General features: G+C 51.0%; 59 protein-coding genes and 1 pseudogene (2 of these 60 running past the window's edge). 25 read left to right on the forward strand and 35 right to left on the reverse strand.

From position 1 onward, the window contains the following. From OGV85_RS07175 to OGV85_RS07215, 9 genes are all read right to left on the reverse strand, one after another. A protein-coding gene (locus OGV85_RS07175) for an antA/AntB antirepressor family protein (RefSeq protein WP_237430821.1) crosses the window boundary here: on the reverse strand, positions 1 to 755 show its 5' portion. Its footprint begins 82 nt before the window's first position; only the first 755 of its 837 coding nucleotides appear in the window; it begins with the start codon at positions 753 to 755; its stop codon lies beyond the left edge, outside the window. Next, positions 755 to 1,156: an ORF6N domain-containing protein gene (locus OGV85_RS07180; protein WP_164846790.1), complete on the reverse strand. Its 402-nt coding sequence runs from the start codon at positions 1,154 to 1,156 to the stop codon at positions 755 to 757. The genes OGV85_RS07175 and OGV85_RS07180 overlap by 1 nt, the downstream gene beginning before the upstream one ends. An 86-nt stretch (positions 1,157 to 1,242) precedes the next feature. Continuing rightward, entirely contained in the window at positions 1,243 to 1,641 is a 399-nt protein-coding gene (locus tag OGV85_RS07185; RefSeq protein ID WP_069325197.1) for a RusA family crossover junction endodeoxyribonuclease, read from the reverse strand. Further along, the gene (locus OGV85_RS07190; protein WP_127785541.1) at positions 1,638 to 3,572 is read right to left on the reverse strand and encodes a DNA cytosine methyltransferase; all 1,935 of its coding nucleotides are present in this window, start codon (positions 3,570 to 3,572) and stop codon (positions 1,638 to 1,640) included. The genes OGV85_RS07185 and OGV85_RS07190 overlap by 4 nt, the downstream gene beginning before the upstream one ends. Continuing rightward, positions 3,565 to 4,887, reverse strand: coding sequence for a phage N-6-adenine-methyltransferase (locus OGV85_RS07195; protein WP_131445830.1), 1,323 nt, complete (start codon positions 4,885 to 4,887; stop codon positions 3,565 to 3,567). The genes OGV85_RS07190 and OGV85_RS07195 overlap by 8 nt, the downstream gene beginning before the upstream one ends. After that, entirely contained in the window at positions 4,884 to 5,750 is an 867-nt protein-coding gene (locus OGV85_RS07200) for a conserved phage C-terminal domain-containing protein (RefSeq protein ID WP_127785537.1), read from the reverse strand. Before OGV85_RS07200 ends, OGV85_RS07195 begins: the two co-directional genes overlap by 4 nt. Beyond that, positions 5,740 to 5,919: a DUF4222 domain-containing protein gene (locus OGV85_RS07205; protein WP_003034732.1), complete on the reverse strand. Its 180-nt coding sequence runs from the start codon at positions 5,917 to 5,919 to the stop codon at positions 5,740 to 5,742. Before OGV85_RS07205 ends, OGV85_RS07200 begins: the two co-directional genes overlap by 11 nt. A gap of 172 nt (positions 5,920 to 6,091) precedes the next feature. Then, positions 6,092 to 6,643 carry a YmfL family putative regulatory protein gene (locus tag OGV85_RS07210; RefSeq protein WP_127785535.1) on the reverse strand — a complete coding sequence of 184 codons (552 nt, stop codon included), beginning with the start codon at positions 6,641 to 6,643 and terminating at the stop codon, positions 6,092 to 6,094. 28 nt (positions 6,644 to 6,671) lie between these two features. After that, entirely contained in the window at positions 6,672 to 6,914 is a 243-nt protein-coding gene (locus OGV85_RS07215) for a transcriptional regulator (protein WP_044702968.1), read from the reverse strand. 136 nt (positions 6,915 to 7,050) lie between these two features. Here OGV85_RS07215 and OGV85_RS07220 point away from each other — a divergent pair, with 136 nt between their 5' ends. After that, positions 7,051 to 7,737 (forward strand): XRE family transcriptional regulator, encoded by a 687-nt coding sequence (locus OGV85_RS07220; protein ID WP_048220746.1) that lies wholly within the window; start codon positions 7,051 to 7,053, stop codon positions 7,735 to 7,737. Here OGV85_RS07220 and OGV85_RS07225 read toward each other — a convergent pair. After that, entirely contained in the window at positions 7,729 to 8,610 is an 882-nt protein-coding gene (locus tag OGV85_RS07225; protein WP_048240867.1) for a BRCT domain-containing protein, read from the reverse strand. The two genes, OGV85_RS07220 and OGV85_RS07225, sit on opposite strands and share 9 nt — an antisense overlap. A 393-nt stretch (positions 8,611 to 9,003) precedes the next feature. Between OGV85_RS07225 and OGV85_RS24535 the strand changes: the two genes are divergently transcribed. The 10 genes from OGV85_RS24535 (at position 9,004) to OGV85_RS07275 (ending at position 13,733) form a co-directional block, all read left to right on the forward strand. Continuing rightward, positions 9,004 to 9,177: a helix-turn-helix domain-containing protein gene (locus tag OGV85_RS24535; protein WP_227201269.1), complete on the forward strand. Its 174-nt coding sequence runs from the start codon at positions 9,004 to 9,006 to the stop codon at positions 9,175 to 9,177. Positions 9,178 to 9,733: 556 nt separating this feature from the next. Beyond that, the gene (locus tag OGV85_RS07235) at positions 9,734 to 10,105 is read left to right on the forward strand and encodes a YfdP family phage-associated protein (protein WP_001515608.1); all 372 of its coding nucleotides are present in this window, start codon (positions 9,734 to 9,736) and stop codon (positions 10,103 to 10,105) included. 56 nt (positions 10,106 to 10,161) lie between these two features. Beyond that, complete coding sequence (locus OGV85_RS07240) at positions 10,162 to 10,989, forward strand: YfdQ family protein (protein WP_286553369.1); 828 nt, start codon at positions 10,162 to 10,164, stop codon at positions 10,987 to 10,989. A 128-nt stretch (positions 10,990 to 11,117) separates the two neighbouring features. Further along, positions 11,118 to 11,657 (forward strand): hypothetical protein, encoded by a 540-nt coding sequence (locus OGV85_RS07245; protein ID WP_049015422.1) that lies wholly within the window; start codon positions 11,118 to 11,120, stop codon positions 11,655 to 11,657. Next, the gene (locus OGV85_RS07250) at positions 11,645 to 11,821 is read left to right on the forward strand and encodes a hypothetical protein (protein ID WP_001253787.1); all 177 of its coding nucleotides are present in this window, start codon (positions 11,645 to 11,647) and stop codon (positions 11,819 to 11,821) included. Before OGV85_RS07245 ends, OGV85_RS07250 begins: the two co-directional genes overlap by 13 nt. Further along, on the forward strand, positions 11,818 to 12,072 hold the full coding sequence (locus tag OGV85_RS07255; RefSeq protein ID WP_079813834.1) for a hypothetical protein: 255 nt from the start codon (positions 11,818 to 11,820) through the stop codon (positions 12,070 to 12,072). Before OGV85_RS07250 ends, OGV85_RS07255 begins: the two co-directional genes overlap by 4 nt. Next, a complete protein-coding gene (locus OGV85_RS07260) occupies positions 12,069 to 12,413 on the forward strand; it encodes a hypothetical protein (RefSeq protein WP_181625738.1) in 345 nt (114 codons plus the stop codon). Before OGV85_RS07255 ends, OGV85_RS07260 begins: the two co-directional genes overlap by 4 nt. Next, positions 12,406 to 12,849 carry a hypothetical protein gene (locus OGV85_RS07265; protein WP_079813836.1) on the forward strand — a complete coding sequence of 148 codons (444 nt, stop codon included), beginning with the start codon at positions 12,406 to 12,408 and terminating at the stop codon, positions 12,847 to 12,849. The genes OGV85_RS07260 and OGV85_RS07265 overlap by 8 nt, the downstream gene beginning before the upstream one ends. A gap of 1 nt (position 12,850) precedes the next feature. Further along, positions 12,851 to 13,423, forward strand: a complete 573-nt coding sequence (locus OGV85_RS07270; RefSeq protein ID WP_286553373.1) for a 3'-5' exonuclease — start codon at positions 12,851 to 12,853, stop codon at positions 13,421 to 13,423. A 37-nt stretch (positions 13,424 to 13,460) separates the two neighbouring features. After that, positions 13,461 to 13,733: a pyocin activator PrtN family protein gene (locus OGV85_RS07275; RefSeq protein ID WP_020838472.1), complete on the forward strand. Its 273-nt coding sequence runs from the start codon at positions 13,461 to 13,463 to the stop codon at positions 13,731 to 13,733. Positions 13,734 to 13,797: 64 nt separating this feature from the next. Here OGV85_RS07275 and OGV85_RS07280 read toward each other — a convergent pair whose 3' ends face one another. From OGV85_RS07280 to OGV85_RS07295, 4 genes and pseudogenes are all read right to left on the reverse strand, one after another. Next, the gene (locus tag OGV85_RS07280) at positions 13,798 to 13,971 is read right to left on the reverse strand and encodes a hypothetical protein (protein ID WP_020838469.1); all 174 of its coding nucleotides are present in this window, start codon (positions 13,969 to 13,971) and stop codon (positions 13,798 to 13,800) included. 195 nt (positions 13,972 to 14,166) lie between these two features. Further along, positions 14,167 to 14,700 carry a hypothetical protein gene (locus OGV85_RS07285; RefSeq protein ID WP_049015405.1) on the reverse strand — a complete coding sequence of 178 codons (534 nt, stop codon included), beginning with the start codon at positions 14,698 to 14,700 and terminating at the stop codon, positions 14,167 to 14,169. Positions 14,701 to 14,845: 145 nt separating this feature from the next. After that, positions 14,846 to 14,920: pseudogene (locus OGV85_RS07290) on the reverse strand (hypothetical protein); the annotation flags it as partial. A gap of 107 nt (positions 14,921 to 15,027) precedes the next feature. Next, on the reverse strand, positions 15,028 to 15,516 hold the full coding sequence (locus tag OGV85_RS07295; RefSeq protein WP_003031710.1) for a cupin domain-containing protein: 489 nt from the start codon (positions 15,514 to 15,516) through the stop codon (positions 15,028 to 15,030). A 115-nt stretch (positions 15,517 to 15,631) separates the two neighbouring features. Between OGV85_RS07295 and zur the strand changes: the two genes are divergently transcribed. Then, positions 15,632 to 16,150: a zinc uptake transcriptional repressor Zur gene (gene zur / locus OGV85_RS07300; RefSeq protein WP_003031709.1), complete on the forward strand. Its 519-nt coding sequence runs from the start codon at positions 15,632 to 15,634 to the stop codon at positions 16,148 to 16,150. A gap of 48 nt (positions 16,151 to 16,198) precedes the next feature. Here the strand turns inward: zur and OGV85_RS07305 are convergent, their stop codons facing one another. The 4 genes from OGV85_RS07305 to OGV85_RS07320 form a co-directional block, all read right to left on the reverse strand. Continuing rightward, the gene (locus OGV85_RS07305) at positions 16,199 to 16,408 is read right to left on the reverse strand and encodes a CsbD family protein (RefSeq protein WP_003031706.1); all 210 of its coding nucleotides are present in this window, start codon (positions 16,406 to 16,408) and stop codon (positions 16,199 to 16,201) included. A 136-nt stretch (positions 16,409 to 16,544) separates the two neighbouring features. Then, the gene (dinF, locus tag OGV85_RS07310) at positions 16,545 to 17,864 is read right to left on the reverse strand and encodes an MATE family efflux transporter DinF (RefSeq protein WP_061547500.1); all 1,320 of its coding nucleotides are present in this window, start codon (positions 17,862 to 17,864) and stop codon (positions 16,545 to 16,547) included. Positions 17,865 to 17,995: 131 nt separating this feature from the next. After that, positions 17,996 to 18,604, reverse strand: a complete 609-nt coding sequence (lexA, locus tag OGV85_RS07315) for a transcriptional repressor LexA (protein WP_061547499.1) — start codon at positions 18,602 to 18,604, stop codon at positions 17,996 to 17,998. 109 nt (positions 18,605 to 18,713) lie between these two features. Continuing rightward, a complete protein-coding gene (locus OGV85_RS07320) occupies positions 18,714 to 19,082 on the reverse strand; it encodes a diacylglycerol kinase (RefSeq protein ID WP_003031701.1) in 369 nt (122 codons plus the stop codon). 171 nt (positions 19,083 to 19,253) lie between these two features. Here OGV85_RS07320 and plsB point away from each other — a divergent pair, with 171 nt between their 5' ends. Continuing rightward, positions 19,254 to 21,674, forward strand: a complete 2,421-nt coding sequence (gene plsB / locus OGV85_RS07325; protein ID WP_003841366.1) for a glycerol-3-phosphate 1-O-acyltransferase PlsB — start codon at positions 19,254 to 19,256, stop codon at positions 21,672 to 21,674. A gap of 39 nt (positions 21,675 to 21,713) precedes the next feature. Here plsB and OGV85_RS07330 read toward each other — a convergent pair whose 3' ends face one another. The 9 genes from OGV85_RS07330 to malK form a co-directional block, all read right to left on the reverse strand. Beyond that, entirely contained in the window at positions 21,714 to 22,757 is a 1,044-nt protein-coding gene (locus OGV85_RS07330; protein ID WP_181522829.1) for a pilus assembly protein, read from the reverse strand. Then, complete coding sequence (locus tag OGV85_RS07335) at positions 22,757 to 23,494, reverse strand: fimbrial biogenesis chaperone (protein WP_008324293.1); 738 nt, start codon at positions 23,492 to 23,494, stop codon at positions 22,757 to 22,759. The genes OGV85_RS07330 and OGV85_RS07335 overlap by 1 nt, the downstream gene beginning before the upstream one ends. A gap of 15 nt (positions 23,495 to 23,509) precedes the next feature. Beyond that, on the reverse strand, positions 23,510 to 26,044 hold the full coding sequence (locus OGV85_RS07340; RefSeq protein WP_008324294.1) for a fimbria/pilus outer membrane usher protein: 2,535 nt from the start codon (positions 26,042 to 26,044) through the stop codon (positions 23,510 to 23,512). Between the two features lie 83 nt (positions 26,045 to 26,127). Then, positions 26,128 to 26,691 carry a fimbrial-like protein gene (locus tag OGV85_RS07345; protein WP_003031691.1) on the reverse strand — a complete coding sequence of 188 codons (564 nt, stop codon included), beginning with the start codon at positions 26,689 to 26,691 and terminating at the stop codon, positions 26,128 to 26,130. A 725-nt stretch (positions 26,692 to 27,416) separates the two neighbouring features. After that, positions 27,417 to 28,289: a 4-hydroxybenzoate octaprenyltransferase gene (gene ubiA / locus OGV85_RS07350; protein WP_003031690.1), complete on the reverse strand. Its 873-nt coding sequence runs from the start codon at positions 28,287 to 28,289 to the stop codon at positions 27,417 to 27,419. Positions 28,290 to 28,302: 13 nt separating this feature from the next. Beyond that, positions 28,303 to 28,800, reverse strand: coding sequence for a chorismate lyase (gene ubiC / locus OGV85_RS07355; RefSeq protein WP_003031688.1), 498 nt, complete (start codon positions 28,798 to 28,800; stop codon positions 28,303 to 28,305). 180 nt (positions 28,801 to 28,980) lie between these two features. Further along, on the reverse strand, positions 28,981 to 29,928 hold the full coding sequence (malM, locus tag OGV85_RS07360) for a maltose operon protein MalM (protein WP_032948312.1): 948 nt from the start codon (positions 29,926 to 29,928) through the stop codon (positions 28,981 to 28,983). A gap of 113 nt (positions 29,929 to 30,041) precedes the next feature. Then, positions 30,042 to 31,397, reverse strand: a complete 1,356-nt coding sequence (locus tag OGV85_RS07365; RefSeq protein WP_003031683.1) for a maltoporin — start codon at positions 31,395 to 31,397, stop codon at positions 30,042 to 30,044. Positions 31,398 to 31,475: 78 nt separating this feature from the next. Further along, a complete protein-coding gene (gene malK / locus OGV85_RS07370) occupies positions 31,476 to 32,585 on the reverse strand; it encodes a maltose/maltodextrin ABC transporter ATP-binding protein MalK (RefSeq protein ID WP_003031682.1) in 1,110 nt (369 codons plus the stop codon). 360 nt (positions 32,586 to 32,945) lie between these two features. On the opposite strand from malK, the gene malE reads away from it, so the two are divergent. From malE to nhaC, 5 genes are all read left to right on the forward strand, one after another. Next, positions 32,946 to 34,136, forward strand: coding sequence for a maltose/maltodextrin ABC transporter substrate-binding protein MalE (gene malE, locus OGV85_RS07375; protein WP_061547497.1), 1,191 nt, complete (start codon positions 32,946 to 32,948; stop codon positions 34,134 to 34,136). A gap of 131 nt (positions 34,137 to 34,267) precedes the next feature. Further along, positions 34,268 to 35,812: a maltose ABC transporter permease MalF gene (gene malF, locus OGV85_RS07380; protein ID WP_003031679.1), complete on the forward strand. Its 1,545-nt coding sequence runs from the start codon at positions 34,268 to 34,270 to the stop codon at positions 35,810 to 35,812. A 14-nt stretch (positions 35,813 to 35,826) separates the two neighbouring features. Continuing rightward, complete coding sequence (gene malG, locus OGV85_RS07385; protein WP_003031677.1) at positions 35,827 to 36,717, forward strand: maltose ABC transporter permease MalG; 891 nt, start codon at positions 35,827 to 35,829, stop codon at positions 36,715 to 36,717. A 302-nt stretch (positions 36,718 to 37,019) separates the two neighbouring features. Beyond that, positions 37,020 to 38,198 (forward strand): MalY/PatB family protein, encoded by a 1,179-nt coding sequence (locus tag OGV85_RS07390; RefSeq protein ID WP_032948311.1) that lies wholly within the window; start codon positions 37,020 to 37,022, stop codon positions 38,196 to 38,198. Then, positions 38,191 to 39,642: a Na+/H+ antiporter NhaC gene (gene nhaC, locus OGV85_RS07395; protein ID WP_047389614.1), complete on the forward strand. Its 1,452-nt coding sequence runs from the start codon at positions 38,191 to 38,193 to the stop codon at positions 39,640 to 39,642. Before OGV85_RS07390 ends, nhaC begins: the two co-directional genes overlap by 8 nt. Positions 39,643 to 39,717: 75 nt before the next feature. Here the strand turns inward: nhaC and psiE are convergent, their stop codons facing one another. After that, on the reverse strand, positions 39,718 to 40,128 hold the full coding sequence (psiE, locus tag OGV85_RS07400) for a phosphate-starvation-inducible protein PsiE (RefSeq protein ID WP_003031674.1): 411 nt from the start codon (positions 40,126 to 40,128) through the stop codon (positions 39,718 to 39,720). Positions 40,129 to 40,266: 138 nt separating this feature from the next. Here psiE and OGV85_RS07405 point away from each other — a divergent pair, with 138 nt between their 5' ends. Continuing rightward, the gene (locus tag OGV85_RS07405) at positions 40,267 to 40,719 is read left to right on the forward strand and encodes an acyltransferase (RefSeq protein WP_061547496.1); all 453 of its coding nucleotides are present in this window, start codon (positions 40,267 to 40,269) and stop codon (positions 40,717 to 40,719) included. Between the two features lie 98 nt (positions 40,720 to 40,817). Here the strand turns inward: OGV85_RS07405 and OGV85_RS07410 are convergent, their stop codons facing one another. From OGV85_RS07410 to pgi, 5 genes are all read right to left on the reverse strand, one after another. Beyond that, positions 40,818 to 42,914 carry a YjbH domain-containing protein gene (locus OGV85_RS07410; protein ID WP_061547495.1) on the reverse strand — a complete coding sequence of 699 codons (2,097 nt, stop codon included), beginning with the start codon at positions 42,912 to 42,914 and terminating at the stop codon, positions 40,818 to 40,820. After that, entirely contained in the window at positions 42,914 to 43,651 is a 738-nt protein-coding gene (locus tag OGV85_RS07415) for a capsule biosynthesis GfcC family protein (protein ID WP_061547494.1), read from the reverse strand. Before OGV85_RS07415 ends, OGV85_RS07410 begins: the two co-directional genes overlap by 1 nt. Further along, entirely contained in the window at positions 43,648 to 44,286 is a 639-nt protein-coding gene (locus OGV85_RS07420) for a YjbF family lipoprotein (protein ID WP_061547493.1), read from the reverse strand. Before OGV85_RS07420 ends, OGV85_RS07415 begins: the two co-directional genes overlap by 4 nt. 118 nt (positions 44,287 to 44,404) lie before the next feature. Then, a complete protein-coding gene (gene yjbE / locus OGV85_RS07425) occupies positions 44,405 to 44,647 on the reverse strand; it encodes an exopolysaccharide production protein YjbE (RefSeq protein ID WP_003826562.1) in 243 nt (80 codons plus the stop codon). A gap of 419 nt (positions 44,648 to 45,066) precedes the next feature. Continuing rightward, the gene (gene pgi, locus OGV85_RS07430) at positions 45,067 to 46,716 is read right to left on the reverse strand and encodes a glucose-6-phosphate isomerase (RefSeq protein WP_003031668.1); all 1,650 of its coding nucleotides are present in this window, start codon (positions 46,714 to 46,716) and stop codon (positions 45,067 to 45,069) included. Between the two features lie 314 nt (positions 46,717 to 47,030). Between pgi and lysC the strand changes: the two genes are divergently transcribed. After that, complete coding sequence (gene lysC, locus OGV85_RS07435; protein WP_003031667.1) at positions 47,031 to 48,380, forward strand: lysine-sensitive aspartokinase 3; 1,350 nt, start codon at positions 47,031 to 47,033, stop codon at positions 48,378 to 48,380. Positions 48,381 to 48,422: 42 nt separating this feature from the next. Here the strand turns inward: lysC and OGV85_RS07440 are convergent, their stop codons facing one another. Beyond that, the gene (locus OGV85_RS07440; protein ID WP_060854507.1) at positions 48,423 to 49,208 is read right to left on the reverse strand and encodes a nucleotidyltransferase domain-containing protein; all 786 of its coding nucleotides are present in this window, start codon (positions 49,206 to 49,208) and stop codon (positions 48,423 to 48,425) included. Positions 49,209 to 49,213: 5 nt separating this feature from the next. Beyond that, positions 49,214 to 50,341 (reverse strand): slipin family protein, encoded by a 1,128-nt coding sequence (locus OGV85_RS07445; protein ID WP_032948302.1) that lies wholly within the window; start codon positions 50,339 to 50,341, stop codon positions 49,214 to 49,216. 448 nt (positions 50,342 to 50,789) lie between these two features. Here OGV85_RS07445 and rtcR point away from each other — a divergent pair, with 448 nt between their 5' ends. The 5 genes from rtcR to OGV85_RS07470 form a co-directional block, all read left to right on the forward strand. Further along, entirely contained in the window at positions 50,790 to 52,370 is a 1,581-nt protein-coding gene (gene rtcR, locus OGV85_RS07450; RefSeq protein ID WP_048220013.1) for an RNA repair transcriptional activator RtcR, read from the forward strand. Positions 52,371 to 52,481: 111 nt separating this feature from the next. Next, positions 52,482 to 53,414: a ketopantoate/pantoate/pantothenate transporter PanS gene (gene panS, locus OGV85_RS07455; protein WP_061547492.1), complete on the forward strand. Its 933-nt coding sequence runs from the start codon at positions 52,482 to 52,484 to the stop codon at positions 53,412 to 53,414. 256 nt (positions 53,415 to 53,670) lie between these two features. Next, complete coding sequence (locus OGV85_RS07460) at positions 53,671 to 55,257, forward strand: PTS sugar transporter (RefSeq protein WP_044702274.1); 1,587 nt, start codon at positions 53,671 to 53,673, stop codon at positions 55,255 to 55,257. Between the two features lie 27 nt (positions 55,258 to 55,284). Next, complete coding sequence (locus tag OGV85_RS07465; RefSeq protein ID WP_044702272.1) at positions 55,285 to 56,124, forward strand: beta/alpha barrel domain-containing protein; 840 nt, start codon at positions 55,285 to 55,287, stop codon at positions 56,122 to 56,124. Between the two features lie 17 nt (positions 56,125 to 56,141). After that, positions 56,142 to 56,722, forward strand: the 5' portion of a protein-coding gene (locus tag OGV85_RS07470) for a Cof-type HAD-IIB family hydrolase (RefSeq protein ID WP_044702271.1). Its footprint extends 277 nt past the window's final position; 581 of the gene's 858 nt are visible here — the first part of the coding sequence; its start codon is at positions 56,142 to 56,144; its stop codon lies beyond the right edge, outside the window.

Below are 56,722 nucleotides of genomic sequence, written 5' to 3' on the forward strand. Positions count from 1 at the left end.
TAGTTTTTGTACAGCCAGACAGCGCCTTCACGCAGCAGGACGGGCTGGTAGGTAGTAAAGCTCACCGCAGAGTTTGGCGATACTTTACTGCTTTTCTCGGTGAGGTATTTGTCGCGGGCATACGAGCGAACACGCCACTGTGCGCTACGGCCTTCGGGATTGTCATCGTATAGCCAGTTAGCAGAGACAAGCCAGGCACTGATTTTGGAGGTATTCACACCATTCAGGCGCTTACAGAACTGCACAGGGGAAAGCCCGTCAGTGAAGAGACTCTCGAGATGCTCGATATATTCGGCCTGCTGGTGGGTAACTGTTTCCGCGCGCTGCCTGGCTTCAAATTCATCAGCCCATGCTCTCGCAGCCTGTGCCGGATCAGAGAAATTTGGTAATGATGGTGTACCAACTCGCATTTTCGCTTGTTGTTCGCATGTGATGAAATAACGACGAACCTGACGACCCTTCTCGTTTCTCTCCACCATTGCCAGTTCTTTACCCATATCAATGGTAATCAGGTAGTCATGTTCCATCTGCTGCCGAGATTTTGCGCTCGCCCGTTTTGGCGTGCTCAAACTTTCAACAATGATGTAATCAACTCCAGTAGTGAAACCGTACTGGCTAATACGCCCTTTAATCCAGTTGGTGAAATCACGCCCAACGCCGAGAAAGGCATGTAACCTTTTAGCGCTGACCATCGGGGTTATGTGGTTGCCAATATTGCCCTGAGTAATCGGGATGACCTGATGTAAATGGCTCATTACCAACGCCCTCCCAGCTCACGGACAAAATGCATCGACAGCTGTTCATAGACAAGCCACGCCTCATCAGTCTCTACAGTTTTAGCTATATTTAGTGCGCCAGAGATGGTCCAAAGAATCATCTGAGAAGTGTGTTTACTAACAAATCCATTGTGTTGATCAGAAAGAAACTTCAGTTCGGATCCGGTGACAACAAAGTAATGACGATGCTCTTTGAAGCGTTTTTCATTCCGCTTAAAGTTTTGGTGGATGCGCACGGGCTCGATTTTAAGGGACTGCGCAAGATCTTGCGTTGCGATCAAATGCTGCTGCCGAAAGCAGATGAACGGCAAACCTGCGATAGAATGAGTGATATTACTATTTTTGGGCGTAGCAGTGCCCATAACATGATGATTGCTCATATTCTCTCCATACTCTGATTGTTGCGACGGGCCTGCACGCCCGTTTCGCTTGCACTTTCCGACATTACTGCCATAACGACCAATATTCAACCCACAGCTGGACATATAACCACCTCTTTTTTATATGCCGTTATGGTTATCTCAACTTTTCCCTTCGGTACTATCGGCCCCCATTCCACCAGCATGCGCTTAATCTGGCTGTCGTCTTCCCAGATACCCGCATGCGTCAGCGCGTCAAACAGGGCTTTGTTGTAATTATCGATATCCCGGCGGCGCGCATCCGGCGGGTACAGAGTGATTTCTACCGCTGCCAGTTCTGTCGATGGCTTCGGGAGACGTCGTAATTGCTCAATGATCGCCACGCAGGCTGCGCTCTGGTATTTACGACCATCAGCGCTAATGAGGTGACGACCGGCCAGCGGCCCCTTATTAGGGGCGCGCCAGTACGTGTTCACGCTTGGAGGGAACGGGAGCACAAGTTTCATGCCACCTCCTGCTGTTGCACTGCACACAGTTCCGGAAGATTTGCCTCCACCAGCGCCCTGGCGAATGGTGGTGGTACCGCATTACCGCAGCGGGCTACCTGCTTATCTTTTGCATAGCGATTTCCACGGTAGTCCTGATCAATAACGTAACCATCTGGGAAGCCCTGCGCTTTGTAGAGTTCATGCGGCTGCAACATGCGCATTCCGATATCAACGATCTGGTATTTAACCCCATCGATCGTTACCAGCCATTCATCGTCACTTTCCCCGCAATACGTCTCGAGAAATGTGCGTACCTCACCCACGTGTTGGCCACCAGCGGTGATTGTTGGCATGGGCACATCAAGGCGTTGCCCGTCGCGGCATGTTCCACGCAGTTTCACCAGATGAGAGGCAACTACTGCATGATGGTCGACGGTGGTCACTGAGTGCGCGGGTTCATCCAGACTGACACCCGGCCCCGTATAGTTACCGCCGTAGTGTTTAGCCAGGAACGCACTCACCGTCGCGAATTTATTTCCACCTGCAGTAACGGTCCCCAGCGGGTTATCCAGACGCAGCACACGCGGTTCTTGTCCAGGTCGTTCGCCATAACCCATCTGGATCAGCGTAGGCGTTACCAGTTGAGATTTACCGCCACCGCCAGCGGTGATGGTTGCGCTCGGTTCGTCGGCCCGGTGGCCGACGCTGGCCCCAAACTGGCGGGCTATCACGGGCGCAACAAGACAGGCGCGGGATTGCTTCAGAATGGTATGAGCAGGTTTATCCAGCGGGCGCGGTTTAGCCTGGTATTCACTACCACCATTACCCGCCAGGAATGGCGTCAGTGCAGCCTCAACAATCCCGAGTGCATGCCCATTCCCACCTGGCCGTTTTGATGTGCCAGCGGTTACCGTCGGGACAGGTTCGGTAACTGGCTGCCCGGTTGCGCCAGTGCGGAATTTTGTCAGGTGTGGAACGGCTAACGCGTAGCCGAGTTTTTTAGTAATGGTCTGTAATGGCTCATTCAGCGACTGCCCGCGAAAAGCGTCATACGAATTTTTTGAGCTTGTGTGGTTACACTTCACGATAAACGGCGACGCACTTTCGATAACAAAGCGCTGTATGCCGCGCGCGATCCGCTTCAGAGTGTTCTCCGCCAGCGGTTTTTTGCGGTCGAAGATGGACAGGGCCGGAACATTCCAGTCGATACATTCCGCAGCGGTACGCCATGGCATCAGCCTGCCGCTCTGCACCTCCAGAGACTTAGGATCCCCATGGGTAACAGCAGGCCACTGGATTGGGCAGCCATCGCAGCGCATAACCATGAAGAAGCGTTTGCGGATCGTCGGCGCGCCGTAATCACACGCGCGTAGTTCGCGATAATCAACATCATATCCAAGCCCATCCACCAGCTGTTGCGCCTGCTCGCTACCTCTTTCAATAGACAGAAACTCACAAACCTCTGACAGTGCCGGGTGGTCAGCAGGAATGCCAGTGGACAGCATGCCGACAAATGCATTGAATGTTTCGCCAGTGCGGGCAGGATCCGGACGCATTTCATCGGCCAGCAGCGGTCCCCACGTTTTGAACTCTTCCACGTTCTCCAGCATCATCACGCGCGGTCTCTTCGCCAGTGCCCAACGCAGAACAATCCAGGCCAGACCGCGTATCTCTTTTTTCACTGGCTTTGCGCCTTTTGCCTTCGAGAAGTGTCGGCAGTCCGGGCTAAACCATGCCAGGCCGACAGGATTACCGCCGGTAGCAGCTACCGGATCCACGTCAAAAACGGATTCACAATAATGCAGTGTGTCCGGGTGGTTCGTCTTGTGCATCGCAATGGCGTTTTCGTCGTGGTTGATCGCAATATCCACGCTGCGCCCGATCGCCAGTTCAATACCCGTTGATGCGCCACCGCCACCAGCAAAGTTATCAACAATAATCTCACGCATGGGTTACCCCCTGCATGCTGCCGACAAGACCACGCGCAATTGTGATGATTTCGCTGGTGGCCGTTCGTTCCAGCCAGAGTTGATTGATGTTGGCTTTCAGCTTGTTCTGCTGTGATTCATCCAGCATGTCAGCGCCGTCTACCTGGTCGAATACAATTCCAACCTCCAGCGGCCAGATACGGGACTCGGGAAGCGGATCCGATACTGGTTTAGCTTTCTCACGGATGTGCATGCGGATCTGGCGAATATTGGACCAACTGGAAACATCCAGGCTTCCCATAGCTGCAATGAAATCAGTACTGTTCATGCCATATTCACCAGATGCTTCGAGGGCAACAGTACGAATACGTTCCGACATATCCAGGCGCGCAGCAGCGTCATCGAATTCAATCGACAACAGCCACTCATCCACACCGAACAAAATACTCTCACGAATAAGCAGCTTCGCTTTGTCGATCGTTAATGGTGATACCTGAGTGAATTCCGGTGCTTCGACAGAATCCGCCGCCCAGGCATGCCCAAACTTCGATTCACTGAATGTGTATTCTTCTTTATCGCCGAACGCAGCTCTAACGCATGCCCACGCCTCGACACCGCTGATATCAAAAATATCTTTCTGGGTAAGTGGCAACTCTGCTTCTGGCTTGTCAGCTACAGATGGTATGGCAGTTGCAGGTTGAGACTTGCTGGCAGCAAATTGCGCCAAAGTCATAAACGCCCGCCCTTTTGCCTCCAGTTCAGTACGGTTGATATAGCTGAACCGCTCACCACGCCATGAGTTATCGAATACAGCTATGGCACCGGCAAAAAACGCGCTGGTGGGCTTCTGTTTTTCGTCAGCAGGTACAAACCACACTGGCAGATCGAACCCAATGCGCCCGCGAATGAATACAATGTGATCGGCATCTTCAGGCCACCACGTTTCACTTGGCGCGGCTTTTATCAGGAATACATAGCGACCGCCCTTCTCGCGCTGGGCTGCTGCGTACTTCATGATGTGCGTCATACCAGTGATCGCCTGTTTCTCGTGGTACTGCGAACGGCTATACGGTGGGTTGCCATAACCTGCACCACCCAGTTCTGCCAGACGTTCAGACCAGTCCTGGGTCAGCGCGTTATCTTCGGCGGTGTACCATGCCGGGCATTTCGCGTTGTCGTCGTCAGCAAACAAGTCCAGAACTAATGGGCCAAATAACGCGTTGATCCCCCAGAAAAGCAGATCAGGTGTCCTCCACTGATCTCCAACTTCTTTCAATTCGTGAGCTGGTTTACTGCGCAGTTCTGCCAGCGCCTGGCAATATTTATTTGGCATCATGAGCGGAACCCCGAATTTTCTGGCAGTGAATAGTCAACATTTTGGAAGTTGGCGCGGCTGGCTGAGTTAGTCGCCCATTTACCGTTAACGCGTTCAGGTCGCCCAGCGGCAGACCATTTGGTCGCGCTTTGCAGGTAACCGGGGAAGTTTTTTGGAATAAACAGAGTTGCCGGGCGGAGGTATTGCGCCTGCTCGCTATCACGCCAATCAGCGTTTTTGTAATCCACTACCAGGCACAGGTCATCAACCGTGAATTGTTCCCGAAGACGGGCGCGAATATTCTCCAGCGACGTACTGCATACCTGGTAGCGTGAGCCAGTTGCCTGGTTCAGGTAAGACAAGACCTGTCTGGCCTGATCAGTAATCACAACCTCAGGGTCTGGTTGCGCAGCAACCGGACAAGAGGGTTTTGAAGTTACTTGTGGATCTTGTTTTGATTTTACTGACGGATCCCCACCAGATTCTGACGGGTCAAAACCGCTGTTTTTGCCAGATTTCGACGGGTCAGTTTTTGAGGCGTCAAATTTTGATGCGTCAGATTTTGACGTGTCAGAATCTGACAGTTGAGAAAATGCGGCAGTCTGAAGTTTCGCCACATTCAGGCGATACACGTTAGAAGCATTACGGTTACCATTACGGCGCTGTGTTCGCGTGAGCCAGCCATCTTTTTCAAGCTTAGCGATTGCTGTTCTAATGGTGCTCGGACCAGCGCCAAGCTGGCGAGCGATAGTTTCAATTGACGGCCAGCACACACCTTCATCGCTGCTGAAGTCAGCAAGGCGAGCCATGATCGCAACACTGGACAACTTCATGCCCGACGCCGCGCAACCATCCCATACGTAGCCGGTTAATTTAGTGCTCATGATCGTCCGTTATCTCCCTGAACTTTTGCCTGAAATGCTCAAGTGGGCTGAAGCATTCGTGTGGATAGCCATCTCGCAGGTAGATAACGCGCTGTGTTTCTGGCTCCCAGCGGATAACACGGACTGGCACTCCGCGGTGATCTTTGAACCTTCGGTTAAGTTCGCGCACAGGCGTTTTGCCCTCCGATAGTAGACCCCCACAATTACGGCAGCCTGGCTGTGGTTACATGACACCCAGCGATTTGATACTTTGCATTCATACCGAAACAGCGGAAGACCCGGCACCGGGATCATTCGTAGTTGCGGTAAGTGAGGATTTACGATTAAATTGCTCATGCGGATTATTTCTCCATACTCGAAGAGTTGTTCGCCAAGGCGCCCGGAGCTGCACACTCGCGGGCGTCACTCTTTTCTGGCGCGCAGAAAACACGGAATAGCAGCGTCAAATGCTCCTGCCACTTAGCCATTACCTGATAACTGTTCTCTTCAATCTGCTCACGTTCTGCCGGATCAATAACCCCGTCAGCGGTTGCCTTACGCAGGTAATGCGAGTGTTTACCAATCCATTCGATGGACTCCATCAGGCGCTGGTTGATATCGGCGTTATCCAGATCATCAACATCTGCCAGTGGTACAAATACGCCCTGAGAATGGCGCGCAACGGCATCAGCGATATGAGTTGAACCACCAGCACGTTGTAAAACCATTGCCCAGCCCAGTGGGAAGATCTGGTCACCATCAACGCGAAGGCGGTTAAACAATGCGTTCTCTGTCACGCCCAACCATTCCGCTGCCTCGGCATAACCACCAGGTAGATCGGTGATCGTTTTTTTTATCGCCGCCACCAGCCATGCTGGCTGACGTTCGACTTTCCAAATAGGCTCGTTACCCACGGCTTACCCCTTAGTTCTGTGGTTACAATTACGCTGCTGAATCTTTAATCTTTTGAAAAATATCAGGACGTAATTTCTCTCTTGAAACTCCGGTGACCTTTTCAATTAGCGCTGATAGTTTTGCTGGTGGTTTTTTCTCTCTGTTCAGCCAGTTCCAGACCTGCTGTTGTTTCACTAATCGCCCAGAACTAGCGGTAAGCTTGCGCGCTAACTCTGATTGGCCACCAGCCAGAGCGATTGCCTCTGAAAGGGCTAACTGCTCGGGAGTCATAGCTTTCTCCTGTATCAATACATAAAAGTTGTTGCCGATAGAGATTATACAACCTTAACAACTTTTATCACAACTTTTAGGTGTTGGAAAGCTAAAACATAAAGTTGTAATCTCACCATAAATAAGGGGGGAAGTTGTGAACACACTGGCGGAAAGACTGAAAATTGCGAGAGAAAAAACAGGGTTAAGCCAAGCTCAACTCGCTGAATCCATAGGTGTTTCTCAACAATCCGTAGCAAAAATAGAAAACGGAGATACATTGCAACCGCGAAAAATAAAAGAAATCGCAAATGTATTAGGCGTTAGCCAAAAGTGGTTGCAACTAGGCATTGAGGAAAATGCTTCACTTTCTGATTTTGTGGTTGGAGAGGCTGAAAGTGCCAGTTTAGACCCTGCCATTTTCGCTGACATACCAGTACTAGATGTTGAGTTATCAGCAGGAAATGGGTGTGAAGCCGAAATTGTGGAGTCTGTAATTGACTGGTTTCCTATCCGAAGAATGGATTTAAGGAAAGCTGGAGTCAGCGCTACAAATGCTAGGATCGTAAAAATTTGGGGGAACAGTTTATTGCCAGTTCTCAATAACGGCGATCATGTTGCTGTTGATATCGCACAGACAAATCCTATTCGAGATGGCGATTTATACGCTGTTAGAGATGGGGTCCTGCTAAGGGTCAAAGTGCTAATAAACCAACCTGATGGTGGTTTAATTATAAGAAGCTTCAACAAAGATGAGTATCCAGATGAAATACTCACCTTCAATGAACGCCGCGCAAGAATTCATGTTATCGGCAGAGTGTTCTGGTCATCACGTTCATGGTAATACGCTAAATAGCATTTCCTCTGAGATAATTTTTAGCTTTGCACCATTATCGTCGCGATAGCTAACAGCTTTCTCTATCTTTCTCCCATGGCTGGAAAATTTCCAGTCTCTGGATGATAGGGTTCCGACAACAAGGAAGTCCAGTTTTTGGGTAATTCCATTACTTATTTTTCCCCCTGCACTTTTGATCCGTTCCTCTACCACCGCTCGTTTACCTGCCATAAAGGTACCCGTTAAACAGTAGGATTTGTCCGCAAGATCAACGAGTGCATCATTATCAATCGGTAGCCTCGTCGCCAATCCATCAACAACCCCGCTGTCCAGATCGCATCCAGTAAAGTCAACAAGTGCTTTATGTAGAGTTTCGCTTTCCTCTGGAGTTATTACCCCATCGTTAAGGATATCTTTTATTAGAATGTACAAATCCTTCCCTGGGTAGTTACTCTTAAGAGCCCCATTTTGGGTTAACCACCAATCGAGATATCTAATTTCATCTTCCGTCAAGGTCCTATCCGAGATCAGCCCTTTACACAATCCATTAAGAAGATGTAGATCCATTTCAGCAGAGTAAAAATCAATTCCAGGAATATCTAAAATTTCTCTTTGGATTTTTGTCAGACTGTTTTTGAGTTCTTTTCTTTCTTCCTCTGTAATGACACCATCAGATAAGATATCTGAGACCCTCGCCGATAGACTCTTAATAACGCCATTTCTTATAATTTGATTTGCTTCAAGTAGCCATGTGTCAAGGTAAAGAACTTCCTCATCTCTTACCACCCCATCAGCAACAATACCATCAATGATACTGATTAGGTTCGCAAACAACTTATCTCTATTGTGTGTGTAATTAAATACGTAAAGCTTGTCTTCCATACAGCCTCCTCTTTTTTATACATCCTTGCATTCATCTCATCTTCAATCAAACCACATAAAGTTGTTGACATTGTGCATCACCACAACTAGATTACAACTTAAAGGTGTTACACAACAGCGAACAAGCAGGACGCCCACGAAGTAGCCGCCGGTGGCATATGAATAACCGGATGATTCGCACATGGCAGGAGATTGGATATGGATGACAGTTTCGAAAATCAACGAGATGCCTGGCTTGTGGTGATTGAAGCAGCAAAAACTGCATTAAGCCAAGTTGAAAGTAGTAACTACCGAACAGTTAAACAAATGGCATTGGGTTCTATTATCTATGCCTTTGAAATGCTGGACTTTGATTTTGAAGCCACGAGCCTTCCGTCAGAACAGCATGAAAAGATGAATAGAGAAGCCGCCGCAGCCTATATCGGCGTAGAGGCGCAAACATTAGCTAATTGGGCTAGCACAGGAAAGGTTCGTATACCTTTTTTAAAAATCGGCAGAAAGGTTACTTATCTAAAAAGTGATTTGGACGTCTATCTTGCCTCATCGAAGGCAAGTACCACAAGGTAGTTTAGGCACCTACCACCGCGCCTGATGTGGTTAAAAGCAGGCCAAAGCAATAACAAGTAACTCCCTGTTCTGGCGGCCCGGTGTTTTCCCACTTGTCCGGTAACCGCCAGCCTTTTCAGGGTACAACGACGAGAGCATTGACGAGCAAGGCATAAGTGCTGGTTCGATTCCAGACAGTCCCATTCAGTTGGGAGGGTTGGGCAGGGAAAAGGTTCGTTCGATTCGGACACCGGCAGTGCTCTCTTCGTTGTGGTGAAGTGCAACCCTTAGAGGTAACCAGAAGATAAGCATCTGGCGCCACAACCTTATTGCTGTGTGTAGTCTTGGCGGTACCAGGGTCTTCAACCTTATGCAAGGGGGACGAAGATAATGTTCTACCTCGGTACCGCCCTTTTTACGCAACAGAAAAGGGCATCACCGGGCGACGGGCTCATAACCCAATCCACCCGGGCAAAAAGAAAGCGGTCTCTGCAAGCCGCCGACCAATGCAGGTGCCCTTCTCTGTTGTGTATGGAGAAAGTTCGGCGGTTGCAGCCGCCTTAACGAGGGTAAAACCATGAGTAATGACCGCATGACCGTAGTGCCAGATTTTCTTGGCGAACTGGATGCCGGCGTGTTCATGAACAAAATCGCGGCAGCACTTAATACCACCGCGCTTGGCGTTCTGAACAACGGCAACAAAGGCAAAGTAGTCCTCACATTTGATTTTGAGCGCATGGGTAATTCCGTTGAAGAGAAGCGCGTCAAGATCAAGCACAAGCTGAACTACAGCACCCCAACACCGCGTGGTAAAGCCTCAGAAGAGGACACAACCGAAACCCCGATGTGGGTCAACAAAGGCGGGAAGCTAACCATCCTGCAGGAAGATCAGGGTCAGCTGTTCGGGATCACTGGCGCGGTGGATGGAAAGCTTAAAGCGGCTCAGTGATCCGCAACAACAAACTCACTGATACCACTTTGATCATCAGTTAATAAGGAATTTTTATGTCTCAGTTAGACAGCGGTACATTTCAGCAGGTAAAAGACCTGGTTCTTTCCGGTTATCACCTGAATGATATTCATGGCCTGGCTTGCCCGACAGCATTACTGCCAGAGGGTACTGGCGTTGAAAGCCTTGAGCGCTTTTCTCTGGAACGTTTCCGCTTTCGTGGCGCAATGACCACAACCAGTATTGACGACTTCGCACGATATTCTAAAGGCTATGCCAGCGAAAGTGAGCCAGCTCGTTGCTTCATTGACGCTGATAACATGACCGCCCGTTCAGTGTTCAACATCGGCACCCTGGATAATCCCGGTCACGCCGATAACGTTGCTTCAATCACCCTGAAGAAAACCGCTCCATTCCGCGCGTTACTGCAGATCGATGGTCAGCGTCTGAAGCAAAAGCAAATCGCTGAATGGCTGGAAGACTGGAGCGATTACCTGCTGGCGTTTGATGCTGATGGCAATACGATGCAGATTTCCCAGGCTGCTCAGGCTGTTCGTCGCATCACTATTCAGCAAGCAACACAGCAGGCCCATGAAACTGGTGATTTCGCTGGTAAAAAATCGCTGATGCAAAGCGTTGAAGCAAGCAGCAAAGACGTAATGCCTGTGGCGTTCGAGTTCAAATGTGTGCCGTATGAAGGTCTGGGCGAGCGCCGCTTTAGCCTACGTAACAGCCTGCTGACCAGCGATGAACCCTGCTTTGTTCTGCGCATCGTCCAACTTGAAGCCCAGGAGGAAGCGATCGCCAACGAATTCCGCGATTTGCTGATCAGCAAGTTCGAAGGTGAATCAGTGGAAACTTTCATCGGTAACTTTAAAGCCTAATTGCTCTGCATTAAATCCCCGGCACCACGGGGATTTATTGAAGCGTAATTCCATTAATTATCGCCATCCGGCGAGGGATTCGAGCAACCAAAATCTGCGCGGTGCAGCGCGCCAATATGGAGAAAACCATGAGCTACATTCAGACATTATCCGGTAAAAAATTTAACTACCTGACCGCCACAATCGACGATATCGATGTTGAGGATATCGCGACGGCGCTTTCCAACATCTGTCGATTCGCTGGGCATCTGCCAGAGTTCTACAGCGTGGCTCAGCACTCTGTGCTTGTAAGCCAGATTGTACCGCCAGAGTTCGCCTTTGAAGCGCTGATGCACGACGCTGCGGAGGCATATTGCCAGGATATTCCTGCTCCGCTCAAAGCCCTGTTACCTGACTACCAACGCATGGAAACTTATGTTGATGGTCTTATCCGCTTTAAATTCGGTATCTCACTTGAACAAGCTGCTGTCGTGAAATATGCCGATCTAACCATGTTAGCTACCGAGCGCCGTGATCTGGAAATCGATGACGGTTCGAAGTGGGAAATTCTCGAAGGTATTCCCTGCTCTGATCTCGTTCAGGTTATCCCTCTCCGTCCTGGTCAAGCCTATGGCCTGTTCATGAATCGCTTTAACGAACTGGTGGAGCTGCGCCGATGCGCCGCATGAAGGTAAAAGAACTCGTTGCGGAGGCTTTTGCCTCCGTTGCTGAATTGCCACCAAAGCATGCACCGCTTATGCGCGAAGTCGCCACCAGACTGGAAGCTACGTTCGCAGCATTAAAAGAATCTCTGGTGCAACTGGAACAGGAACGTAAAGGTAAAACGCCATGACCGTATTTGAATATCTCCAGGCTCATCCGAATACCACCAGCGGTGAAATCGCCAAAGGTATGAACAAAAAGACACCCGCGGTCGCTGGCGCATTATCGCAACTCTATACCACTGGCCGGATTGTGAAGTCTGGTATTCGCAATGGTATTCCTACATACCGTATTAACGATATGCCGTTTGGGTGCAGTAACAGCTTAACCATGATGTTTAACCAGCTATTGAACACAGCCAGACAGGGAGCTGCACAATGAGTAAATCTCTGAACGCACGTTGCATCCGTCGCTGGACCGTCGGATTCAAAGGCCTCTGCGACTCGAAACACAGTCCGTACTGGCGTAAGCACCACCTTCGCAGTTACATCCGGGAATGTGCCCTGACTACCGCTGATTGCATGGTAGACCGTATGGCAGAGGATAATGCGATGGTAGATTTTCAGGGGGCTAATCGAGAGTGGTCGCCGGAGTTCTCTGCCTGGTACCACGAACGCCGTGAACAGTATCTCAAAGAGGCGCGCGACTATCTGAACGAGGACGCCACAAATGACGAGGTCGACGATGAAATCCAGAACGAGCTGGAGGCATGGAATGACTAAAAGCATAAACCACCCGGCTCACGGTCCTGTATCAATCGAGCGCCTGCACCAGATACGCGAACACCTGCAGCATGATACCCAGTACTCAAACGGCGGGAACAGAGCTTACATTCTCGGTGATATGTTGAATGTGATTGATGAGGTGCTAGCATCGAGGAACGCAGAGCCAGTATTTTTCATCGAGGTTGACGGAGACGACTGGATTCAGGCTGGCAGGATTCCGGGCAGTACGTTTGATTTTAATAATCTGCCGGATGGCGTCAATAAGCTCTGGGCCGCCCCGCAGTCAGCGCCAGTAGTGCCGGATGAAAAACCGATGCCAGAGGCGTCGAAAATGCATGCCATAGACGCTGTAGCTGCAATCGCTGAAGTCAGGGGATGGAACGCCTGCCGCGCCGCAATGCTTAAAGCAGCACCAAAACAGGAGAATATTTAACGTGAACAATTTAATGATCGACCTTGAGTCTATGGGCAAAAGACCGAATGCCCCTATCGTCTCCATTGGTGCCGTATTCTTCGATCCGCAAAGCGGTGAATTGGGTCAAGAGTTTTACACCGCCGTTAACCTTGAAAGTGCTATGGAACAGGGAGCAGTGCCGGATGGTGACACTATTCTGTGGTGGTTAAAACAAAGCCCAGAAGCACGATCAGCAATCTGTGTTGATGATGCTCTGCCAATATCATCTGCCCTATCTGAACTGAGCCATTTCATTAATCGGCATTCTGATAACCCTAAATATTTAAAAGTTTGGGGCAATGGAGCTACTTTCGACAACGTTATATTGCGCGGAGCATATGAGCGTGCCGGCCAGGTTTGCCCGTGGCAATTTTGGAATGATCACGACGTCAGAACCATCGTTACGCTAGGCAGAGTTGTGGGTTTCGATCCTAAGCGAGACATGCCATTCGATGGGGTGGCACATAACGCACTGGCCGATGCGCGCCATCAGGCAAAATACGTGTCCGCGATCTGGAAGAAGTTGATTCCGGCCACCAGCAGCGATCTGTAATTCCCCTAGGTGCAGCCAGGTTGTATGGAGAACGTCTATGAATACTTTGTTTTTACTTATGGCTGAGTTCAACACGCCTAACATCGAGCTATCAGCTGTATGCCAAAAGTATTTCGGTATGAGCCCTAACACAGCAGAAGCGAAAGCAAATGCCTGCCAGTTGCCTATCCCGACTTATCGTGTAGGAACATCGCAGAAAGCAAAGCGCTGCATCAACATTCAGGATCTTGCTGAGTATATAGACCAGCGACGGGAAGAAGGCAGAATTGAATGGGAAAGGGTTAGAACGAACAAACAGAAAAATAGTTGAGTTCCGCACTGATAAAAAAGAAAAACCCGCCATCTGGCGGGTTTTCAAAAAGCACCAGCTATGATCATGCTGCCTTGCGACGACGAAGCTTACCCTGTTGCTCTTTACCAGAGACAATAGCGTGCGTGAACGCGTTAGGAGCAGCCTTCATCAGAACTTCAACAGCAGCACCCATACCTGCGAATGCTTTCATTGTGTCGAACTTAACCTGTGGCTTGGTTGCTTTTTGATCTTTCATAGAAAACTCCCGAGACGATAAGGGCGCCTCTAACCTCTTAGTTAAAGCTAGCTTGTCCAGCCAACTTGTGCCAATCGGTTCCTCCGATTGGTGACATCGTTTTTGGTAGTGAGAATACATAACGACTGTCCCAGATGTACCTTTAAGGTAATCCGGATGGATATCCTACAATCTGTAGACACTCGGCGTCTACACCTATTGTGCGAATTTCAGAAATGTCTCTTGTAGATTATCTGTGGCTGTAGACATCACGTAGCCACACTTTTCCATGCAAAAACCGAACGACTCATAAAATGGCTGCAACTCTGGAACGGGTTCAATAATCTGAACGACCTCACACTCGACAGCCTTACAAAAAACAAAGGCACTCATTAGTGTGAGCAAAACCATTCGCCCTTTTAGTGGGTGTGATTCATCTTCCCTTGAAAACCTTTCAACAATATGGATGCGAAAGATTTTATCTTCAACCCCATAAACACAAATTGCTGCCCCTGATGGAATACCCTGCACTACTCCTTGCTGAACAAGTTTGATGCAGAATTCATACTTATCATCAGAATTACCATAGGCACTGAGCATATAATCCCACTCAAGCTCGCCATAACCACCACAGAGGATCTTATAATCCTCATCACTGATCGGGCCAACTGCGAGAGGCAACCCCACATGGTCAATAACTAACTGAATGTTGTTACGAACAGATTGACCTATCTCGTCTAAAGTGAGCATTAGAGCCTCTCAAGCGGAACGGCGAAAGACCCCATTATACCTATTCCCGCCATGCAATGCTTTGTAAGAGTTATGTATTAAATTAAAAACATCGGGTTCCCAATAGGACCCCACAAAACACACGACACCTCTATTTCTCTGTATAATCCGTCCCATCGAGCATCGGCGCGATAGAAAAACGATGAGCGGGAAAAGCGGTAGACTGAGATTCAGGCAGCATGGCGAATATTCAAGCATCCGGTTAAAAAAGGGGCGCTACTATAGCATAGACCGTTACGATAGTGAGCCACATCCTCGCGGCTCACTCCCCCTGCTCCTCAACAAACGCTATTTACGCCCCGGTTTTCCGTCATGTGATCCGAAAAACTGCGGCGGATGGTCGACCCAGCGATCCTCACGTGTAGCGGCATAGACCGGGTTAAGCGGATAATAAATGCGGTTATATTTTTTGTTCGCCTCACCCACGACTAACAGACGCACCTCTTCACTGGTGTTATTGATAAAGGTATGGCACACGCCTGTACCTGCCGGGAAACCGACGCTGTCGCCCGGTTCTAGCTTCCATAAATACCCGTTAATCCAGGCCTCAGGATAACCTTCCAGCACATAGATAAACTCTTCCTCATCGCTTTCAGCGTGCGGGTACGACGTGCGCCGACCCGGCGGCAGGCGTTCATGATGAATGCCGAGTCGTCCTAACCCCAACTTGCGGGCAAGCGGCGCGCCAATAGCAAATAGCTCATCACTGTCGGGATAAGTGGAGTCATCAGCCCCCTCAACCTCACGCCAGTGGCGAATACAATCGGGTCTTTTCATGGTTATTTTCCAGTATTGCGATGCGTCAGGTATAGCACACCGCGGTGGATCTCGGCGTTTTAAGCAGAACATGTTAAAGTAAGGGATTAACCTTCCACGCAAATCGAGGCGCCAAATGGACAAAACCACTACGCAAGAGTTATTGGCTCAAGCTGAAAAACTCTGTGCGCAACGCAACGTGCGGCTTACGCCACAGCGTCTCGAAGTGCTGCGCCTGATGAGCCTGCAGGAAGGGGCTATCAGCGCCTATGACCTGCTCGACCTGTTGCGGGAAACCGAGCCGCAGGCCAAGCCGCCAACCGTGTATCGTGCGCTCGATTTTCTGCTGGAACAAGGGTTTGTGCATAAGGTGGAATCCACCAACAGCTATGTCCTTTGCCATCTGTTCGATCAGCCAACGCACAGTTCCGCGATGTTCATTTGTGACCGCTGTGGTGTGGTAAAAGAAGAGTGCGCAGAAGGTGTGGAAGACATCATGCATACGCTGGCGGCCAAAATGGGCTTTGCTCTGCGACATAATGTTATTGAAGCACACGGGCTGTGTCCGGCCTGTGTAGAAGTTGAGTCATGCCGCCATCCTGGCGAGTGCCAGCATGACCATACGATTCAGGTGAAGAAGAAAGTTGGGCGCTAGGTAAGCGGGAGAGCGTACATCCTTGTACTCTCAGGAGGGAGGGGTTAATTACCAGCGGTAATCATTACGTTTTTCCCAATCGTTAACTTCTTTCTCCGCCTGATCTTTCGCGTAACCGTAACGTTCCTGGACTTTACCGACCAGTTGGTCACGTTTACCTTCAATGACCGTCATATCATCATCGGTCAGTTTGCCCCATTGCTCTTTCACTTTACCTTTAAACTGCTTCCAGTTGCCGCCGACTTCGTCTTTATTCATCATCAAGTCCTCATCGTTAGGTTGTGAATAGCGAGAGTGCCATGTCCAGACACATGCTGTTTTTGCTGGACGTGAGAATAAGTGTAGTCAGGGATTCTGGGTTTTATTTACTATTCGGAATTTTTAACCATCCTGCTCAGGCGAACCAGGTTCCATTACGCCAGTGGCGTCGCCAGATAAAGGCCAGTGAAAGCCCACGCAGCGCGAGGAAAACGGTTAACGCCAGCCACAAGCCATGATTTCCCAGCCACGGTAAAGTCAGCAGCGTTAAGGCGAATCCCACTGCGGCAACGGCCATACTGTTGCGCATTTCTGCTGCGCGCGTCGCGCCAATAAACATGCCGTCGAGCAGATAACACCAGACACCCACCAGCGGTAACACCACCTGCCAGAAGAGATAGCGATCGGCCAGTAGTCGGATTTGCGGCAGCGAGGTCAGTAGCGCAACAATCTGCTCGCCAAACAGGGCATAAACCAGCGAAAACAGAATAGCCACAATACCGGACTGCCGACAGGCCGCCCGCCAGACGTCCAGTAACTGGCTACCATCTCGCGCCCCATAGGCCTGGCCCGAATGCGCTTCCACGGCATAGGCAAATCCATCCAGCGCGTAGGCGGTAAAGGTTAGCAGGGTCATCAGAACGGCATTAACCGCAATAATATCGCCTCCCAGACGTGCACCCAGCACCGTGATAGCGCCAAAACAGAGCTGCAGCAGCAGCGAGCGCAACATGATGTCACGGTTAAGCGCCAGCAAACGACGGAAGTTGCCACGCCACGCCTGCTTCAGCATTGCCAGCGAAATTCCGCGCATATGCAGGACTTTGCGCACCATCATCAGGCCGATCAGTAAGGTGGCATATTCAGCAATCACCGTCGCCAGTGCCGCACCTTGCACGTTCATATGCAGACCCATCACCAGCCATAAATCGAGCACAATGTTAAGAATATTGCCAACAATCAACAGGATAACCGGCGCACGCGCATACTGAACGCCAAGCAGCCAGCCGAGCAGCACCAGATTAGCCAGCGAGGCGGGTGCGCTGAGCCAGCGGATTTCAAGGAAACGCCGGGCTTGTTCCAGTACCGCTTCACTTCCCCCGACAATATGCAGCGCGACATCGATAATCGGCGTACGAAACAGTGCGATAAGCAACCCCGCGCCCAGCGCCAGCATGAGCGGCTGCACCAGTGCGCGCGCCAGCGCCTGAGGATTTTTCGCACCAAATGCCTGCGCAGTAAGACCCGTGGTGCTCATGCGCAGGAAAAGCAGCAGCATAAAGAGAAAACTGGTTGCCGTAGCACCAACCGCAACACCGCCAAGATAGACCGGACTATCCAGATGACCAATCACCGCGGTATCCACCAGTCCCAGCAGGGGAACAGTGATATTGGAGAAGATCATCGGTAAGGCGAGGTGCCAGAGTGCTTTATCAGAAGAGGTAAAGAAAGGCATACAGGAGGGCCTGAGAAGAAGTTAGACGTACTGGACAATGTGATGCAGGCCCGGCAAGCGCAGCGCTACCGGGCACATTGCCGGATGGCAACGTAATCGTCTTATCCGGCCTACAGAGATTCAGCAGAAAATCAGAGCCATTCACCGTTACGAATGACACCTACCGCCAGCCCTTCAATGGTGAAGCTTTGCTCACGCAGGTCGACAACGATAGGTTTAAATTCGCTATTTTCTGGCAGAAGTTCAACCTTGTTGCCCTGCTTTTTCAGGCGTTTAACCGTAACTTCGTCATCAATACGGGCAACAACAACCTGACCGTTACGCACGTCCTGAGTTTTATGCACAGCGAGTAAATCACCGTCCATAATACCAATATCTTTCATCGACATACCCCTAACGCGCAGCAGAAAATCGGCGTTCGGTTTAAACAGTGAAGGATCGACCTGATAATGGCCTTCGATGTGCTGCTGCGCCAGAAGGGGCTCACCTGCCGCCACGCGGCCGACAAGCGGTAATCCTTCTTCTTCTTCCTGCAGCAGTCGAATACCGCGCGATGCGCCAGATACAATTTCCAGCACACCTTTACGCGCCAGCGCTTTCAGATGTTCTTCAGCTGCGTTTGGGGAACGGAACCCCAAACGCTGCGCGATCTCCGCACGCGTCGGTGGCATACCTGTCTGGCTGATGTGATCTCTAATGAGATCAAACACCTCTTGCTGCCTGGCCGTTAACGCTTTCATTCCGCCCCCTGGGTGTATATACAGTTATGCTGTGAGTATATACAGCTAAAGGCGATTTTGGAACCGCAAACTGCACAAAAAACAGGAGATTTATAAAGATGTGGAATCCTTATCGCAAATGCGACCACAACAGGATGCCCCAGGTGATCAGAGCAACAAAAATAGACAGCAACACTGCCGCCGACCCCATATCTTTCGCCCGGCCAGAAAGTTCGTGATACTCAGAGCCAACACGGTCAACCACCGCCTCAATCGCACTGTTGAGGATTTCAACGATCATCACCAGCATCACGGAACCAATCAACAGCACGCGGGTAATCGCATCGACGTCCAGCCAGCAGGCGATGGCTACGCCCAGTAGTACGGCAACGCTTTCCTGGCGGAATGCCGCCTCATTGATCCATGCGGCGCGAAAACCTTTCCAGGAATAGCCTGCAGCTTTGATAATTCGGGTAAATCCAGTGGTATTATTGGCCATCAAAAAGAACCTTTTTACATTATTAGCGTCAATGTCATTGTAACGTTACCCCGTTTTTTTCAGGGTGTGGCAAAGCAGCGCGAAGTATGACCGGATACCACAGAAATTCACTAAACTTTCTGATATCCTTGCAGCGCATTTGCATTATTAACCAGAGGCTTTACATCGTTTATGTCCGGCTGGCCACGAATTTACTACAAATTACTGAATTTACCATTAAGCGTCCTGGTAAAAAGCAAGTCTATTCCGGCAGAACCTGCCCCGGAATTGGGACTCGATACGTCTCGTCCCATTATGTACGTCCTACCGTACAATTCAAAAGCAGACTTGCTGACGCTGCGTGCCCAATGTCTGGTGCACGACCTCCCCGATCCCCTGGAACCGCTGGAGATAGACGGGACTTTACTTCCGCGCTACGTGTTTATTCACGGCGGCCCACGTGTGTTCACCTATTACACGCCAAAAGAAGAGTCCATCAAGCTGTTCCATAACTATCTCGACTTACATCGCAGCAATCCAGACCTGGATGTGCAGATGGTGCCGGTTTCGGTGATGTTTGGCCGTGCGCCAGGGCGTGAAAAAGGTGAAGTTAATCCGCCGTTACGTATGCTAAACGGCGTACAGAAATTCTTTGCGGTATCCTGGCTGGGTCGCGACAGTTTTGTCCGCTTCTCCCCATCGGTCTCTCTGCGTCGTATGGCGGATGAACACGGTACGGATAAGATCATTGCCCAGAAGCTGGCACGCGTGGCGCGTATGCACTTTGCTCGCCAGCGTCTGGCCGCTGTCGGCCCGCGCCTCCCTGCCCGCCAGGATCTGTTTAATAAGCTGTTAGCTTCAAAAGCGATCGCTCGCGCGGTAGAAGATGAAGCGCGCAGTAAAAAAATCTCCCACGAAAAAGCGCAGCAAAATGCCATTGCGCTGATGGAAGAGATTGCCGCCAACTTCTCCTACGAAATGATCCGTTTGACGGACCGTATTCTGGGCTTTACCTGGAACCGTCTGTATCAAGGGATTAACGTTCACAATGCTGAACGTGTACGCCAGTTGGCGCACGATGGGCATGAAATCGTGTACGTTCCGTGCCACCGCAGCCATATGGACTATATGCTGCTGTCGTACGTTCTGTACCACCAGGGTCTGGTTCCGCCGCACATCGCAGCCGGTATCAACCTGAATTTCTGGCCAGCGGGTCCGATTTTCCGTCGTCTGGGCGCATTCTTTATTCGTCGTACCTTCAAGGGCAACAAGCTCTACTCCACCGTATTCCGCGAATACCTGGGCGAGTTGTTCAGCCGCGGCTACTCGGTTGAGTATTTTGTCGAGGGTGGACGTTCACGTACTGGTCGTTTGCTCGACCCGAAAACCGGCACCCTGTCGATGACTATTCAGGCAATGCTGCGCGGCGGTACGCGTCCTATTACTCTCGTACCGATCTACATCGGCTACGAGCACGTAATGGAAGTGGGCACCTACGCAAAAGAGCTGCGTGGCGCGACGAAAGAGAAAGAAAGTCTGCCACAAATGCTGCGTGGCTTAAGCAAGCTGCGTAACCTGGGTCAGGGCTACGTCAACTTTGGTGAACCAATGCCATTGATGACTTACCTCAACCAGCATGTGCCAGAATGGCGTGAATCTATTGACCCTATCGAGTCTATCCGTCCGGCCTGGCTGACGCCGACGGTGAATAACATTGCCGCCGATTTGATGGTGCGCATTAACAACGCTGGCGCGGCCAACGCCATGAACCTGTGTTGTACCGCGCTGTTGGCTTCCCGCCAGCGCTCTCTGACCCGTGAACAGTTAACCGAGCAGCTCGACTGCTACCTGAGCCTGCTGCGCAACGTGCCGTACGCGGCGGACTCAACCGTTCCTGCGCAAAGTGCCAGTGAACTGATCGACCACGCCTTGCAGATGAACAAGTTTGAGGTCGAGAAAGACACCATCGGTGACATCATTATTCTGCCGCGCGAGCAGGCGGTCTTGATGACGTACTACCGCAATAACATTGCGCATATGCTGGTTCTGCCTTCGTTGATGGCAGCCATCGTGACTCAGCACCGTCGTATTTCACGCGTCGCGCTACAGCAGCATATTGATGCGTTGTACCCGATGCTAAAAGCCGAGTTGTTCCTGCGCTGGGAGCGCGATGAACTTGCCGGGGTGATTGACGAACTGGCCAGCGAAATGCAGCGCCAGGGACTGATTACTCTACAGGATGGCGAGCTGCATATTAATCCTGCCCGCTCCCGTACGCTGCAGCTGTTGGCTGCGGGTGCTCGCGAGACGTTGCAACGCTACGCTATCACCTTCTGGCTACTGAGCGCCAACCCGTCGATCAACCGTGGCACGCTGGAGAAAGAGAGCCGCACCGTGGCACAACGCCTCTCAGTGCTGCACGGCATTAACGCGCCGGAATTCTTCGATAAAGCGGTGTTCAGCTCTCTGGTGCTGACGCTGCGTGACGAGGGATTCATCAGCGACACCGGGGATGCCGAGCCGGAAGAGACGATGAAGATCTATCAGATGCTGGCCGAACTGGTCACATCGGATGTGCGTCTGACCATCGAGAGCGCCACACAGGGCGAGTAAGCATAAAAAAACCGGTCGAAATGACCGGTTTTTTTTAGGCTACTGATAGTTTATTTTCAGTACAAGATCCTTGCTGAACGGTCCTAACTGTATATCACTACCCGGTTTTTTCGTCAGTTTTGCCATGTAATTATGGGTAACCGTGCTGGCACCGCCATCCAGATAGTAGGTGGCAAACGGATAGTAGGTATTCATCAGGAGGTCTTCGCCTAACGTTTCATCCCGAATTTGCATCAGCAAACCATTCCCCATATCCACACGATTGGTGTCATACAAATCGTCGGTGTTAAAGCTCATGGTGACATCAAACTGCTGAGAACAGGCTGCAGTTGCGTCGCGTATGGTTGATACGCTAAACGGCGCTTTTTGCGACAACACTTCAACGTTATTCACCTGACCAAAATTGACCACCTGGCTTTCAGGGAAGATTTGAATATCCACGCCGCAGTCGAGAAAGTGAACGTTGTTCATCCCAGTAATGTTAAAACGCAGGTTTTTCGCATTAGCCGCCAGGTTCGCCCCTCCCTTACCATCAAACTGCAGAACATTAATATTACCAAAGTCATAGACGGTATCAGGGTTATCAGGAAAGCCTTTGAGTTTTACATACAAACGAAAACGGGCTGGAAAGGTAATATTCTTCTGCACTGTGCTTCCATTACAAACAGGGTCATGCCAAAACCCATCGTAATATTGCTCGAATGTATCCAGGCACGCGCCAGTATCAATCCCCTCATCGATCCCCTCATGGTCAACACCATTATAGGTTACACCAAAGGTGAACAGAGGGTTATTCAACACATCAGCACTGTTCTTAGCCGTCAGTTTAATCCACGCAAAGATGTCCTCCGTCTGATTGCTTGTGCTCCAGCCTGTCGCACCATCGCAATACACTGTGACGTTGATATCCGAGCTTTCCCATATTTTACTGCCAAGCACCGCGTTGGACGGAACGGTAAAACTGGGTAATTCTACACCGAACGATGTTTGCCCATTCACCACATCTTTATAGCAGTTTATTGCCCAGGCAGAAGATGAACACAGTAAGAGTACGGCCCCCAGAAAGGTTAAAATCGTTTTCATCATTTACCCTTCTGCGCAGGTTCACTATGGCAAACGGGCTGGACGGATGTGCAGCTTACGCTGAACATATTTAAGCCACCGTAGTCACCGATATAGCCAATCTGAAATTTAGCCGGCAGATTTTTAATCTCTGAAGTGGCCTGCTCAAAGGGGTTGACCATAAATCCATCGGCTCCCGGTAAAAGCGTTTTGCCGTCAATGCCGATATAACCCACTGTTACGTGGTAAGGGGTATCGTTTTTAATCGTTATGCCTGAAGCCGTCCGCGAAACCTCAACTTTTTCCATCGGTACTGCCTGGCCTTCTTTCAGCACAATGGCTTTGGGTCGCCAGAATAATTTCAGGCGGCTTTGCATTGCCAGTTGCATGGTATTTTTTTGTTCCGTACGCGGCGGAATTTCACGTATGTTATAAAAAAACAACGACTCTCTGTCCGCAGGAAGCTGCTGCAACGTCGGCTGTCCCATCAGGCGAACCTGAGTTTGTTCTCCCGCTTCAAGGCGTACTAACGGTGGTAACGGCGAAATATATTCGCGCGTTTTTTGATTATTTTTATCTTCAACCCATGACTGCGCCAGGTAGGGCTGCGTTTTGCTCTGGTTCGTTAATTTAATGCTGACGCTTTTATCCGTTTCATTAAAGATAATGCGTGTTCTGTCTGGTGAGACAGTCGCGTTTGCCACAGAGCAAACGCTGAGTAAACCCAAAAGTCCTTTCACAATAAATGTTGGTTTCATCTTATTCATCCTGAATTAGTTTACTGTTTTGCAAGGTAAAATTACTGCCTGACCATCAGTATTGCTTTGGTTAGGCGGCGTTATTTCGCAAACGTTATTCCCCCACTGGAGACGCAATTTACTGTCTTCCTGAAGCCCACTGAGGTAGACGTAACCGTCTTCAGCAATCAGGCCAACGTCCTTGCCGCTGTCAATATCCACGACGGTAACGCCCAATGGAGGGAAGCGACCATTTGCCAGTCTGACAATGCCGATGATCTGATAGCCTTTTGTGGCGTTCAGCTTCGCGTAGCCAATAGCACCTTCAGTGAGCGTAGTGCTAATTACGGAGTTATTAATATCGACGCCGTCAGGCAATTTGTTGCTGTCGACGCGTACCGCGGAGGTGGTGTAGTTACTGACCGAGTTGGTTACGGCAATCCCCATCATATTGGTTACCGTGCGCTTGTCGCTCAGCGGAACGTCTGCAACGCCGTCCGCGTCTACCATCATGCGGGCGTTGTTGCCGTAGGCGTTATCATGCAATGCCATACCGTAACGTGTAGCGGTAAATGAGCCATTCCAGCCCGCCGTGATTGAACGGTATACATTAGGCTGTACGCTGCCGTTAACGCTCAGGCGACCATAAGGCGAATAGTGCTGGTAGCCCCCGCGAATAGCAGGTTCGGCCTCGCGGAAATCACTCGCATCGCCTGTCGCAGAAATGTTCCAGGTGTTGTTGCGATCTGAAGAGTCATAGTAAGACATCGTCTGGGACATACTGTCGCTGCCATTTTTCTGCATGCTCCAGGAGAGGCTGCGGTTCTGCTCCAGTGGTACAGAAAACGAGAGATAGTATTGCATCTCTTCTGTGTCATCCCATGTGGAACGACCAACCGTAAACGAAGAAGAGATCCCTCTTATGCTACCAATGTCGAAGTTTCGACTCATCGATACCGTATAGTTAGTGCTGGCAGAATCATCCCAGTAAGTGTTACGCGTCAGATTGAGATAAGTGTTGATCGCCAGCGATTCAATATACTGGTTGAAAGACAGCACATAGCTCTCTTTTTGGTTGCCGGAGGAGTCATCACCGCTGCGAGCCGTTAAATACTCGTTCATAGTGATATATTCTTTATCCGAGAAACGGTAGCCGGCAAATGTCACCTGGCTTCCTGTGGACTCAAACCGCTTGGAATAGTTCACGCGGTAGCTATAGCCACGCTGCTTGTCATTGTTCTCATCATTTTCTCCACGCAGAGTGGCTTCTGCGCGAGTCACGTCAAAAGAGAGAGAACCAAAGCTGTTCAGGTTAAAACCAATACCCGCCGTAGCCGCCTGGTAATCATCAGCCGTCAGCAGTGCCCCACCGTAAAGTGAGGTATCCCCCGTCCAGCCCCAGGAAAACTCACCGGTCCAGAACATCGGATTATTAACATCGGTACTTCCTACAGCTGTCGGTTTACCGGTAGAGGTTTTGTAGCGTACTTGTCCTTTGCGCGTCAGGAACGGTATTGAGGACGCCCCAACCTGGAAGGTGCTTTTACGCCCATCTTCTTCTTCAACCGTCACATCCAACTGCCCCTGGAAGGTATCGCCAATGTCGGTAATGTTAAACGGTCCCGGCGCGACGGTGGTTTGATAAACCATTCGTCCGTTCTGGGTTACCGTCACTTTGGCATTCGTCTGTGCGATACCGGTAATTTGCGGGGCATATCCCTGCAAATCTGGCGGCAGCATGTTGTCATCGCTCTCAAGCGAAGCACCGGTAAAATGAAATGTATCGTATATGTCTGAATTCAGATCGTACTGACCCAGCGTCAATTTCGAGGCAATAGACGGGATCGGGCGAAACAGATAGGTGCGATCCATGCTGCTGTTACTGCCAACAGATTTGCCGTCTTCGTAGGATTTGTCGTACTGGTAATCAGAACGTAAGCGCCATGCGCCAAGGTTGAAGCCAAGCGTGCCGTAGGAGCTGATACTCTGGCTCTTATCGCCCTCGTCCGGATTATACTGACTGGCATAAACATTGTAATCGAGTATGAATCCCGCAACACCGTCATCCCAGAATTCTGGCGGCGTCCAGTTTGTTGCCTGATATTTCATCCATGCCTGAGGTGCAATGATGGTAACAACCATATCGCCCTTATCAAGCCTGACAATCAGTTCAGGTTTACTGGCGAGATCCAGACATCCTCGCTCATTGATTGAGCGCAATGACTGGATGAATTCATCAGCAAAGCCAAAAGACATTAGATCATCTTTGGTCAGACAAATTTGTGAACCGCTTTCATTATCTGCTTTAATCCACTCAAAGGACCAGACATTCGGGAGTTTCTTTTTGTTTATTTCAACACGTGTAATGTATTGTCCTGGTGGGATAAAACCTTTCTTTTCAAACTGGCTGAGGTCGATATTTTCTTTATCCTCAGCATCTATCATACCTGTGTTGAATTCAACCGCCCAAGCCGGGGTAAACATAATGGCGGTAATAATTGCAGGACGCAGAGATTGCTTAATTAAAACAGGAAGCTTTCTTAACCCGGTCTTTATAATTGTATTTTTCATAAAATCCTTTTCAGTTAAAAAAGCCTAAAAAGCCGGTGATTCCTCCACCGGCTTGATTCATACAATCATCTATATAAAAATAATTACAGGTATGCCAGAACGTAATTAACGTCAGAGGCTACGTTACCCGCTGTCGCATTAGTAGTCGGAGACTCCATACGAGCTTTGAAGTTCAGCACCTGATAAGAGTTATCAGCCATCAGAGCGAATTCAACCGCAGTTCCCATTACCACCTTTTCATTGCCTTCAGTCAGCAGGCGCACGCCTACGTGCTCAGCGCCGCCATAGTTGCCTTCAGCGGTGTTTTTCAACAGGCTATCTGCATCTGCGTTAGCAGAAGAGAATGTAACTTTTGCCTTAGTGATAGTGGTCGGCGCTTCAGTGGTACCGCCAGTCAGGGTACAATCTTGCAGGTGGATCTGAACAGGAACCGGCAGGGAGAATTTACCGCCGTTCAGAGCGGTATCAGCCACTTCACCCAGGCTAATAGTCTGGTCTTCGTCACCCGGAGCAATAGAGCAAGGCGCGGAAATTACGATACCTTCAAAAGAAATTTTACCATGCCCCTGATCAGCAGCTGATGCATTAAAAGCCATGCTGGAAAGAAGAGAAGTTGCAGCAACAGCTAACAGTGTTTTCTTAAACATTGTGTATAATCCTTTACAATAAATAAAATCAAAATACTTTTATAGAGTTAGATACTGATTTGATGATAACAAACAGAGCCGTCGATAAGATTAAAATTTAATCGAGTACTGAATGACAGGAGAGAATTTATCATGGAGGATTTTATTTATCACGTTAGATAAACTAAATTCATTTTTAGAAAATCTACATATATTCATAATAAATATATCAAAAAAGACCAAGGCTTAGCTAAAAATAAGGAAATCCTTAAACACCCCACGTTATAAAGCAGCATTTTGACGAGCATCAACTCATCAGCATCATTGGATAGTCACGATTTTCTTAACTATTTCACCAATAAATATTTACCGACCAAATGTAACAACAAAAAATATTAGATTACAAAATAACAATAAATTTTAGATATGTTAAGACTTAAAGATTATTACCGGTGAAACGAAAATTTACATATCCAGAGGACAAAAGACGATTCGTTTAGAATTGCTTATGTTTTATAAAATAGCTCTTTTATAGAGGGGGAAAATTGATATATCACATTATTAGCAGAAGTATTGATACGGTGTTTTTTTCGCCAATGGCAATGACTACCTCATCACACAAAGCCGTTGAGGTGACCGTTTGAACGTTAATTAAAGCCAAATCCGCTTTCATGGGTGTTTGCATATGAAACCGATAGGGCATAAAAAAACCGGTCAACGACCGGTTTTTTGTCTCACAAAAGCGATCAAAGATGCCAGTAGCTCATCGCCAGTCCTAAAAACAGTACCAGCCCTACATAATTATTGTTCATAAACGCTTTAAAGCAGGCATCACGTTCACGGTGAACAATCAGCTTTTGTTGATACACAAACAGCGCACCCGCCACCAGCAAAGACCAGTAATAGCCTAACGCCAGTCCGTTCAGCCACCCAACCAGCGCCATCAGCACCAGTACACCGACCTGCAGAATACCAATAATGAGTTTGTCGTTCTGGCCGAACAGGATCGCGGTCGATTTAATGCCAATCTTCAGGTCATCATCCCGATCAACCATCGCATACTGTGTATCATAGGCCACCGCCCAGAGAATGTTGGCGAGGAACATCAGCCAGCAGCTCAGTGGTACAGACTCGCTCACGGCGGCAAACGCCATCGGTATAGACCAGCCAAACGCCGCGCCCAGCACCACCTGCGGCAGATGCGTGTAGCGTTTCATGAAGGGATAGACCCACGCCAGCGCTAGCGCCGCAACGGACAACAAAATGGTCATCGTGTTGAGCGTCAAAACCAGCAGGAAGGCGAGCAACACCAATACGACGAACAGCGTTCGGGCTTCTTTTTCGGTGACAGCACCGCTCGGCAGCGGTCGATTCGCGGTGCGTTTAACGTGTCCGTCAAACTTCCTGTCGGCATAATCATTTACCACACATCCAGCGGCGCGCATTAACCAAACGCCGGCGACAAATACCGCCAGGATCCACAGTTGCGGCATGCCTGGGGTCGCCACCCACAATGCCCATAGCGTTGGCCAGAGCAGCAGTAAGGCGCCGATCGGCTTATCCGTACGCATCAAGCGGTGAAACGCCAGCAGCTTATTCTGCGTCAGACTCCACTCCATCTTTATCTTCCTCTTAGTACAACGGCGATGCAGGCAGAAAAAGCTCGGTAAGCATCAGCGGCTTACCGCTCAGCCGTAGGCGGGAACGACGCCCCCATAGCGCTGCATCGCGGCCAATCTCAATAAAATCTCGGGTCAATGTCGATGACGTAAACAGGTAGCGTCCGAGCGGGGTTTTCCCCAGGTTCTGTAAGGCCAGTTCAGGGCCGCACAAGGTTGATTCAGGCACCACGGTCCGTCCGGCAAGCCAGGGTTCACCATCCGCACATAACAGGATTTCACGTAACCAATAGCGAGACTCTTTAGGCAGCAGCGTCAGTTCTTCAGCCACCTCATTTTGCCCAACGAATTCTTCGCGAATCAACGTTACGGTGACCTTTTTCCCCTGCTGCTCAAAACGTTTGGTCATGGAATCTTCCAGTAACAACCAGTCGAGCAGTTGGGGGTCCAGCGCCGGGATCGCATCAAAATAACGCAGCGCACGCAGTTGCGTTAACGCAGGGTGTGGCATGCCTTACTCTCCGATTTATAACCTGAAGGCATTGTATCGCAGAAAATGCATTACGGGGTGAGCAAACACAATTAAGTGATCGTCAGAGCAACATAAGTGTAACAATTAGCACCGAAGGATAAAAAAAGGTGCGCCAGGAGACGCACCAGTTGTTGCAAAATCAGCACTGCGGGGAGACGTTTACCCCTTGCCTTTTACACTGCTGATAAAGGTGGATCGGGCAGATTTGGATCCCAGACGTTCAGCTTCATCAAGCAGCTTCAGCGCTTTATCGACATCGCCTTTCGCCACGGCATCCTTAATGCCCTGGTTAAAATAACTTTCCGTGTCATTTAACATCGGCTCACTTTTCTTCACCGGTTGTGGCGCTGGAGCGGCAACGGCTGCCGCCGGAGCCGCATAAGTAACTGCAGGCGCTGCGGTATTACCCACCGTGACAGGGCCAGGGCCGGATGAGCCAAACAGCGGCCCTACCAGCACGCTGGAGGAGGAACTGGTTTTGACTTTCAGCTTCAGCAGACCGTCGGTGGTATGACGGGCGATCGGGTCAGGGATATCCGGAACAGCGTTACCTACCCCCTTGGCATAGGCTTTTGCCGGGTCAAGCAGGGTCGTGGTCTGCTGGAGATCTTTATCTGTGGTAAAGACCAGAACATAGAGCTTTTGCTGGCCCAGCGCTGGCGTCAAACGCATTACGCCTTCCAGACGATCGGCACTCATCACGCCGGGTTCCTGGTAGGTGAAATAGCTGCTGGGGAAGAACGCAGATGGCGTCATGTTCTGATCAAGAATTAAAACGTTTGGTGCAAATACACTGGTTTGTTTGTTGACTTCACTGGTCAGCGTCAGGGTTAACTCACCAATATTCGCGGGGACGCTGTACGCGGCGACTGGGCCAGTAATACCAGCAACATCCAGACGCTGACCCGCTGCCGCGAGTTGTGTCGCCTGGGTTTTGGATTGATCAACCGGCGTCCAGGTTAACTGTTGTAGCGCAGCAGTGGGGATAGTTGGAGCCGCGGTGGTGTTTTGCGGAACAATATTTACATCGGCCAGGCTGATGCCAGGCGCGCTGGCAAATAACCCTGCAGATAAACAAAGGGCAACGAGACTTTTCTTCATTTTCATTGTTATCACCTCAGATAGCATGGGTTCAGCGGTGGCCAGGCAATAGCGCGCTAAACCGTAATCAAGAGGGGCTGGCGCCCCTCTTTCGGTCTTTACGTCAGGTTAGTGCTGAATTACCACCAGATTTCCATCTGGGCACCGAAGGACCACTCATCGCTGTCGCCACGGCTGGTTGTGCTGATACCAGAGTTGGTTGCAGCGGCGTATTTGGTTACGTCGTTACCATTTTTAACGTAGCCCCACTCTTCATCCCATTTGGCATAGGTTGCAAAGACACGAATTGCCGGGCGGGACCAGATGCTGTCGCCAGCCTGCCACTGTTGCGCCAGGGTGATTTTGTACTGGCTGTTGCGATCGCCAGTCTGCTGAGATTTGACGTTGTCGTAACCGACTTCCAGCAGGGTGCTCATGATCGGTGTCCATTTGTACATCGGACGGATACCGACGGTGTACCATTCGGTCCCCAGGTCGTTATCCATATCGAGGTTCTGGTACATACCGACGTACATCAGATCCCATTTGTCGCCCAGGGAGATTGCACCGTGGTCAAGTACGCGGAACAGGCTACCGTTGTTATTAATAACGTTATTGGCGTAATTCGTTTTACTACCGTCTGGGTTAGTAACAGTGAAGGAGGATGAACCGTAAGACCCTTGGTTCAGACCTTTACCCTGAGTGGTCATAGAATCTGTCGCGTACTGAACAACAAACTTGTTGTAGCCCTTCAGCATGCTCTGGGTATGTTCAGCGGTGAACATCCAACCGTCTTTAGATGCGCCGTCTGCCAGGTGGTAATCATCGGTGGTATTCGCGCGACCATAGTCAACGCCCAGTTCCAACATCCCATCCGGGTTAGTTGCCAACTGCGCTAAACGAACGTCAAATACGTCGTTGGCGGTGTCTTTGGTACGATCATAGATATTCTGGCTGCTGAAAGCATATGAGCCACCCGCTTCCTGTGAACGGCTCGCGGCCAGAGACAGTTTACCGAAGCCCAGATCGATGTTTTCAATACCAGCACCAGGACCTGAAATATCCCAGTAGTAGAAGTCGATCATGTGAACATCATGACGCTGATAGAAGCGCTTACCTGCCCAGATAGTGGAGCCTGGCAGCCATTCAATCAGGTTTTTACCCTGCACGTTGGCTTCACGGAAGGCCGGGTCAGTCCCTTCCCAGTCATTCTGCTGTGCGACGGAATAGGCAACGTTAGTGTCGAAGTAGAAGCTCTTATCGCCCTCTTTCCACACTTCCTGACCTAATTTAATTTCCGCATAGGTTTCACATTCGTTACCAAGACGGTATTTACTTTGGGCGCCGGTTGCCTGGAAACACTGTTGTTCACCGCCGCTACCCGTCCAGCCAATACCGGAACGTGCATAGCCATGGAAATCCACAGCCATTGCCTGAACAGACATAATGCCTGCCGCCACAGCAACCGCCAGAGGGAGTTTGCGCAGAGTAATCATCGTTCTATCTCCTGAGATCATTGCTTTTCTTTAAACGCTTCACCTTGACGGTTTTGCGCTTTTTTTTAATGGGATACCTTAAACACCCGGCTCTTGATGCAACCGACGACATGCACTGCCATCCTCACGGAACAGATGGCAACGCTCTGGCGGCAGGCCGATAGCGAATGTGGCACCCTCTTCTACCAACACCACGTCGTTCTGGCGGTAAACCAGGTTTTGACGGATGGCGGGGATCTGGATATGAATTTGTGTTTCGTGACCAAGCTGCTCGACCACCTGCACTTCACCTTCGAGGGTGACATCGGCGATATCGCTGGGCAGCAGATGTTCCGGGCGGATACCTAAAGACATGTTGGCGCCAACCTGCACCGCATGGCTGTCTACCGGGAGCCATATTTGTTGGCGGTTAGGCAGTTCAACCTGCACCTGATCGATGGCCGTCCCGGTGACTTTCACCGGCAGGAAGTTCATCTTCGGCGAGCCAATAAACCCGGCAACAAAGCGGTCAGCCGGGTAGTGGTATAGCTCCAGCGGTTTACCGACCTGCGCTACGCGACCGGCATCCAGCACCACAATTTTGTCAGCCAGGGTCATCGCTTCGACCTGATCGTGGGTGACGTAAATCATCGTGCGACCAAGACGTTTATGCAGGCGGGAGATTTCAATACGCATCTGCACGCGCAGCGCGGCGTCGAGGTTTGACAGCGGTTCGTCCAGCAGGAATACACGCGGTTCGGCGACCAGCGTACGGCCAATCGCCACACGCTGACGTTGTCCGCCGGAAAGCGCTTTTGGTTTACGCTCCAGCAGGTGTGCCAGTTGCAGAACTTCCGCAACCTGGTTCACACGCTGGTTCATCACCTCTTTTTTCGCCCCGGCCAGTTTGAGGCCGAATGACATGTTTTCCGCGACAGATAAATGGGGGTATAACGCGTAGGACTGAAAGACCATGCCCACACCGCGTTCGGCGGGCGGAATGTCGTTCATCCGGGTCTCCCCGATAAACAAGTCACCACTGGTGATGGTTTCAAGCCCGGCGATCATACGCAGCAAGGTCGACTTACCGCAGCCTGACGGTCCGACAAACACCACGAATTCCCCTTCGTGAATGTCGAGATTGATATCTTTCGATACCACCACGTCACCCCAGGCTTTTGTTACATTTCGCAGCTGTACGCTCGCCATGCCCTTCTCCCTTCGTTACAACCTGTCATCGACAGCAACATTCATGATGGGCTGACTATGCGCGATCACTTGACTGCGTGAATCCTCCACCCCCCGGCTTTTTTATGGGGGAGGAGGCGGGAGGATGAGAGAGCAGCGTCTGAGACCCGGGCTACCCGCCTCAGAGGAATTTCGTGATGCAGCCTGCAAAAATCGGTGGGTTTTTATGTGCGCCAGTACGCAATACTCACATTTATGTAACACAGATCACATAAAGAGCGGGTGGGGCGTAGGGGTAAGGAGGATGGAAAGAGGTTGTCGTATAAAGAAACTAGTAACCGTTAAGCCACCTCTGCAAAATCACCAAACAGGATGGGAACTATGAAAATCAAAACTGGCGCACGCATCCTCGCATTGTCTGCATTAACGACGATGATGTTTTCCGCCTCGGCTCTCGCCAAGATTGAAGAAGGTAAGCTGGTTATCTGGATTAACGGCGACAAAGGCTATAACGGCCTCGCTGAAGTGGGCAAAAAATTCGAGAAAGACACCGGGATCAAAGTCACTATTGAGCACCCGGACAAACTGGAAGAGAAATTCCCGCAGGTTGCCGCGACCGGCGACGGCCCGGACATCATCTTCTGGGCTCATGACCGTTTTGGCGGTTACGCTCAGTCTGGCCTGCTGGCTGAAATCACGCCTGACAAAGCGTTCCAGGACAAACTCTATCCGTTCACCTGGGATGCCGTACGCTATAACGGCAAACTGATTGCCTACCCGATCGCGGTTGAAGCGCTGTCGCTGATTTACAACAAAGACCTCGTGCCAAACCCACCGAAAACCTGGGAAGAAATTCCTGCAATGGATAAAGAGTTGAAGGCGAAAGGTAAATCCGCGCTGATGTTCAACCTGCAAGAGCCGTACTTCACCTGGCCGCTGATTGCCGCCGACGGCGGTTACGCATTCAAGTTTGAAAATGGCAAGTACGATGTGAAAGACGTGGGCGTGGATAACGCCGGCGCGAAAGAGGGTCTGACCTTCCTGGTTGACCTGATCAAGAACAAGCACATGAACGCGGATACCGATTACTCCATCGCCGAAGCGGCCTTTAACAAGGGCGATACCGCGATGACCATCAACGGTCCGTGGGCGTGGTCCAACATCGACAAGAGCAAAATCAACTACGGCGTCACGCTGCTGCCAACCTTCAAAGGCAAAGCGTCTAAACCGTTTGTTGGCGTTCTGAGCGCCGGTATCAACGCCGCCAGCCCGAACAAAGAACTGGCGAAAGAGTTCCTCGAAAACTACCTGCTGACCGATCAGGGTCTGGATGAAGTGAACAAGGACAAGCCGCTGGGCGCTGTTGCGCTGAAATCCTTCCAGGATCAGTTAGCAAAAGACCCGCGCATCGCCGCCACCATGGATAACGCCCAGAAAGGCGAAATCATGCCGAACATCCCACAGATGTCCGCATTCTGGTATGCCGTTCGTACCGCAGTGATCAACGCAGCCAGCGGCCGTCAGACCGTCGATGCCGCGCTGAAAGATGCACAAGGTCGTATCACCAAGTAATGCTGTAGCACACGTGCCGGATGGCGGCATAAATGCCTTATCCGGCCTACAACACACCGTAGGCCTGATAAGCGCAGCGCCATCAGGCACGCTGACCAACAGGTTTTCATTGTTGTTGAGGATTGAACCCCATGGATGTCATTAAAAAGAAACACTGGTGGCAAAGCGACACGCTGAAATGGTCAGTGATGGGTCTGCTTGGGCTGCTGGTCGGTTACCTTGTTGTTTTGATGTACGCTCAGGGGGAGTACCTGTTTGCCATCATGACGCTGATTTTAAGCTCTGCTGGCCTGTATATTTTCGCTAACCGTAAAGCCTATGCCTGGCGCTATGTTTATCCGGGCGTTGCCGGTATGGGGCTGTTTGTCCTGTTTCCGCTGATTTGTACGATCGCCATTGCCTTTACCAACTACAGCAGTACCAACCAGCTGACCTTTGAACGTGCTCAGGAAGTCCTGATGGATCGTTCGTATCAGGCTGGGAAAACCTACAACTTTGGCCTGTATCCGGCGGGTGATGAGTGGCAACTGGCTCTCACCGACGGTGAAACCGGCAAGAATTATCTCTCCGACGCCTTTAAATTTGGCGGCGAACAGAAACTGCAGTTGAAAGAAGCCGAAGCGCTGCCAGCGGGCGAGCGTGCAACGCTGCGTATCATCACGCAAAATCGCCAGGCATTAACCCAATTGACCGCCATCCTGCCGGATGAAAGCAAAGTGATTATGAGTTCACTGCGCCAGTTTTCCGGCACGCAGCCACTTTATACGCTCGCTGATGACGGTACGCTCACCAACAGCCAGAGCGGCGTAAAATACCGCGCCAATAACGATATTGGTTATTATCAGGCGATTAACGCTGACGGTAGCTGGGGTAGCGAAAAACTCAGTCCAGGCTATACCGTTGCCATCGGCTGGGATAACTTCACTCGCGTGTTTACCGACGAAGGCATCCAGAAACCGTTCTTCGCCATCTTTGTCTGGACGGTGGTCTTCTCCGTTCTGACGGTGATCCTCACCGTTGCTGTGGGGATGGTGCTGGCCTGTCTCGTACAGTGGGAATCTCTCAAAGGCAAAGCGATTTACCGTGTCCTGTTGATTCTTCCGTATGCCGTACCGTCGTTTATCTCGATTCTGATTTTCAAGGGCTTATTCAACCAGAGCTTTGGTGAAATCAACATGATGCTGAGCGCACTGTTTGGTATCAAACCGGCCTGGTTCAGCGACCCAACCACCGCGCGTTCGATGATTATTATCGTCAACACCTGGCTCGGTTATCCATACATGATGATCCTGTGCATGGGTCTGCTGAAAGCGATTCCTGACGATCTGTATGAAGCCTCGGCGATGGATGGTGCAGGTCCGTTCCAGAACTTCTTTAAGATAACGCTACCGCTGCTGATTAAGCCGCTGACACCGCTGATGATCGCCAGCTTCGCCTTTAACTTTAACAACTTCGTGCTGATTCAGCTGTTGACCAACGGTGGCCCGGACCGACTCGGCACCACCACGCCAGCTGGTTATACCGACCTGCTCGTGAGCTACACCTACCGTATCGCCTTTGAAGGCGGCGGTGGTCAGGACTTCGGTCTGGCGGCGGCGATTGCCACGCTGATCTTCCTGCTGGTCGGCGCGCTGGCGATTGTGAACCTGAAAGCCACACGTATGAAGTTTGATTAAGGGAGACAACGAACATGGCTATGGTACAACCCAAATCTCAGAAACTGCGTCTCTTAACAACGCACCTGCTGCTGCTGATTTTCATCGCGGCGATCATGTTCCCGTTGCTGATGGTTATCGCTATCTCGCTACGCGAAGGTAACTTTGCCACCGGCAGTTTGATCCCGGAAAACATCTCCTGGGAACACTGGAAACTGGCACTGGGCTTTAGCGTTGAACACGCGGATGGCCGCGTGACGCCACCGCCATTCCCGGTATTGTTATGGCTGTGGAACTCGGTGAAAGTGGCCAGCATTACCGCGATCGGTATCGTGACGCTTTCCACCACCTGTGCTTACGCCTTTGCCCGTATGCGTTTCCCGGGCAAAGCAACCCTGCTGAAAGGGATGCTGATTTTCCAGATGTTCCCGGCGGTGCTGTCTCTGGTCGCGTTATATGCTTTGTTTGACCGCCTGGGTCAGTACATTCCGTTTATCGGCCTGAACACGCACGGCGGCGTGATCTTCGCCTATCTTGGCGGTATTGCGCTGCATGTATGGACGATTAAGGGTTATTTCGAAACCATCGACGGTTCGCTGGAAGAAGCGGCCGCGCTGGATGGCGCAACGCCGTGGCAGGCATTCCGCCTGGTGCTGCTACCACTTTCCGTTCCGATTCTGGCGGTCGTGTTTATTCTGTCTTTCATTGCCGCTATTACCGAAGTACCGGTCGCGTCACTGCTGCTGCGTGATGTGAACAGCTATACCCTCGCGGTAGGTATGCAGCAGTACCTCAATCCACAGAACTATTTGTGGGGCGACTTTGCCGCCGCAGCTGTACTTTCAGCCATTCCGATCACTCTGGTGTTCTTGCTGGCGCAGCGCTGGCTGGTCAACGGACTGACGGCAGGTGGTGTGAAAGGTTAAGTTTTACCGAAGTAACTGCCCGGCAACGGGCAATGCCACTGCAACCCTCAACTTATGTTATCCCAACCTGTGACTGTTATTCGGCGCTCTACGGAGCGCCCTTTTTTTATGTAAATTCCAGGCGGTTAAGCGATGTAAAACGTTTACACTCGCCGGATTATTTTTATTGACAGATAGTTAACATCTTTGTGATAAGCATCACATATGCAAATTTTCATAATGACGAAAACAAAATACAGAATAACACTTCCACCCTCGAAATATTACATTACTCTAAAGATGAAATCGGGCGAGTAACAAATATGAAAGTTTATAATTTTGATAAAGTTATTTCACGCGACGGAACCTATAGCGCTAAATATAATAACAAGGGGCGTGAAATCATCCCTCTATCTGTAGCTGATATGGATATCCCGGTAGCTGATTTTATGGTTTCTGAATTATCAGTCGCAAATCAGAAAGGTATCTACGGTTATACATTATTAAGTGATGACTGGCAGCAAGTGACAGCACAGTGGTATCAACGCCATTACTCGTGGAAGGTCAACCCTGAACACATTGTTTTTTGCCCACGAGTGGTACAAGCCGTTTCATTATATATCCAGAATTTTACCCAACCGGGAGATGCTATTGTCAGCCTGGCACCAGCCTATCATCCTATTAGCCATGCAGTTGAAGTCAACCATAGAGTATTGCTGGAAAGTGCGTTACTTTATCGTGACCGCTCCTATGAAATAGACTTTGCGGATCTCGAAGATAAGTTTAAAACGGCTTGTTGTTTCATTCTAATATCGCCGCATAATCCAACAGGAACAATCTGGTCAGAAGATAATCTAAGAAAAATAGCTTCATTAGCAGAGAAATACAACGTTTTTATTATTTCTGATGATGTTCATGCAGACTTCAATTTCATCAAAAAGCAACATCAAACAATTTCTTCGATAAGTTCATACGTTGCACAAAACTCATTTATTTGTACATCTCCGGCAAAAACATTCAATATGGCCGGACTTGAAATCGCCAATATTGTTATTGCTAATGATAAGTGTCGAGAAAAGTTTAAATCAGCTCTTATTGCAGCAGGTATCCATAATCCTGGTTATTTCTCTGTTCCTGCATTTCTCTGTGCTTACCGCCATGGTGATTCTTGGTTAGCAGCATTAAAAGATTATTTAGCCGAAAACAGGAGCTGGGTTCAATCCTTTTGCCAGACTCATTTTCCAGACTGGGTTTTAGCCTCTGGTGGCGGAACTTACATGTTGTGGATTGACTACCGAGCGATGAACATCAGCGAAGAACAGCTACGCCATTGGTTTGTTTCGCTCGCAGGTGTTGAGATGAGTTGGGGATCAGATTTTGGCGATGAAGGACTTGGTTTTTTCCGTGTGAACATTGCCACGCCGAGAACCATTCTTAAAGAAGCATTTGAACGGATTTATCAGAGCATACCCTACACTAAAGGAGTTTCCCTCCATGAATAATAACAATACTCCAAGAACACCAACTCTGGTGGAATCAATGTTACCGATACTGGCGATGGTCTTATTGCTGGGGGTCGGTTATGCGGCTTTCGATCTACCACCTGAGCCATTAATGGTCCTTTCGACCGTCATTGCGGCACTATTGGTTAAGCGTTTGGGGTACGGCTACAACGCAATCCTTGAATCAATTTCGCAGAAAATCGCCAAAACGATGCCCGCTCTCTTAATTTTGATCAGCGTGGGCCTACTGATTGGGACATGGATGATAGGCGGCACTATTCCGCTGATGATTTATTACGGCCTTAATCTGATAAACCCTTCAATGATCTATGTGACAGCCCTGCTTGTCACTGCAGTCGTCTCTGTGTGCACAGGAACATCCTGGGGCTCAGCGGGCACAGTCGGTGTAGCGTTTATGGGCGTGGCCATCGGAATGGAGGCTAATCTGGCAGCAACTGCTGGCGCTATTGTGGCGGGAGCTTACTTCGGGGACAAACTGTCTCCCCTTTCTGGTGACACAAACCTGGCAGCGATGGCCGCCCAGATAGATCTCTATGAACATATCGCTCATTTACTTTACACAACCCTTCCTTCCTTGATCCTTTCTGCTGTTGTCATGACCCTCTATGGTATGAATGGCGATCTCGGCGGCTCAACCGTTCCCGATAAAGTTCAGTTAATTACAGAGGGATTAAAGGGAATTTACCATTTTAATTTGTTGTTACTGTTACCCATTGCTATTGTCTTGTACGGCTCGATTACCAAGAAACCAACCATTCCAATTATGTTAGTTTCGGCACTGGTTGCCATGATCAACGCCAGCGTCATTCAGGGTTTCACTCTGCACGATATTGTAAAAAGCGCCGTAGACGGATTTAACGTTTCAATGCTTGCCGATAAAGATGTTAATCCCCTATTGGGTAATTTGCTTAACCGTGGTGGCATGAACTCGATGATGAGTACGCTGCTGATTTGTTTCTGCGCCCTTTCATTTGCGGGAACATTGGCTCTGAGCGGTGCTTTAGAAGTCATTGTCCACAACCTACTTAAATTAGTTCATTCCACAGGTACCATGATTCTTGCGACTATTGCCTGTGGTTTAACAATGATTAGCGTGACCTGTAATGGTCAGATCTCAATCCTGATTCCGATTGAAATGCTACGAAGCGCTTATATTGAGCGTGGGCTACACCCAAAAAATCTGGCAAGGACAGTAGAAGACTCTGCCACCATATTCGAGCCGATTCTGCCCTGGACTGCGGCGGGAGCCTACATGGCAGGTACGCTTGGTGTTGCAACATTAAGCTATCTTCCGTGGGCTATTCTCTGCTGGAGTGGCATTTTCTTTGCGACGTTATGGGGGTTCACTGGTTTTGGCATTGCTCGCTTATCCAAAGAAAAGCAGCAACAGCTCATGATGAAAGCAGCAAATGAAAGCAAGTAGTACCAGCCTGATTAAGATATTTGCCAATTATTAACTACGTCTACACGCCGCAGCCCGATTGCGGCGTGTTGTCTTTTACTCTCGCTTCAGCCGTTTGGAATTACACAGCCACAGGGTGATCACCAGCAGCAGGATCGCTGCAGAATAGATCAGCACATCCATCGGCGCTTTATGATCGACAATGATCAACCGCACAATCGCGGTGATCCCGATATAGACAAAGTAGCGCAACGGAAAGTGAAACCCTGACTGAAAGTACTTCACAATCAACGCGATAAATTCAAAGTAGAGGAAGTAAACCACCAGCCCTTCCACCAGCTCATACTTGCTGGTTTGTTCCGGGGCGAACAGCACGTCCGCCAGATGCAGCGTTTCTTTCCCGAGGAATACAACCAGGATCAGGCCCAGACTCAGCAGTCCCAGATTCAACACGGTCTGTAAAATAGTGGAGATAAACTCCACGCGCGGACGAGATAGCGACGTCATAACAGCACCTCTTACTCAGTGGCGAGGTTCCTGTATAACGCAAAAATGTGACAGAGATCTACATTTTTTGTTTATATTTTGTGCAAGAAAGGTCAACGGAGAATGATGAATGCCACGATACATTTCACAGGATGAATTATGCAGCTAAGACAATCCGCTGTCCGCAACGTTACCTGCGGTGAGAACGTGGTGATTTATGAACCCGCCAATCTCTACGATTGCACATTGGGAGACAACGTTTTTGTCGGACCATTTGTTGAAATCCAGGGCAACACACAGATTGGCGCAGACAGCAAAATTCAGTCGCACACCTTCATCTGCGAATATGTCACCATCGGTTCCCGCTGTTTTATCGGGCATGGCGTGATGTTCGCCAACGATATGTTCCGCGAAGGAAAACCCAACGCCGACCGCAACAGCTGGGGACGCATTACGATTGGCGACGATGTTTCGATCGGCAGTGGAGCGACCATTCTGGCGGTCACTGTCTGCGATGGCGCGGTCATCGGCGCAGGAAGCGTAGTGACCAAATCAATCACCGAGAAAGGCGTGTACGCGGGAAACCCGGCAAAATTATTGCGTCGCCTGTAACTTCCCTGATGACGGCGTAAACACCTTATCCGGCCTGCAATACAGGCACTTTGTAGTGCCGGATAAGCGTAGCGCCATCCGGCTGGCAAACGGCTCGATTACCGAAAATTCACGCTGCGATCGCTGGTCATATCGTACAGACCAAACTTACGCCCAAGCTGCTGACCGCCATCACGTGTTAACGGCGTCCAGCCAATCGCCGCACGGCTGCGGGTCGGACCAGACGAGAACAGATCCAGCGGCACGGAAACGTACACCCCTTTTGTAAAATCACCCTCGCCATACTCATCCGGCGAGGCGTTAGTGATAGTCGCATAACCACCCACCACGACACCGCTGTCGAAGCGTTTGGCGATCTCCAACGTTCCGCCCTTATCCCCGGCCAGATACTGACCCACGCTGGCTTTCACCAGCACATCCTGGGCGAAAGAAGGATTCCAGTACGCGGTCAAATGCCCGGTCTTCACGCTGTAGTCGGTGAATTTCATCATGTCCTGCGCGCTACGCCAGTCACGCTGTTTCACGTAGTTGGCATCAACACCAAACGCCCAGTTGCTGTCCAGCGGACGATAGAGCACTTCTGCCCCCGCGCCGCCGTACATGGTCTCCAGATAGCCGCCGTACACCTGTCCGTAAAAGCCGTTGCCGAGTGACTGGAAGTAGTTGGCCTGCAGGTTATTCACGTAAACATCGTTTTGCACGTAGTCACGTACATGGGTACGCACACGCGGCAAATGCGAATCCTGCGGCGGGTTGGTGTAGTTAAACTTGTCATAGTTATTGGCGAGATTGGCGAACAAACTCCCGGTGGTCAGCAGATGATCGGTCACCCACCAATCCGCCGTACCCATCACGCCCAACTGATACATATAGAAGTTTTCCGGGCCACCCACCGACTGGTTTAGCACCGGATCGATATGGAAATCGAAGCGCGACTTATCGATATACCAGCCCTGCTCGGTCGTTTTCGGCACCACGGGCTCCACGCGTTTTTGCGCCAGTTGAGTCTCATGGCCCAACGGCTCGCCTTCCAGATGGCGCTTGAGGCTGGAAACCTCTGTTTCGGTCGTCACCTGCGGCAAGTTAAGGCGATTTTCCGTAATACGGATCGTGCGGATCCCGTCAGGAAGATCGTTCATCACGATCCGGTTGGCACGCTCGATCCCCTCGCGCGAATCACGGTATTTCACCTGTTCGCCTGTTACATACAGCGTATCGCCCTGCACCTGGATTTTAGGATCCGCCAGCCCGGCATTGTATTTCAGCAGCGTTAGCTGATTCGCCACCACCGAATGTTGCAGGATAGCATCCTGCGGCTGCGGCTGATATTTCGGGCGGGCGTTGTCGTTATAGTGTGGTCGCAGATCGTTAAAGTTAGTCCGCAGCGTGACCCCAAACATAAAGGTGTTGCCGCGCTCATAGCTGAGGTTAACGTCGGCCCAATCGGTGACGCGATAAATAGCGCCGACGTTAAACTTGCTCTTCTGATCCAGCTTGCCCGCAAAATCCTGCTGGTAATTATTACCCTCATACTCCAGTTTCAGACGCAGCGGCTGCCAGGGTGTCTGATATTCCACGCCGCCAAACAGCGACGCCGGGCCGTGGAACATCTGGCTGCCGTCAATGGAACCCGCCTGCTTGTAACTGTTATCGCGATGACAGAATTTATCGCTGTATGAGCAAAACGGATTGCTGACGTTGCCGCTGGTCCCGAGGTATCCCCAGCCAAGACCGAGTGAAAAATCAAACGGTCCCCAGGCTTTGTTCGCCACAATATACTCCGCATCGAACAGGCCCGTTCCGCCAATATCTCGCGCGCCAACTGCCACCTGCGGCATCCAGTAGCTCTCTTCCCACAGACGTAGTTTGAGATCAAAAGCTTTATCCTTGTAAGTCTGATCGCCAGAAAACGACTCCACGCTGCTGTATTTTTTAGTGCGAACATCGGTATAGCGCAGCGTGGTTTCCAGCCACGGGAAGAGCTGCACCGACGCAGAGTAATAGCGGTACTGATCGTTATCGCGGTAGTTAAGGCTCATTTCGCCCTCACGCGCCATGCGTGCGGTTGGGGTTTGCAGCAGCCCCACGCCGCCAAAATCGGACTGGGAAGGACCAATCGGTGCAGGATACGTTTCACCGTAACAGGCCGCACTAATACCCAGCGCCAACAGGCTGAGCAGATAAGTTTTTCTCATTATTCGGGTATCCGCTGGGTCAGGGTGCGAAGAATGTCGGCATTGATTTCATCCGGGGTGCTGCTCCAGACAGAGTCCGACAGCCCGACAAAAATGATGCTGCCGGGCATCGGCTCAATGTGACGTTTGTTCCAGTAGGCGACCGGTACTTTTTGTGTGCGTCCGTCGGGATAGACAACCCAGGCGTAGCTACGATCCGCGCCGCTGAGCCGATGCTGCCCATCGAGATAGCTGGCAACATCACGTCCGGGTATAAACAGCTGTTTACCCGTGTGGCTTAGCAAACCCAACAGCGTGATATCCGTGGGCTGCGGTCCGACCCACAGTGTGTAATTACCCTGCAACGGCGGGTTGCCTGGCTCACTGGTACGCACTACATCCGGGTCGAGATTAATCGTCTGTCTACCGGCCACCTTCAGCGCCTGAATTTGCTGGCGTAATGCGTTGATAGCGCCAGCATCCTCACCGCTTGCTTCAGCGCTCAACGTCGCCAGACGAGCCAGTAATGCCTGCTGCTGACGTTGTGCCTCAGTTGTTGCCCGCTCTTCGCTGATAACCGCGCCTGGCCACCAGCTATTGCTCAACCGCGGCTGTCCAACCAGGTCGAGCAGATGTTCAGCCCCGGTCACCGTTTTTGCTTCTGTGCTACCTGTCGTAATCACTTTTACGCTGCCCGCAGCAAAAACAGATGCCGCGCACAGGCTGAATGTCAGCGCGGTAATCATTCGTTTCATCATGGTTTCGCCGCCTTGATCAGCGTGGTTTTCACCGGGAAGAAACCTGCGCCAAGATACTGTTCCGACTGGCGAATCATGCCCTCACTGTCTACCCAGTAGCGGTTATGCCAGCGCGTTTGATCGGTGGTGACCTCTTCATCAAGGATCCGTACCGGCGTGTTATCGCTGCCGACTTTGATGGTGTCGGCGCCATCCCATGTGAAAACCGAGCGCGCGGTGGCATAGCGTACCTGCTGATGTTCAGTCCAGCCCATCGTGCGGGTCCACGTTGTGCCGTCGACTATCTGATTTGGCTTGATGAGCGGGTCTGTCGCCAGATTATTCACCTCGATTAGGTTGTCCCCGCCAAGGTGCGTTTTCACAATGCGCCCATGCTGCGTGACGAGAATAGCCCGATCCTGAGTCACCCATTTCTGCTGTCCGTTTTCTGCAAACGCGAGTACCACAAACAGTTGGGGACCGCCGTTGAGCTGCATGTACTGGCTGGCGTAAGGCATGTTTTGAATTTCATCGTCCGTCATCTGTACGCCGGGAGTACCAAACACGCTATCCCACAGCGAATGACCCAGCCCTTCGGTAGTGGCTGAGCACGCCTGCAGTAGCAGGCAAACCATTATGATCGCTGGTCGCTTCACGACGTTTCTCCGCATTATTGCCGGGTGGCGCGACGCTTACCCGGCCTACAAATCCCACAGACTTTTGGCAATTCCAAATAACCACACCGAAGTGTGGTTAGAATTAAACGTACCTTTATTACTGGGTACTGGTGGTTGTGGTGGTTGTGGTTCCGGTATTAGAACCATCGCCGCCGCCGGTCGCCGCCAGGGCAACCCCCACCGCAGAACTTACGGTGCTCACGCTGGTTGCGGAGGAACTTCCTGCCGAAACCGACGCGGCAGCCGACCCTGCAGCCTCACCCACCTGAACGGGGGCGGCATAGACAGAGGTCGCCGCAAGCGCAGATATAGCCCAAAGGCCATACAGAACTTTTTTCATCACAAATTCCCTTCATTGTATGAATGGAGATTTACCCAAAAGAATTTCGGGCGAGATCGAGTATACACAAGCGAAGTTTGTAAATTAGGTCGAGAGGGAATTTAGGACAATTAGATAACGAGAGAAAATATGATTAACAACAAATAATAAAAACAACTTAATTCAAAGAGTTAAAATATAATAATAAAAACACAATACCCGGTAAATCTGAAAATATCAGAAACAGGATAACGTTGAATAAATTATTTTAGGATTAAGCTCAATTAAAGGGTGAAGTAAAAACGTAGATATCCTGGAGTAATCTTATAAAAAAGCCGATATTAATATCGGCTTTTTTATTTCATTAATGCCGGATGGCGGCGAAACGCCTTATCCGGCCTACAGGATATGTGCCTGTAGGCCGGATAAGCGCAGCGCCATTAGGCGCGCCAGGCTTTGTAACGGTTAATCAACCCATTAGTAGAAACATCATGGGAAGAAACAGTTTTATCATCGTTCAGCTCTGGCAGAATGCGGTTCGCCAGCTGTTTGCCCAGCTCAACGCCCCACTGGTCAAAGGTGAAGATGTTCAGGATCGCGCCCTGAGTGAAGATTTTGTGTTCGTACAGCGCAATCAGCGCACCCAGGCTGAACGGCGTGATTTCGCGCAGCAGAATGGAGTTCGTTGGACGGTTACCTTCGAACACTTTGAACGGCACAACGTGCTCAAGCGTAGCCGGATCTTTACCCTGGTCGCGATATTCCTGCTCAACCACTTCACGAGATTTACCAAAAGCCAGCGCTTCGGTTTGCGCGAAGAAATTAGACAGCAGTTTCGGATGGTGATCCGACAGCGGATTGTGGGTGATTGCCGGCGCGATGAAATCGCACGGCACCATTTTGGTACCCTGGTGGATCAGCTGGTAGAACGCATGCTGGCCGTTAGTACCCGGCTCACCCCAGATGATTGGGCCAGTCTGGTAATCCACCGCATTGCCGTTACGGTCAACGTATTTACCGTTGGATTCCATGTTGCCCTGCTGGAAGTAGGCCGCGAAACGGTGCATATACTGGTCATACGGCAGAATCGCTTCGGTTTCGGCACCGAAGAAGTTGTTGTACCAGATACCGATCAGCGCCAGCAGCACCGGCAGGTTTTTCTCAGCCGGGGTGGTGGAGAAGTGTTTGTCCATCGCATGTGCGCCGGAGAGCAGCTCAACAAAATTGTCGAAGCCTACGGACAGGATGATGGACAGACCGATTGCAGACCACAGGGAGTAACGACCGCCAACCCAGTCCCAGAACTCGAACATATTGGCAGTATCAATACCAAACTCGCCAACCGCTTTACCGTTAGTGGAAAGCGCTGCGAAGTGTTTGGCTACGTGCTTGTTGTCGCCAGCGGTCGCCAGGAACCAGTCGCGCGCGCTGTGGGCGTTGGTCATGGTTTCCTGGGTGGTGAAGGTTTTGGAAGCGACCAGGAACAGCGTGGTTTCCGGGTTCACTTTTTTCAGCACTTCGGCGATGTGCGTACCATCGACGTTCGACACAAAGTGCATGTTCAGGTGATTTTTATACGGACGCAGCGCTTCGGTCACCATGAACGGGCCAAGGTCAGAACCGCCGATACCGATGTTTACTACATCAGTGATGGCTTTGCCGGTATAGCCTTTCCAGCTTCCGGAGATGATCGCTTCAGAGAAAGATTTCATCTTCTCCAGTACCGCATTCACTTCCGGCATCACATCTTTGCCGTCAACGATGATCGGCGTATTGCTACGGTTACGCAGCGCCACGTGCAGCACGGCACGGTCTTCAGTACGGTTGATTTTCTCACCGGAGAACATGGACTTGATGGCACCCGCCAAATCGGTTTCTTTCGCCAGATCCTGCAGTTTAGCCAGCGTCTCTTCAGTGATGCGGTTTTTGGAAAAATCCACCAGCATCAGATCGTCAAACGTCGCGGAAAATTTAGTGAAACGATCGCTATCTTTCGCGAAAAGATCCGCGATAGTAACGTCTTTCATTTCTTCAAAGTGTTTTTGTAGTGCCTGCCAGGCTGAGGTCTGCGTTGGATTGATGTTTTTCATTAGCAATACTCTTCTGATTTTGAGAATTGTGACTGAGATCGATTGTAACGCCAGTCACAGAAAAGTGTGATTGTTTTAATGCCATTGCCAGGGCATCCGCCAAACGTGGCTAAAAAGTATAGCGGTTATCAGCGTTGTTATTAGTACCGTTACTCAACGCAGTTGCAGCATGAAAAATCCGCATAATCCCAGCGTTGACAGTGCAAGCTACACATTTTATTTATAAATACGGTATTTGCATTTGCGCCTGCACCGGTTTTCGTTCTGCCTTATGTGCCATGGTCGCTCTATTCATTCCCTGACACGAGGTAGTTATGACTGATGTAGTTGTCTCCAAGTTTGGTGGTACCAGCGTGGCGGATTTTGATGCCATGAATCGCAGCGCTGATGTCGTGCTTTCTGATGCTAACGTCCGTGTGGTGGTACTTTCCGCTTCTGCGGGAATCACCAACCTGCTGGTCGCACTGGCTGAAGGGCTGGAGCCAACCGCGCGCTTCGAAAAACTCGATGCCATTCGTCAAATTCAGTTCAACATTCTGGAACGCCTGCGTTATCCAAACGTGATCCGTGAAGAGATCGAACGTCTGCTGGAAAACATCACCACACTGGCAGAAGCGGCGTCACTGGCGACCTCAACCGCGCTGACCGACGAACTGGTCAGCCACGGTGAACTGATGTCTACCCTGCTGTTCGTCGAGATCCTGCGTGAACGCAACGTGCAAGCGCAGTGGTTTGACGTGCGTAAAGTGATGCGCACTAACGATCGTTTTGGTCGTGCAGAACCCGACGTCACGGCGCTGGCTGAACTGGCAACGCTCCAGTTGGCCCCGCGTCTGAGCGAAGGTCTGGTGATTACTCAGGGCTTTATCGGCAGTGAAGGCAAGGGCCGCACCACCACGCTGGGACGCGGCGGCAGCGATTATACCGCCGCCTTACTGGCAGAAGCCCTACACGCAACGCGCGTTGATATCTGGACCGACGTTCCCGGCATTTACACGACCGATCCGCGCGTGGTTCCGGCTGCGCAGCGTATTGATGAAATTGCCTTTGAAGAGGCCGCGGAAATGGCGACCTTTGGCGCGAAAGTGCTGCACCCGGCAACCCTGTTGCCAGCCGTACGTAGCGATATTCCGGTATTTGTGGGCTCCAGTAAGGATCCAAAAGCAGGCGGTACGCTGGTATGTAATAAAACCGCGAATCCACCGCTGTTCCGGGCGCTGGCATTACGCCGTAAGCAGACGCTGCTGACACTGCATAGCCTGAATATGCTGCACTCTCGCGGCTTTTTGGCGGAAGTGTTCGGCATCCTGGCACGCCACAATATCTCGGTCGATTTAATTACCACATCCGAAGTCAGCGTGGCGCTGACGCTGGATACCACTGGTTCAACGTCCACCGGCGATACACTGTTAACACAGTCTCTGCTGATGGAACTGTCTGCCCTGTGTCGGGTTGAAGTGGAAGAAGGCCTGGCGCTGGTGGCGTTGATTGGCAATGACCTGTCCAAAGCCTGTGGCGTGGGTAAAGAGGTGTTCGGCGTACTGGAGCCATTCAACATTCGAATGATTTGCTACGGCGCGTCCAGCCATAACCTGTGCTTCCTGGTACCCGGTACTGAAGCCGAGCAGGTTGTACAGAAGCTACACCATAACTTGTTTGAATAAGTAGACGTCAACGCCCGATGGTTCTTAGGCCATCGGGCATTTTCACCGCATCACCGTTTCATATAACAATCTGTCCAGCTCCCTGACATCGCCTTCCCGGCAATCCGGTAACGCCGGTGGAATCTCTCCTCTTTCCAGCTCGGCGCGGATAAACGCATGCAACAGTGGACGACGCGGGCCGTACTCCGCTTCACCCGCACACTGCTTGCGCTCCAACAGCTCATCAATTTCATGACGCAATGGCGCATCCAGTTCACTTCCCGCCAGCAGGTCGGCAAAACGCATCGGCGGTACGCCCTTGCCCGCTTCCACCCAACGCACCGCCAACAGGGGTCGCAGAACGTAGAAGTACTTCTTCAATCGCACGTCGTCACCCTGCAAATAACCACGGAAGTTTTTCCGCGCCATCGAGTAGTAGTGCCAGCGGGCACGTAGCGGAGAAAACCATTTGGGCACCAGCGCTTTCAGCGCCGAAACGGTCACGTCATCCTGCTGATAGACCACCGGCGAATCCAGCCACTCGATAAGCGTCGGGTTTGCGCCTTTGAGTAACCCCAGCGCCTTGCGCCATTCCCAGCCGCACACGTCCAGCTCATCATCTATCGGCAGCTCAATAACATCGCGTGGCGCTTCGATCCGCAGATACCATTCAGGGGGATGAACATAGAGAAATCGCACGTCGTAGTCGCTGTCCGGCGAGGCAAATCCCCAGCCACGGCTGCCGGATTCACAGGCATACAGCACCCTGACGCCATAGCGCTGCTCAACCTCTTTTAGCTGGCGCAATACACGTTCGCGCATTGCGCCGTCCACTGTGTTGTCGCTCATTATTCTTATCCTTTTATGTTCACAAGACCGTGCAGCACCTGGTCCAGGCCCCCGAACACCGAGATTTTATCGATGCGCTCAGCAACTCTTTCGAGGGTTTCCAGCTCTTTTAAGCGCAGTGCTACCGGGTTGTTTTCCATCACTTTTGCCGTATTTAACAGCGAGCGCGTGGCGGCAGTCTCTTCACGACGTCGGATCACGTTGGCCTGGGCGGATTTTTCCGCTTCAACCAGTTGCGACAAAATAGCCTTCATATCGCCGGGCAGGACAATATCCTTCACCCCCAGTGAAGCCACTTCGATACCAAACGGCGTCATGCGGGCTTTCACCTGCGCGCTCACTACTTCATCGATCACCTGCTTATCTTCCAGTAATTCGTCCAGTGTGCGCGTTCCCACCGCTTCACGCAGCGCAAACTGCAACTCACGGTAAAGGTGATCCAGCGGTTTAGTCAGTTGACCAAATGCCAGCAGCACATCGCTATAACGCCAGTTCGCCGCCAGGTTTAAACGCAGGTTGACCTTATCTTTGGTCAGGATCTCCTGACCGCCAACCTCCAGCACCTGCAAACGGGTATCCACCACTTCCGCTTCAATCAGATGGTTTACCTTCCAGTATGCTGTTAGCCCCGGCAGCAACAGCGCCTGAGTTTCACCATCAATTTTCAGCACACCGACGTGCCACGCCGGAACCTGCACCGTTAAGATTGCTTCGCGACCTTTCACCGCACCGCTGCGACGGGGCTGTAATACTGCATTCATGACGTCCGTTGGCACCTGAACCTCGCGCGTATCCATACGTACCAGCGTTAACGCTTCGTCGGCTCTCCAGTACAGACGGCGCGATGCCGGTGGCAGGATCTCCTGCAAAACGCCGTTGATATACAGCGCCGCGGCTTCGGTATCCGTTGTATCCGCGACCAGGCAGAAACGCGCCACCCACTCGGGCTGAAAGCGGCGTAAATACTCCGCTAATGCCTGCGGTACTTCGCCGCCATCCCTGTTGACGATCAGCACTTCCGGGGTGTTAAACCACGGTAAACGATGCTGACCCGCTTCCAACACCTGATAGTAATCACCCTCGCGGGATAAAAGACCTAACTGCGCTTTTTGAATAGTGATTTTCTTAGCCATTGTATATTCCTTAATATCGTTCAGGCGCGGGTGCAGGGGCGAAGCGACAGGGGAATTCCCTTTTGCCTGTCACACGGCATCTTTACCGGCAGCCTGTTCTGGAGCGTGCTAACTGCACATCACTCCGCTTTATTTCTATGATTAACAACCAGTTTTCATTCGGGGATGAAATTGGGAATCGAACCCACTGTGTGTCATCGGCTGACGGAACACTCCCGGAAAACAGCCTGTGCCGTTCCTGACGTGCCGGCGGGGTTTAACCCCCTGCGCTTTCAGCGTGATTGACGCAAGTGTTATTGCCAGAAGCGTGCCAGGAATTAAAAAAGGCATATTTAATTGTTAATGAATTGATTTTTATAATTTTAATTATTAACGCCAATAATGGCGGTTGTCTCGACGGGTTAATTTTTTTATCTTTTATTCTCTTATTTATCTTTTTGGATAAACCATGAAAAAACGGCGGGTAGTGATTGGCGTACTGGGAACGGTGCTCGATAAGCGCGGCAAGCGGGCCAATCGGTTTAAGAAGTGGCGACCCACGGTTGGGCTATGCCAACAACCCGATTTCCCTGTCGACAGGCTGGAACTCCTCCACCAGCCACGCGATGAGAGCATGGCGCAACGGTTGATTGAAGACGTCGCGCTGCTTTCGCCGCACACCCAGGTTCGCCCGCATGCCGTCACCATTAACGATCCGTGGGACTTTGAAGAGGTCTACGCCGCGTTTCTCGACTTTGCCACGCATTATGAATTTGATACGGAAAACGAAGAGTATCTGGTGCACATCACCACCGGCACTCACGTGGCACAAATCTGCTGGTTTTTGCTGACGGAAGCCCGCTACCTGCCCGCCAGCCTGCTGCAAACCAGCCCGGCGCCACGCGGTTCATCAGATGAGGCCGTCGCCGCTGGCGTCTGCTCGGTTATCGATCTCGATTTAAGCCGCTACGCCACGCTCACCAGCCGTTTTCAGCGCGAACAGCAGCAGTCAGTCTCTTTTCTGAAAGCCGGGATTGATACGCACAACGCCACCTTCAATAAACTGATCGATCGCATTGAGCGGGTCGCTCTGCGTTCGACCGACCCGATCCTGCTCACCGGCCCTACCGGCGCGGGCAAATCCTTCCTCGCGAAACGCATTTTCCAGCTACGCCAGTCGCGGCATCTGGTAGCGGGAAAACTGGTGGCGGTTAACTGCGCGACCCTGCGCGGCGACAATGCGATGTCCACGCTGTTCGGTCACGTGAAGGGAGCCTTTACCGGTGCGCTCACGGCGCGTAGCGGATTACTGCGAGAGGCCGATGGCGGCGTGCTGTTTCTCGATGAGATCGCCGAATTAGGGCTGGATGAGCAGGCCATGCTGCTAAAAGCGATTGAAGAAAAAACCTTTTTCCCGTTTGGGTCAGACAAAGAAGTACGCAGCGATTTTCAGCTGATTGCCGGCACCCATCGCGACATGCGGCAATGGGTATCTGAAGGCCGTTTTCGCGAGGATCTCTACGCGCGTATCAATATGTGGAGCTTCGCTCTGCCCGGTCTGGCGCAGCGGCGGGAAGATATAGCGCCGAACGTCGAGTATGAGCTGCAACGTTTCTCCAGCAGCAAACAGACGCAAATCCGTTTCGATAAAGAAGCCCGCGCTTCCTATCTGGCATTTGCCTGCTCCCCACAGGCGCAATGGCGCGGCAACTTTCGCGAGCTAAGTTCATCCATCGCGCGCATGGCGACCCTTGCCGAACAAGGTCGCATCACCTTATCCCTTGTCGAAGAAGAGATTGCGCTGCTAAAGGAGAGTTGGCAGATAGCAACTCCGCAGCCTGAACTGAATATGGACATTGACCTGTTCGATCGCCGCCAGTTAGAAACGGTACTGGAAGTGTGCCGCCGCTGCGCGTCGCTGTCGGAAGCCGGACGCGAGCTTTTTGCCGTCTCGCGGCAGAAAAAAGCCAATCCTAACGATGCAGACCGCCTGCGAAAATATCTCGCTCGTTTCGGGCTGAGCTGGGAAAACATTCACTGCGGAACATAAACATAATTTGTTTGAATAATATTCCATCACGCGATAAACCATAACTATGGTCGGGCTCGATCCCGGCTTTTTTATAACAACACAACACATTTCAATCGCAAGGAATACAACATGCTCGCTACTCTCACGCGGCTGTTCCCGTTATGGGCGCTGCTGCTCTCTGTTATTGCGTATTACACACCCTCCACCTTTACGCCTGTCGGGCCATTCGTGCCGTCGTTACTGATGCTGATTATGTTCGGTATGGGCGTGCACCTGAAGGTGGATGACTTTAAACGCGTACTCTCACGCCCGGCCCCGGTCGCGGCGGGTATTTTCCTGCACTATCTGGTGATGCCGCTCGCCGCATGGATTTTGGCGCTGGCTTTTAATATGCCGCCGGAATTGTCCGCAGGTATGGTGCTGGTCGGTAGCGTGGCCAGCGGAACGGCATCTAACGTAATGATCTACCTGGCGAAAGGCGATGTGGCGCTCTCCGTGACGATTTCATCGGTTTCAACGCTGGTCGGTGTTGTCGCCACGCCGCTGCTCACCCGTCTTTACGTCGACGCGCATATCCAGGTGGATGTGATGGGTATGCTGCTGAGTATTCTGCAGATCGTGGTTATTCCGATTGCTTTGGGTCTGGTCATTCACCATCTGTTCCCACGCGTCGTGAAAGCCGTAGAACCGTATCTGCCCGCGTTTTCTATGGTGTGCATCCTGGCGATTATCAGCGCTGTTGTGGCAGGTTCTGCGTCGCACATAGCGTCAGTCGGCTTTGTGGTAATTATCGCCGTTATTCTGCATAACACCATTGGCCTGCTTGGCGGCTACTGGGGCGGGAAACTGTTCGGCTTTGATGAATCCACCTGCCGCACACTGGCGATTGAAGTCGGCATGCAAAACTCCGGCCTCGCCGCTGCGCTGGGCAAAATCTACTTCGGTCCGCTCGCCGCTCTGCCCGGCGCGCTATTTTCCGTCTGGCACAACCTTTCTGGTTCGCTACTGGCGGGTTACTTTACTGGTCCGGGAAGGCGATTGAAGAGAAACCGCACGCAGTAAAACAACACTGATCTCTATAAAATGGAGGAGGCATCCTCCATTTCTCCCTATCTGCATTTGAACCTCATCACAAAACAACAAACATCAACATAAAACAAAATAATTATTTAATTGTTATATTTCAATTGCATATATAAAAAAATACAGTTTAAAACTCAAATAAACCCACTTCATAGATGTTGATTTGGTTTGTTTTAATTGGGAATATGCTGTCACTACAACACAGATAAACCCTTACCCTATCTTCGAGGCCGCTATGAAAAAAATTGCGATTATTGGAAGCAGTGGAGGCAACCTCTACAACCTGGGTGGCGCAGAGCCAGAGAAGTTACTCCAGGAAATCTATCAGCAGTGCGAAGCCGCAGGTGTGGAAGTTGCCGCCGTGCAGTTTATCGCGGCGGAAGCTTCGATGGATGTAGCCAAACCCCACACACCGGCATCCGTGTATGCATTAACCACAGAAAACCAACAAAAACCACAAAGGATATTTCAGGGCAAACTTTCAGAGGTGAACGCATCGGTGGTCGAAAGCGATCGCCAGATTGCTGAGATGATCCGTAGCGGCGCGATCGACGGAATCGTTGTGATGAGCGCCGATCCGGGAAAAGCGAACCACGAAGTCTTCACCGCCGCCGTTGAAATGAAAACGCCGATCGTTGGCACCGGCGGAACGTCAATGGCGCTGGTGGCTGCAAAAGGGGCAAATATTGTCGCTACCTCTGGTACGACCGGCACCACCAGCCGAACCCGCGCAGTCTCTTTCGTGGCGTCTCTGTGTAAACACTGGGGCATTAAGTACAAGCCGCAGTTGGGTAACGCTTCACCCTCCCAGGGTGGCTCCGGAAAGAGCCTGCTCAAACGCTTTAACATTCGCAGCATTATGATCCCTGCGCTGCCTGGCTTTATCGCGATGGCGATTGTTCTCGCCCTGAGCCACATCCCGGGTCTGGAAAAACTTAACGATATTTTTGAAATCCTGCTGAAAGGCCTGCCGGTATTGGTTGCCGTGCTGGCGGCAAAACAGATTTCTGAGCTGGATGAAGTCTCAATCGTTGCCGGGGTCGTCGCCGGGGTGCTGTCCGTCGAGGGGGGCCTGATTGGCGGGATCATCGGTGGTTTGATGGCCGGGATTTTCGTTCGTTGGCTGTTTGAATTATGCCTGAACTGGCGCTTTCCGATGACCACCGTCAACATCGTTGCCGGTGGGATTTCAGGTCTTGCCGCTGGGTTGATCATGCACTATCTATTGAGTCCGCTGGCGTTGTCAGCAGGTAATTACATCAAACTGGCTATCGAAAGCACCCTGGCTTTCAGTCCTGTTCTTGCCGGACTGCTGGCAGGGCTGGTTATCTGGCCAGCCATCCTGGGCGGTGTCTATCATGCGGTCATCCTGCCGCTGGTTCTGCTGGAGATGGAAAAATCCGGCGTAAGCTTCCTCGGCGCAGTCGATATGGTGGGTCTGGTGATGGTTGCCGCAGGGATTAACCTTGCCAACGTTATCGCCCCTCGTGAAAAAAGTGAAGCCGCCGTCGCCACACCGGGGCTGCTTATAAACCTGGGTTTCGGAACCTTCGTGGAATCTGCCTACCCCTTCATGTTCGCCAACAAAATTGTCTTTGGCTCCGCCATTTTCTGGGCCGGAATGGGCGGCATGATGCTGGGCTTCTTTAACGTTAAAGGCGTGGCCTATGTTCCCGCTTTTGCCTCGCCGTTCTTGTCCAGCAATGCGCTTCAGATGGCCATCGTGATGATCACAACAATGGCGATGACCTGTATTACCACCATTATTGCTAACCGTTTTAAGGCTGTCGTACAGAGCGAACCTGCAGCGTCAGCCCGTTAATTAATGCACCAACACCAGAGGTACACCATGTTTAAAGGCGATATGAATAAAAAACGCGCCAAAGCGTTACAGAAAGTGAAAGACGCCATTGCGCTCCACGGCGGACAAACCATCCTCAGTACCGGGATCACTGGCGACGATGCGCGTCTGGCGAAAGCGGTGTGTGAGGCAGGCGTTAAGCTGCTGGAACCAAACCACCCAGCACTGGCGCTGGCGCGTGGACACAAAGGCGTGAGCAATATGCATGCAGCGGAGCAGATCCGCCATGAAATCACCAACGGGCAAATGGCTGAAGCGGTACACGGCGTGCGTAACGTGGTTCCTGACGATATTTTCATTACCGTGGGTATTGCGGGAGGTTTTACCGAAACCTTGCCCGTGCCGCTCAGTGACACTGAGATTCTGGAGATTGCCCGTGCCGGAGCCGATGGTTTGCACACGCATAAATCCGACTGGGACGATCTGCAGGATATCGTTAATCTCGCCCATCAATATGGTCTGACCGTTGACGCCTATATTGGTCACCCGGACGATCTGCATACTTTCGGTATTCCTGCGCGCACGCCGGAAGAGGTTTCCAGCGTGGCGAAGCGGATGCAGGAAATTGGCGTCGATATGATCGGCTTGATGACCGGTATGAGCTATGAAGGCGTAGCCGCAGGCGACATTCCACAGGCCATTAAAGAAAGGCTGCGAGCGCTGGTTGGCGCGGTTGATGTACCGACGCTGGCAGAAGGCGGTATTAACCTCGCCAACGCCAAAGCGTTTAAAGATACCGGGGTCAATATTCTGGTCGTCGGTACGGCAATCGACAATATGGTCTGCAACGCCGCCAAAGAGGCCGTCACGCCGTTTATTGCTCAGTAAACGCAGAGGAAAGAGAAATGTTGCTGGTGACCGATCTGGATGGAACGTTACTGACATCGCAGAAAACAATCAGCCCGCGCACGCGTCAGGCGCTGGTTGAGTTCCGCCAGCGTGGCGGTCTGCTGGCAGCCTGTTCCGCCAGGCCGGTCTCCTCTATGGTGCGCCTGTTACAACAGCAACAGGTAGATAAATTGTTTGCCTGGTGCGCCGGTTTTAATGGCGGGCAAATTCTGGAGATGACGTCGCAGCATATGATTCATACTGCGACACTCTCTTGCATGGCTCTCCGGGAGATTGACCAATCTCTTTCCTGCTACCCCCATCATTTTTTTAGCGCCGATGCTATTTATCATCGTGATGACCGACTCGTGGCACCATGGACGACTTATGAGGCCAACTTATTTGAGCTACCCTTTATTTCGGCAGCGCCTGAATATATTTTTAATCAGCATGACATTTATAAGATCACATTAGTGGCAGAACAATCAAAAGTAAATGCATTATGTACGGCAATGAATAATGAATTACCCTATGGTTATATGGCGACAATCACCGGAGGGAATTATATTGACATCCAACGTACTGAAATAAACAAAGG

The organism is Citrobacter sp. Cf132, from assembly GCF_030333885.1.
In the GTDB taxonomy this organism is placed as follows: Bacteria; Pseudomonadota; Gammaproteobacteria; order Enterobacterales; family Enterobacteriaceae; genus Citrobacter; species Citrobacter freundii.

Bases quoted from the DNA above. Each gene is read 5' to 3' on its own strand.
- malK (WP_003031682.1), bottom strand. From the start codon at position 32,585: ATGGCGAGCGTACAGCTGCGAAATGTAACAAAAGCCTGGGGTGACGTG.
- ubiA (WP_003031690.1), bottom strand. From the start codon at position 28,289: ATGGAGTGGAGTCTGACGCAGAATAAGCTGCTGGCGTTTCACCGCTTG.
- OGV85_RS07440 (WP_060854507.1), bottom strand. From the start codon at position 49,208: ATGAGCGACAACACAGTGGACGGCGCAATGCGCGAACGTGTATTGCGC.
- yjbE (WP_003826562.1), bottom strand. From the start codon at position 44,647: ATGAAAAAAGTTCTGTATGGCCTTTGGGCTATATCTGCGCTTGCGGCG.
- OGV85_RS07265 (WP_079813836.1), top strand. From the start codon at position 12,406: ATGACTAAAAGCATAAACCACCCGGCTCACGGTCCTGTATCAATCGAG.
- OGV85_RS24535 (WP_227201269.1), top strand. From the start codon at position 9,004: ATGAATAGAGAAGCCGCCGCAGCCTATATCGGCGTAGAGGCGCAAACA.
- OGV85_RS07240 (WP_286553369.1), top strand. From the start codon at position 10,162: ATGTCTCAGTTAGACAGCGGTACATTTCAGCAGGTAAAAGACCTGGTT.
- panS (WP_061547492.1), top strand. From the start codon at position 52,482: ATGCTCGCTACTCTCACGCGGCTGTTCCCGTTATGGGCGCTGCTGCTC.
- OGV85_RS07250 (WP_001253787.1), top strand. From the start codon at position 11,645: ATGCGCCGCATGAAGGTAAAAGAACTCGTTGCGGAGGCTTTTGCCTCC.
- OGV85_RS07180 (WP_164846790.1), bottom strand. From the start codon at position 1,156: ATGAGCAATCATCATGTTATGGGCACTGCTACGCCCAAAAATAGTAAT.
- dinF (WP_061547500.1), bottom strand. From the start codon at position 17,864: ATGCCTTTCTTTACCTCTTCTGATAAAGCACTCTGGCACCTCGCCTTA.
- OGV85_RS07340 (WP_008324294.1), bottom strand. From the start codon at position 26,044: ATGAAAAATACAATTATAAAGACCGGGTTAAGAAAGCTTCCTGTTTTA.
- malF (WP_003031679.1), top strand. From the start codon at position 34,268: ATGGATGTCATTAAAAAGAAACACTGGTGGCAAAGCGACACGCTGAAA.
- OGV85_RS07415 (WP_061547494.1), bottom strand. From the start codon at position 43,651: ATGATGAAACGAATGATTACCGCGCTGACATTCAGCCTGTGCGCGGCA.
- OGV85_RS07245 (WP_049015422.1), top strand. From the start codon at position 11,118: ATGAGCTACATTCAGACATTATCCGGTAAAAAATTTAACTACCTGACC.
- OGV85_RS07215 (WP_044702968.1), bottom strand. From the start codon at position 6,914: ATGACTCCCGAGCAGTTAGCCCTTTCAGAGGCAATCGCTCTGGCTGGT.
- OGV85_RS07390 (WP_032948311.1), top strand. From the start codon at position 37,020: ATGAAAGTTTATAATTTTGATAAAGTTATTTCACGCGACGGAACCTAT.
- OGV85_RS07280 (WP_020838469.1), bottom strand. From the start codon at position 13,971: ATGAAAGATCAAAAAGCAACCAAGCCACAGGTTAAGTTCGACACAATG.
- OGV85_RS07295 (WP_003031710.1), bottom strand. From the start codon at position 15,516: ATGAAAAGACCCGATTGTATTCGCCACTGGCGTGAGGTTGAGGGGGCT.
- OGV85_RS07235 (WP_001515608.1), top strand. From the start codon at position 9,734: ATGAGTAATGACCGCATGACCGTAGTGCCAGATTTTCTTGGCGAACTG.
- OGV85_RS07185 (WP_069325197.1), bottom strand. From the start codon at position 1,641: ATGAAACTTGTGCTCCCGTTCCCTCCAAGCGTGAACACGTACTGGCGC.
- malG (WP_003031677.1), top strand. From the start codon at position 35,827: ATGGCTATGGTACAACCCAAATCTCAGAAACTGCGTCTCTTAACAACG.
- OGV85_RS07365 (WP_003031683.1), bottom strand. From the start codon at position 31,397: ATGATTACTCTGCGCAAACTCCCTCTGGCGGTTGCTGTGGCGGCAGGC.
- OGV85_RS07190 (WP_127785541.1), bottom strand. From the start codon at position 3,572: ATGCGTGAGATTATTGTTGATAACTTTGCTGGTGGCGGTGGCGCATCA.
- OGV85_RS07460 (WP_044702274.1), top strand. From the start codon at position 53,671: ATGAAAAAAATTGCGATTATTGGAAGCAGTGGAGGCAACCTCTACAAC.
- OGV85_RS07410 (WP_061547495.1), bottom strand. From the start codon at position 42,914: ATGAGAAAAACTTATCTGCTCAGCCTGTTGGCGCTGGGTATTAGTGCG.
- malE (WP_061547497.1), top strand. From the start codon at position 32,946: ATGAAAATCAAAACTGGCGCACGCATCCTCGCATTGTCTGCATTAACG.
- OGV85_RS07345 (WP_003031691.1), bottom strand. From the start codon at position 26,691: ATGTTTAAGAAAACACTGTTAGCTGTTGCTGCAACTTCTCTTCTTTCC.
- OGV85_RS07320 (WP_003031701.1), bottom strand. From the start codon at position 19,082: ATGGCCAATAATACCACTGGATTTACCCGAATTATCAAAGCTGCAGGC.
- OGV85_RS07260 (WP_181625738.1), top strand. From the start codon at position 12,069: ATGAGTAAATCTCTGAACGCACGTTGCATCCGTCGCTGGACCGTCGGA.
- pgi (WP_003031668.1), bottom strand. From the start codon at position 46,716: ATGAAAAACATCAATCCAACGCAGACCTCAGCCTGGCAGGCACTACAA.
- ubiC (WP_003031688.1), bottom strand. From the start codon at position 28,800: ATGCCACACCCTGCGTTAACGCAACTGCGTGCGCTGCGTTATTTTGAT.
- malM (WP_032948312.1), bottom strand. From the start codon at position 29,928: ATGAAAATGAAGAAAAGTCTCGTTGCCCTTTGTTTATCTGCAGGGTTA.
- rtcR (WP_048220013.1), top strand. From the start codon at position 50,790: ATGAAAAAACGGCGGGTAGTGATTGGCGTACTGGGAACGGTGCTCGAT.
- plsB (WP_003841366.1), top strand. From the start codon at position 19,254: ATGTCCGGCTGGCCACGAATTTACTACAAATTACTGAATTTACCATTA.
- lysC (WP_003031667.1), top strand. From the start codon at position 47,031: ATGACTGATGTAGTTGTCTCCAAGTTTGGTGGTACCAGCGTGGCGGAT.
- OGV85_RS07335 (WP_008324293.1), bottom strand. From the start codon at position 23,494: ATGAAACCAACATTTATTGTGAAAGGACTTTTGGGTTTACTCAGCGTT.
- OGV85_RS07275 (WP_020838472.1), top strand. From the start codon at position 13,461: ATGAATACTTTGTTTTTACTTATGGCTGAGTTCAACACGCCTAACATC.
- OGV85_RS07200 (WP_127785537.1), bottom strand. From the start codon at position 5,750: ATGAGCACTAAATTAACCGGCTACGTATGGGATGGTTGCGCGGCGTCG.
- lexA (WP_061547499.1), bottom strand. From the start codon at position 18,604: ATGAAAGCGTTAACGGCCAGGCAGCAAGAGGTGTTTGATCTCATTAGA.
- OGV85_RS07445 (WP_032948302.1), bottom strand. From the start codon at position 50,341: ATGGCTAAGAAAATCACTATTCAAAAAGCGCAGTTAGGTCTTTTATCC.
- OGV85_RS07330 (WP_181522829.1), bottom strand. From the start codon at position 22,757: ATGAAAACGATTTTAACCTTTCTGGGGGCCGTACTCTTACTGTGTTCA.
- OGV85_RS07225 (WP_048240867.1), bottom strand. From the start codon at position 8,610: ATGGAAGACAAGCTTTACGTATTTAATTACACACACAATAGAGATAAG.
- OGV85_RS07465 (WP_044702272.1), top strand. From the start codon at position 55,285: ATGTTTAAAGGCGATATGAATAAAAAACGCGCCAAAGCGTTACAGAAA.
- OGV85_RS07405 (WP_061547496.1), top strand. From the start codon at position 40,267: ATGCAGCTAAGACAATCCGCTGTCCGCAACGTTACCTGCGGTGAGAAC.
- OGV85_RS07285 (WP_049015405.1), bottom strand. From the start codon at position 14,700: ATGCTCACTTTAGACGAGATAGGTCAATCTGTTCGTAACAACATTCAG.
- nhaC (WP_047389614.1), top strand. From the start codon at position 38,191: ATGAATAATAACAATACTCCAAGAACACCAACTCTGGTGGAATCAATG.
- psiE (WP_003031674.1), bottom strand. From the start codon at position 40,128: ATGACGTCGCTATCTCGTCCGCGCGTGGAGTTTATCTCCACTATTTTA.
- OGV85_RS07195 (WP_131445830.1), bottom strand. From the start codon at position 4,887: ATGATGCCAAATAAATATTGCCAGGCGCTGGCAGAACTGCGCAGTAAA.
- OGV85_RS07255 (WP_079813834.1), top strand. From the start codon at position 11,818: ATGACCGTATTTGAATATCTCCAGGCTCATCCGAATACCACCAGCGGT.
- OGV85_RS07305 (WP_003031706.1), bottom strand. From the start codon at position 16,408: ATGAATAAAGACGAAGTCGGCGGCAACTGGAAGCAGTTTAAAGGTAAA.
- zur (WP_003031709.1), top strand. From the start codon at position 15,632: ATGGACAAAACCACTACGCAAGAGTTATTGGCTCAAGCTGAAAAACTC.